Raw genomic sequence first — 52,948 nt, forward strand, 5'->3', positions numbered from 1 at the left:
AAGACCCACAGCGCCGATGGTACTGCACCCGGGAGGGTGTGGGAGAGTAGGACACCGCCGGACAACCATTCACGGGGAGCCCCGACCACACAGGTCGGGGCTCCCCGCATTTAACAACCAAAACCACACAGCTCTCTGCCTGGCGTGATGGCTCCCATGACCGATGAGCGCCGGTGGTGCGGGGCGACTGGGAAGCGTCGCGCTTGTGAGACTTGCCACGGGACGCCCCATAGCGGTCCTCAGCGTTCTGTCGCTGCGGCGGGGTCGAATAGAATTGAATCAGATATACGAGTCGGCAGCTGCGTGCTGCTGGCGGCGTGACAACGAAATAAGGGTTATGAGCGACTACGCACGCGCCAGTGGTCGGCTCGCAACAGGAGGAATCCACCATGGCTGAGCACAACGGCGGCAATCGCGGCGGTAATCGCGGAAACTTCGGCGGGAACCGGGACGACCGCGGTTCGTACCGCCCCAACAACAACTCCGGCGGGGACCCTCGTGGGTTCCGTTCCAGGGAAAACCGGGACGGTAATGATCGTCCGGCTCGTGACGGTGAGCGCCGTCCCTTTAACAGTGATCGTGGGGATCGTCCTGCCCGTGATGGTGAGCGTCGTTCCTTCGGTGGCGACCGCGACCGCAAGCCTTTCGGCGATCGTAATGATCGTCCCGCCCGTGATGGCGAGCGTCGTCCCTTTAACAATGACCGTGGCGATCGGCCTGCCCGCGATGGTGGGCGTCGTTCATTCGGGGATCGTAATGATCGTCCCGCCCGTGATGGTGAACGTCGCTCCTTCGGTGGCGACCGCGACCGCAAGCCTTTCGGGGATCGTAATGATCGTCCCGCCCGTGATGGTGAACGTCGCTCCTTCGGTGGCGACCGCGACCGCAAGCCTTTCGGGGATCGTAATGATCGTCCTGCCCGTGATGGTGAGCGTCGTCCGTTCAACAATGACCGTGGCGATCGTAAGCCCTTCGGCGACCGGCCCGAGCGTGGACCGCGGAACTTTGATGGTCCCCGCCGCGACAACGATGACCGTCGCTCCTTCGGTGGCGACCGCGACCGCAAGCCGTTCGGTGATCGTAATGATCGTCCTGCCCGTGATGGTGAGCGTCGTCCGTTCAACAATGACCGCGGTGACCGCAAGCCCTTCGGCGACCGGCCCGAGCGTGGACCGCGGAGCTTTGATGGTCCCCGCCGCGACAACGGCGACCGTCGCTCCTTCGGTGGCGACCGCGACCGGAAGTCCTTTGGTGGCGACCGCGACCGCAAGCCCTTCGGCGACAGGCCCGAACGGGGCGGCGAGCGTCGTTCCTTTGGTGGGGACCGCAACGAACGGGGTGGCGCATGGGAAGAGCGTCCTGCACGGGTTCCCAACGCCAAGGACATCCGCAGCGCCAACCGACCCGACCGTGAGCGTTCCCCCGAAATTGATGAGGACGTCACGGGCAAGGAACTCGACCGCGCTACGGGCCACCAGATCAAGACCCTTGAGGAGCAGAGCGCAGGGTGGGTTGCCAAGCACCTGGTGATGGCCGGGCGTCTGATCGACATTGAGCCCGAACTTGCCTTCCAGCATGCCCTTGCTGCAAGCCGGCGCGGTGGACGCCTTTCAGTAGTACGTGAAGCGGTAGGCCTGACCGCTTACGCCGCCGGCCACTACGGCGAAGCGCTGCGTGAATTCCGTACCTACCGCCGCATCAGTGGGTCCAACGTGCACTTGCCGGTGATGGCCGACTGCGAGCGTGGCCTCGGCCGTGCTGACCGTGCACTGGACATGGTCCGCTCTCCCGAAGCCCAGGATCTTGACGCTCCGGGCAAGGTTGAGCTCGCCATTGTTGCCTCCGGCGCACGTGCAGACCTCAATCAGCTGGATGCTGCTGTCAGCGAGCTCGAGATCCCACAGCTGGACATCAACCGGGCCTTCTCTTACAGCCCGCGCCTCTTCCGCGCATACGCTGAAGCGTTGGCTGCGGTGGGTCGTACTGAGGAAGCCGATAAGTGGGCCCGCCAGGCGCTCGTTGCTGAGAGCGCCTTGGGTGTTGGCGACTTCGCTGAGCCCGAAATTCTTGATCTTGGCTGGGACGAGCAGGAAGAAGCAGACGCCCGGAAGCCGCGCTTCGAGAAGCCGGCGCTGGACGCCGACGTCGTGAAGCCGGAAACGGAAACGGTCATTGTTGAGGCTGCAGCTGCCGACGTCGAGCATGATGAGGTTGAGCTTGATGATGCGGAATCGGACTACTTTGACTCCGATGACGCAGAATCTGACATCGATTCAGCTGAAGACGAGGTAGAGGCAAAAGACGAAGATACCGAGAACGAGGGCTCCGACTCCCAGCATGGCTGATTCACTGATTTCCTCCTTTGATGCCGTCCTTTCGGACTTGGACGGTGTGGTCTATGCAGGACCACATGCCATCCCCGGTGCCGTGGAGGCGTTGCGGCGTCTCGAAACCGTGGACGTGGGTCTGGGGTATGTGACTAATAACGCCTCCCGCACCCCGGCCCAGGTTGCGGCGCATTTGCGTGAGCTGGGTGCCCCGGCGGAGGACCATCAAGTGGTCAGTTCCTCCCAGGCAGCAGGGGAGCTTTTGGCTTCCATGCTGCCTGCGGGGGCGCATGTGCTCATTACTGGTAGTGCGGCATTGGCCCATGAGATCGAGTTGGTGGGGCTTAAGCCGGTGCACAGCGCCGCGGAATCCCCGGTGGCGGTGGTCCAAGGGTTTAACCCGGAGATCGGTTGGAAGGATCTGGCGGAGGCATCCTATGTTGTGGCTGGGGGAGCCATGTGGTTTGCCACGAACACGGACATGTCCATTCCGCAGGCCCGTGGGATGGCGCCGGGGAATGGAACTTTGGTTGCCGCTGTGGCGGCGGCTACGGGTAAGAAGCCATTGGTGGCCGGCAAGCCCGAGGCGCCTCTCTTCCACGCAGCGGCGAAACGGTTGCATGCCCGTCACCCGCTGGTGGTGGGGGACCGTTTGGACACCGATATTCTGGGTGGCAACCGTGCAGGGTTTGCGACGGCGGCCGTCCTCACCGGGGTGGACACCACCCACACCATCCTTGCGGCGCGGACGGATGAACGTCCTGATTTCCTTCTGGCTGACTTGGAGGGTCTTTACGCGCCGTACCCGGAGGTTACCAGCGACGGCGATACGTTCCGTTGCGGTGCGGCTTCAGCAGTTGCCGGGAACGGCACGGTGACCGTCACGGGAGACGAGGACGACCTCGACGCTTGGCGTGCGGCCTGTGCCGCGTGGTGGGCTGCGGTTCCCGACACGGACGTGGCACATGCGCCGCAGCTGGAATGGCGAAATCACTAGACTGGTGCGATGACCGAGCCCCAACATTCCGAGCCCTCACCTCCTGAGGTGGAACCTGAACGTCCTGCAGTGCAGTGGCCTGAGGCGCCGGTTCCCACGGGAGATCCTCTGGTGGACAGGGCTCTTAGCCTGCTGGATGGCGTCGTCGATTCGCCCGTCCCAGACCATGGGGAGCTGTACAGCGGCGTCCATGATGGGCTCTTGGAAGCTTTGGACGCGGAACCGGGACTTCCGGCACCACCTCAAAGCAGCCCGCGCCCGGAAGGCGACAGTTAACGAATGCCAAGACTTGATCAGGAACTCGTCACCCGTGGGCTGGCGAGGTCGCGTACGCATGCCGCCAAACTCATCAGTGATGGCAAAGTCAGCTCGAACGGGCACGTCCTCCTCAAAGCAGCCCACCAGGTGGATGCTGAGACGGGGTTGGATGTCGAGTCCCATCTGGAAGACATTTACGTCAGCCGTGCCGGGCATAAGCTGGCCGGCGCGCTAAAGGCTTTCCCCGCCGTCGTGGTTTCCGGAAAGCGGTGTCTGGACGCTGGCGCCTCCACCGGCGGTTTCACTGATGTCCTGCTGCGACAGGGTGCCTCCCAGGTGGTGGCCGTGGATGTGGGGCATGGCCAACTGGTGGCCCACCTTCGGGATGATCCCAAGGTGGAAGTCCACGAAGGCCTCAACGTGAGGTACATGACTCCGGAGCAGATCGGCGGCCCGGCCACGTTGACGGTGGCTGACTTGTCCTTCATTTCCTTGACGCTGGTCCTGTGGCCGCTCGCGCAGTGCACCGAGCCGGGCGGCGATATGGTCCTCATGGTCAAACCACAATTTGAGGTTGGCAAGGAACGCTTGAGCCGAACCGGTGTGGTGTCCTCGGAGAATGAACGACGCCGGGCGGTAGCCCAGGTGGCCCGGGCGGCAGTGGATGCCGGCCTTGAACTTCAGGACCTGGCAGCCAGCCCGCTTCCGGGCCAGGACGGAAATGTTGAATACTTCCTGTGGATGAAGCGCAGGATGTCCACGGTGTTGCCTAAGATCGAAGAGCGGGACGAGGACGTTGCTGCGTTGATCAAGAAACTCTGGCCGAACCACTAGAAAGCAGATCCGATGAGCAGGCGTGTACTTGTCCTTGCCCACACAGGGCGGGAGGAATCGCTCCGCGCAGCGTGGGATGCATGTACGCAACTGCATGCCTCCGGTCTGGTTCCAGTGCTGCAGAAATCCGAACTCGCCGATATCGAACGTTTTTTCGGTGCGCTTGATACGCCCATCGAGATCCTCAATGATCACGTCAATCTGGAGGACGTGGAGTTGGTGATGGTCCTGGGCGGCGATGGCACCATCCTCCGCGCTGCTGAACTGGTCCGTGAGGTGGATGTCCCCCTGCTGGGTGTCAACCTGGGCCACGTGGGATTCCTTGCGGAAAGTGAACGCGCGGATCTGGCCCAGACAGTGGAATGGATAGCCAGCCGTCAGTACACGGTGGAAGAACGCATGACCATTGATGTCCAGGTGTGGGTCAAAGGCCAGAAGATTTGGCACACGTGGGCTTTGAACGAGGCTGCCATTGAGAAGGCCAACCGGGAACGGATGTTGGAGGTTGTCACAGAGGTGGATGAGCGTCCGTTGACGTCGTTCGGCTGTGATGGTGTTGTTCTTGCGACGCCCACGGGTTCCACGGCCTACGCCTTCTCCTCGGGAGGTCCCGTGGTGTGGCCCGAGGTTGAAGCTTTGGTCATTGTTCCCATCAGTGCACATGCGCTTTTTGCCAAGCCCTTGGTGGTGTCCCCGCGGTCCAAGCTGGCCGTGGAAATCATGAACCGGACCGACGCTTTGGGGGTCCTCTGGTGTGATGGCCGCCGTTCGGTGGATCTGCCGCCTGGCGCGCGCGTTGAAGTAACGCGGTCTGCCACCCCGGTACGGCTGGCCAGGACGCACAAGACCCCGTTCTCTGCGCGCTTGGTCCGCAAGTTCCAGCTTCCTATCCATGGCTGGCGTGGCCCGGCCCCTCGGAGCGGCGAAGTCCACACCGGTCCCATCCCTGTCATCCGGACCTTGTCACCGGCTCCGTTGCCCAGTCCCCGGGACTCCGATGCGTCCCAGGACCTGGGGTACGGTGAGCCATCAGACCCCACGAATGCGAAGTGAACCATGCTCGAAGAACTCCGAATCCGTGACCTTGGCGTCATCACCGATGCCGCCCTGCCGCTAGGCCCTGGCCTCAGCGTCGTCACCGGCGAAACCGGTGCGGGCAAGACCATGGTGGTGACCGCCGTCGGACTTCTTCTTGGCGCCCGTTCGGACGCCGGTGCCGTTCGCAGCGGAGCCAAATCCGCGTCGGCCGAGGCTGTGTTGAAGCTTGATCCCTCGCACAGTGCTGTGGAGCGCGCCAAGGAGGCCGGCGGCGAGGCGGAGGAGTTCGACGGCGTTGCTGAACTCCTGCTGGCCCGCACCGTGGGTGCCGACGGGCGCAGCCGTGCCTTCGTTGGCGGGCGCGCGGCACCGGTGGGTGTGTTGGCTGAGTTGGGTGAAAGCCTGGTGGTGGTCCATGGCCAGTCGGACCAGATCCGGCTCAAAAGCGCCACCGCGCAGCGGCACGCCTTGGACAGGTTCGCCGGCACACCTTTGGCCAAGACGCTGGGGGAGTACCAGGAGCTGTTCAACCACTGGAAGGCTATCCAGTCCGAACTTGAGACGCTGCGCCGCGAAGCCCGCGAGCGTTTGCGGGAGGCTGAGTCCTTGGACGTTGCCCTCAAGGAAATTGATGAAGTGGATCCCCAGCCGGGTGAGGATGAGACGCTCAAGGCAGAGGCTGTAAAGCTGGCAAACGTAGAAGAGTTGCGTTTGGCGGCAGCTGCTGCCCACGAGTCGCTCATTGCCGAAGAGTTCGGAGACGCCGGCGATGCCACCACCATGGTGGATGCCGCTAAACGGACGCTGGAGCACGTGGCGGAACATGACGAGGAACTTGGTTCCGCGGCACAACGGCTGGCCGAGGTGGGCTTCCTCCTCAATGACATTGCCGCCGAGTTGTCCAGCTACCAGGCTGCGCTGGACACGGAAGGCCCTGAGCGGCTCTCCGAAATCGAGGATCGCCGGGCTGCCCTGGCCAAACTGATTCGCAAATACGCGCCGAGTATTGATGAAGTGCTGGAGTGGGCTGCTACGGCGAGGACCCGCTTGGACGAGTTGCAGGACGATTCAAGCCGTATTGAGTCCTTGGACGCCGAGGTGGTTTCCGCGGAGGCGACCCTGCGCAAGCTGGCTTCGACCATCACCAAGGCCCGCCTCAAAGCTGCCAAGGACCTGTCATCCCGGGTCAGCGCCGAGCTGAAGGCCTTGGCCATGGCTGATGCCACCTTGATCATCGAGGTGGATGGCAGCGGCGCATTGGGCCCTTGGGGCACCGATGAGATCGCTTTCCTCCTCCAGCCCCACTCCGGAGCTCCGGCCAGACCCCTGGGCAAGGGAGCCTCCGGCGGTGAACTGTCCAGGGTCATGCTGGCGATCGAGGTAGTGCTTGCCGCCGTAGATCCTGTCCCGACGTTTGTCTTCGATGAAGTGGACGCCGGCGTGGGTGGGCGCGCCGCCGTGGAAATCGGACGCAGGCTGGCCATGCTTGCCCGGCACGTCCAGGTCCTGGTGGTGACGCACCTGCCGCAGGTGGCAGCGTTCGCCGATCACCACATCCGCGTGACCAAAACTTCCGTGCGCGGCGCTGATGGGAAGACCACCACCGGCTTCACCTCCAGCGATGTGCAATTGCTGAGCGATGATGAGCGCGTCAAGGAGCTTGCCCGCATGCTGGCCGGCCAAGAGGATTCCGAGAGCGCACAGGCGCATGCCCAGGAATTGCTGGACGACGCCAAGCTCTTGCCGCAGCGGGCCTAGCGTTTGGGGCGTAGCGGGCGATTCGGGCGTTGCGGCGGGGAAGTGCGAGCACCATCACATCCGTGCACTTATTCCGCCCGGGTCTTGCCTGGAATGCGGTGGTGAGCAACTATTGACCATTTGGGGAATCCGAACAGACGCTTGGAAGGCGTAATTGATGATAAGCTCGAATTCCGTGGTGCAGCGATCAAATTCCCGTGTAAATTCCCGGTTCCCGGGCTCGTCCAAGACGACCAAACACATCTTCGTCACCGGTGGTGTGGCGTCCTCGCTCGGTAAGGGTCTGACGGCTTCCAGCCTCGGTCACCTGCTGCGGGCACGTGGTTTGTCTGTAACAATGCAGAAGCTCGATCCCTATCTGAACGTGGATCCGGGCACGATGAACCCCTTCCAGCACGGCGAAGTATTCGTGACGGACGACGGCGCCGAAACCGACCTCGACATCGGACACTACGAGCGCTTCCTCGATGAAAACCTTGAAGGTTCGGCCAACGTCACAACAGGCCAGATCTACTCCACCGTCATCGCCAAGGAACGTCGCGGCGAGTACCTCGGAGACACCGTGCAGGTTATTCCGCACATCACCGATGAAATCAAGCGCCGCATGCGCCTGCCTGCCGAAGGTAAGAACGCTCCGGACGTCATCATCACCGAAATCGGTGGCACGGTGGGCGACATCGAGTCGCAGCCGTTCTTGGAGTCGGCCCGCCAGGTCCGCCAGGATGTGGGCCGAAACAACGTCTTCTTCCTGCACGTTTCACTGGTCCCGTACATCGGTCCTTCCCAGGAACTGAAGACCAAGCCCACGCAGCACTCCGTGGCAGCCCTTCGCTCCATCGGCATCCAGCCGGAAGCAATCGTGATCCGTTCGGACCGCGAAGTGCCGGACGCCATGCGGGAGAAGATTGGCCGCATGTGCGACGTCGACATCGACGCCGTGGTCAACGCCGCTGACGCCCCCAGCATCTATGACATCCCCAAAACGCTGCACTCCCAGGGCCTGGACTCCTACATCGTCCGCGCACTGGACCTGCCGTTCAAGGACGTGGACTGGAGCAAGTGGGACAAGCTGCTTGAAGCTGTCCACAACCCCAAGCACGAGGTCGAAATCGCCTTGGTGGGTAAGTACATCGACCTCCCGGATGCTTACCTCTCGGTGACCGAGGCACTCCGTGCCGGTGGTTTTGCCAACGAAGCCAAGGTCAAGATCCGCTGGGTCCCCTCGGACGAATGTGAAACCCTTGCTGGTGCCACCAAGTCCCTGGCCGGCGTGGACGCCATTTGCGTACCTGGTGGCTTCGGTATCCGTGGCCTCGAAGGCAAACTTGGCGCTTTGAAGTTCGCCCGCGAATCCAAGCTCCCTGTCCTTGGCCTGTGCCTCGGCCTGCAGTGCATGGTGATCGAGTACGCCCGCAACGTGGTTGGCCTTGAAGGTGCTTCCTCGAGCGAGTTCGAGCCCGATTCCAAGTACCCGGTCATTGCCACCATGGAAGAGCAGCTGGACATTGTGGACGGCAAGGGCGACCTCGGCGGCACCATGCGCTTGGGCCTCTACGAAGCCAAGCTGGACGAGGGCTCGGTCATTGCCGAGACGTACGGCACCACCACGGTCAGCGAACGCCACCGCCACCGTTACGAGGTCAACAACAAGTACCGCGAGCAGATCGCTGCCAAGGGCCTGGTGTTCTCCGGTACCTCTCCTGATGGCAAGCTCGTTGAATACGTGGAGCTTCCCCGCGAAGTCCACCCGTTCTATGTGGCAACGCAGGCGCACCCGGAGCTCAGCTCCCGCCCGACGCGTCCGCACCCGCTGTTCGCAGGCCTGGTCAAGGCTGCCCTGGAGCGTCGCGAGGGCGTTGCCGTGGACACCAAGGCCGATGCCCGCGCGGTAGCTGCCAAGTAAACGCAAGATCTAACGAAGGACGGCGCGATGCCCGGTATTTCTGAAACCCCCCGCACGTTAAGGCAGGTTTCGGACATGCCGAGCCCGCGCCGTCTTTTGTCTACCAACAAGGTTTACGAAGGCCGCATTTGGGACGTCGTCAGCGACTCCTTCCAGCTCAGCGAAGACACTGACACCCTGGTCCGCGACTACATCGACCATCCCGGTGCAGTGGCGGTTCTTCCCATGAACGTGGACGGCGAGATTCTTCTGCTCAAGCAGTACCGTCATCCCGTTGCCATGGATCTCTGGGAGATCCCGGCGGGCCTGTTGGACGTGGAAGGCGAGGACTTCGTAGTGGGGGCTGCGAGGGAACTCGCTGAAGAAGCGGACCTGAATGCCGCCACCTGGAACGTCCTGGCTGACTTCTTCAACTCTCCGGGCTCCTCCAGTGAGGCCATCCGCATCTATTTGGCGCGCGGTCTTAGCGATGTTCCTGAAGCGGACCGCCATACGCGGACTGACGAGGAAGCGGAGATCGAGCTTCACTGGGTACCCCTGGATGATGCCGTGCGGGCAGTGCTTGAGGGCCGGCTGCACAACCCCTCGGCTGTGGTGGGCATCCTGGCCGCCGCAGCTGCGAAGGCTGATGGATTCACCAGCCTGCGGCCCGCCAACGCACCCTGGCCGGCCCACCCGAGCCAGCGCTGAGCATGACCGAAGCCGCCACACGCACGGTCAATGGCATTGACCGTGCCATCACCGACTACCTGCAGCATGTTGGTGTGGAACGTGGCTTGGCTGCCAACACGTTGGCCGCGTACCGCCGTGATCTGGCCCGATACTCAAACTTCCTTGCCGCCCAAGGCGTGGAGCACCCCGGCAACATCACCCGGCATCATGTAACGGCCTTTGTTCAGGCCCTGTCCGACGGATCCGACGGCGCGGCAACATTGGGTGTCCGCTCAGCGGCCCGCACGGTGGTGGCCGTCCGCGGCCTCCACAAGTTTTGGGCTCTGGAAGGAACCACGACGGCGGACCCCGCCGGCGATGTCCACCCGCCAATGCCGGGCAAGAGACTGCCCAAGGCCATCAGCGTGGGCGAAGTGACACGCATCCTGGAAGCTGCGGGCTCAGATACCGCTACAGGCCTTCGAGACCGGGCATTGCTGGAGTTCCTCTACTCCACCGGGGCCCGCATCAGCGAGGCCGTTGGTTTGGACGTGGATGACGTGTCCCTCGAAGTCACGGGGGGCGATCCCGCCATCGTGAGGCTGTTCGGTAAAGGGTCCAAAGAGCGTCTGGTGCCGCTTGGCTCGTACGGAGCCCGCGCCGTCGGGGCCTATGTTGTGCGTGGCAGGCCGCTCTTGGCGTCCAAAGGTAAAGGCACACCGGCATTGTTCCTCAACGCACGGGGCGGCCGTATCAGCCGGCAAAGCGCCTGGACCATCCTCAAGGCTGCGGCAGAGAAAGCCAATATCACCAAGGACGTTTCGCCGCATACGTTACGTCATTCCTTTGCCACCCACCTTTTGGAAGGCGGCGCTGACGTCAGGGTGGTGCAGGAGCTGCTGGGGCACGCGTCCGTAACCACTACGCAGGTTTATACGCTGGTCACCGCTGACACGCTGCGCGAGGTTTACGCCGCAGCGCACCCGAGGGCTCTCGGCTAGATCGTCCGCGCTCAGCCGGCGGGCTTGCTAGCCGAGCACGTTCAGTGTCAGCTCCACGGCGTCCACAAACAGGGCCAGCAGGGACGTCCCCAACCCAGCCACCAGCAACAGGCCCGGGTGGGCCAGTCCCACCACCACGCGTTTGAGGCGGGGGCGTCCTTTGAGGAATTTCTTCGGAACGCGTGTCTTGACCGGAACCTGCCGCCAGCCCCGCAGCCGCCGCAGGAACCACGCACAACGGACGATGAATGCCATCCACAGGATGGAGAGCACCAGCGGAACCGCGGCCAGCATGAGGTTGAAACCCAGTGCCGTGACTTCTTTTTCGGAATCACCGATCACTGACTGGACGGTGGTGGAAATTGACGCACTCATCACCACGGAGGCGGCCCACACCATGAAGGCTGCCACCAGCGCCAGGAACCGAACAAAAAAGTGACCAAGAACCGTCGCGTCCACAGCCCTGAGATGGCTTCGCGGCGTGGCATGCAGCACCACCAGTGTTGACATGAGCGTGGGGAGGGCCGCCACCAGAACCAGCAAATACCAGGTCCATCCGGCCAGGTCCACCACTTCATCCAGGACGATGAGCCCGGCCCACACCACTGTCCAGGCCCAGCCGGCGTAGAGCGGGTGCGCCACGAGCCATCGAGGGAGCCAGGCGTCCCGTTCGGCTTTGTTGGTGGCGGGCGTTTCATCGACCGGCTCAGCCATGGTGGATGCAGCTTCCGCAATGTCGTCGACGGCGGCCGCAGTGGCACGCGCGTCACCCCCACCTTCAGTCATGGGCTCACTGTAGCAATGGCAGCCGCGCCGGGGGAGATCAGGTTAAGGTAGGCAGCATGACTGCAGCCCATGTGACTTTATGCTTCCTGCTCCGCGACGGCGCGGAAGGCGCGCAGGTCCTGCTCGGGACCAAAAAGACCGGCTTTGGCCGGGGCAAGGTGGTGGGTGTTGGCGGCCATGTGGAACCGGGGGAGACAGCGCCAGAGGCAGCATGCCGGGAGGTCATGGAGGAAGCCAACGTTCTGGTGCGCACGCAGGACCTGATTCCTGCCGGAACAGTCGACTTCGTGTTTCCGGCCAGGCCGGACTGGGATATGGCCACCACTGTTTTCCTCGCCCGTGCCTGGGAAGGGGAGCCATCGGAAAGCGACGAGATCGCGCCGGAGTGGTTCCCCGTGGCGCAGCTTCCTGTGGAGCGGATGTGGGCAGATGCCGAACACTGGCTGCCGGCAATGATCTCAGGGCAGCGAATCGCCGTGCGGGTGGCCTTGGCGGCAGACAACGAGAACGTGGCTGATGTCCGCACCCTTGAGTGGGTGGACCCCCAGCTGTAGCAGGAGCGAGGAAAGAACGACGCCGGGCCGGTCGCCTTTCGGTGACCGGCCCGGCGTCGTACTTCTCAGTGCTGTACCGGAAACATTAGGGGACGTGCCGCTCTTCGCGCCCGTTGTATTCGCTGAGCGGGCGGATCAGGGAGTTGGATGCTACTTGTTCCATGATGTGGGCGGTCCAGCCGGTGATGCGGCTGGCGACGAACAGTGGGGTGAACGTGGGGGTGTCGAAGCCCATGAGGTGGTAGGTGGGGCCGGCGGGGTAGTCGAGGTTGGGCTTGATGGCCTTGGCTTCGTCCATGGCTTGTTCGAGCCCGTTGTAGAGGCCGAGGAGTTCGGGGCGTCCGTAGTGGGCGATCATCTTGTCCAGGGCGGCTTTCATGGTGGGCACGCGGGAGTCGCCGTGCTTGTAGACGCGGTGTCCGAAGCCCATGACTTTCTTTTTCTGGGCGAGGGCGTCTTCCATCCAAGCCCGGGCGCGGGTGGCGGCTTCCTCGAGGGATTCTTCGCTGCGGATGCCGATCTCATCGAACGTGTGCATCACGGCCTCGTTGGCGCCACCGTGCAGCGGGCCCTTGAGGGCACCGATCGCGGCGGTCACGGCCGAGTGGAGGTCTGAGAGGGTGGAGGTGACTACGCGGGCGGTGAAGGTGGAGGCGTTGAAGGAGTGCTCGGCGTACAGGATCATGGAGACGTTGAACGCCTCTACGACTTCGGGGACCTGCTCTTCACCGAAGGTCATCCAGAGGAAGTTCGCCGAGTAGTCCAGGTCTTCCCGGGGCTCAACCACATCCTGGCCGCGGCGGCGGCGCTGGTCGTAGGCCACCACGGCGGGCATGGCAGCCCAGAGGTCGATTGCTTTCTTCATGTTGGCTTCGGGTGAGGAGTCCTCGGCCAGTTCGTGCCGGGCCCCGAGCACGGAGGCAGCTGTGCGGCACACGTCCATGGGATGGACCGTGGTGGGCAAGGTATCCACAACGGACTTCACCACGGGGTCCAGGGCGCGGCCTGCGCGTTCCCGGGCAGTAAACTCAGCCAGCTCTGTTTCGTTGGGCAGTTCGCCGTTCCAGAGCAGGTAGGCGACTTCTTCGAAGCTGCATTTTGCGGCCAGTTCCTGGACCGGGTAGCCGCGGTACAGCAGCGAGTTGGTGTCCGGGTTGACCTTCGAGACGGCGGTGTAATCCACCACGACGCCGGCAAGGCCCTTTTTGATGTCAACAGCTGCCATGCTGAACTCCTTCGTTCTTAAGGCAAGCGGCCCGGTGTCCCCGGACTGCCTGCTTTCCCCTGAATGAATCCCGGTCCTAGCGATTGCCAGGAACCCGGAAGTTGAAAACGCCGGTATCGAATTGGTTGTATGCCTCGTAGTCCACGAGTTCGTAGAGACGCGCACGCGTGAGCATGTTTTCCACGTGCGCTTCCTGGGTCCCCGCAGCCTTGATCGATTCCAGCGTACGCTCTGCAGCGCCCATGGCAATGCGGAGGAGTGTGACGGGGTAGATGACCATGTTCACGCCGACTCCTTGGAGTTGGTCCACGGTGAAGAGGTCGCTTTTGCCGAATTCGGTCATGTTGGCCAGGATGGGCACGTCCACGGCGTCGCGGATGGCTTGGAATTCGTCCAGGGTGGCCATGGCTTCGGGGAAGATCGCGTCGGCCCCGGCGTCCACGAGGGCTTTGGCGCGGTCTTGAGCGGCTTGGATTCCTTCGACGGCGCGGATGTCGGTTCGGGCCATGATGAGGAAGTTCGGGTCGCGGCGGGCATCTGCTGCGGCGCGGATGCGTTTGGTGGCGGTGTCGATGTCCACCACGTTTTTGCCGTCCAGGTGGCCGCAGCGTTTGGGGTTGAATTGGTCCTCGATGTGGCAGCCGGCCAGGCCTGCGTTTTCGAGTTCCTGGATGGTCCGGGCCACGTTCATGGGTTCGCCGAAGCCGGTGTCCGCGTCCACCAGTGAGGGCAGGTCCGTCATGCGGGCGATCTGTCCGGCGCGGGTGGCTACTTCGGTGAGGGTGGTGAGGCCGATATCGGGCAGGCCGAGGTCGTTGGCGAGGACGGCCCCGGAGATGTACACCCCGGCGAAGCCTTTTTCCTCGATCAGCCGTGCCGAGAGCGGGTTGAACGCTCCCGGGAACTGCTGCACGGCCCCGGAAGCCAGCAACTCCCGCAGCTTGACCCTCTTCTGTTCGGGGGTGGTTGTGGAGTACAGCATTTAGAACAGTCCCTTGGGTGCGTTGTTGAGGTCGATCACGCCGGGTGCTGCGGTGATGTTCAGTTGGTCCAGTTCGCCTTCGCCGAGTTCGGTGACGCGTTCGACGGCGGCGAGGAACCTTTCGATTTCGGCGTCCTCCACGAGCCCGGCAGCGAGGGTGCGGAACTTGTTGATGTATTGCTCGCGGGCGAACGGCCGGGCGCCGAGCGGGTGGGCGTCGGCCACGGCGATCTCGTCCGTGACAACAGACCCGTCCGTGAGTGTGATGACAACAGTGCCGCCGAAGGCCTTCTCCGCGATGTCCAGCGAGTGGTAGCGGCGGGTCCATTCCGGGTCTTCAACGGTGGTGACCTTGTGCCAGAGTTCCACGGTGTCCGGGCGGGCTGCGCGTTCGGGGGCGTAGGAGTCCACGTGGTGCCAGGCGCCGTCCTGCAGGGCGACGGTGAAGATGTATGGGATGGAGTGGTCCAGGGTTTCGCGGGACGCGGTGGGGGAGTACTTCTGGGGATCGTTCGCGCCGGACCCGATCACGTAGTGGGTGTGGTGGCTGGTCTTGATCAGCACGGATTCCACGTTGGCCGGGTCCGTGGTTTCGGGGTGCTCTTTGTGGAGTTTGCGGGCCAGGTCGATCCAGGCCTGGGCCTGGTATTCGGCGGAGTGTTCCTTGGTGTAGGTGTCCAGGATGGCGCGCTTGGCCTCCCCGGGCAGCGGCAACGGAACCTCGTAGGAGGCCTCCGGACCGTCGAGCATCCAGGCGATCACGCCGTCTTCGCCTTCGTAGATCGGCACGGGGGAGGTCTGGCCGCGCATGGAACGGTCCACGGCTTCAACGGCCATTTTGCCTGCGAACGCTGGTGCGTGGGCTTTCCAGGTGGAGATTTCGCCCTTGCGGGACTGCCGGGTGGCGGTGGTGGTGTGCAGGGCCTGGCCCACGGACTGGAAGATCGTCTCAACATCCAACCCCAACAACGTCCCGATGCCTGCGGCCGCGGACGGGCCGAGGTGGGCCACATGGTCGATCTTGTGCTGGTGCAGGCAGATGGCCTTGACCAGGTTCACCTGGATTTCGTAGCCGGTGGCGATGGCACGGACCAGGTCGGCGCCGTTGGAGCCCACATGCTGGGCAACGGCCAGGATCGGGGGAATGTTATCGCCCGGGTGGGAGTAGTCAGCGGCCAGGAACGTGTCGTGGTAGTCCAGTTCGCGCACGGCCACACCGTTGGCCCAGGCAGCCCACTCCGGGGAGACCTGCTCGCTGATGCCGAAAACGTGGGCGCCCTTGCCATTGGCGGACGGGGAATGGGTCAAGGCCTGCGCACGGGCCGCGACGATCGGTGCCCGGTTCAACGAAGCGATGGCAACCGAAGCGTTGTCGATCATCCGGTTAATCACCATGTCAGTGACCTCCGGTGTCACCTCCACGGCGTCCGCGGCAACCACGGCAATCTTGTGCGCCAACTGCTCCTCACGGGGCAGGTTCTCTTCGCTCTTATAGACGCGGACGTGGTTGTTCTTGACCATGATGCTCCTTCTGGTGGGACTTCTACCGTGCTGTGTGGGTGGCTTTGACGTGGGTGAGGCTGCGATGCAGGTGGACTGTGGTGGCCGCTTCTGCCAATCGGGGATTGCCGGCTGCGATGGCTTCGGCAATGGCCGCGTGCTCGGCCGCGGCTGCGTGGAGCCGGGTTGAGTCGTCGGCAGCGAGGCGGCGGACGCGGACCAAATGGACGCGCAGGCTCCGCATGGCATTGGCCAGATAGGAGTTGGCGATAGCGGAATCGATCGCGTCGTCCAGTCGGCTCACCAAGGCGTAGTACTCGTGCCGCGCTGGGTCGTTGCTGCTGAGCAGTTCAGGGGCCCGCAGCAGTTGCGCGTGCAGCTCGCCGAAGATGCCCGGTTCCCCTCGTTCGGCAGCCAACGCGGCCGCCCGGACTTCCAAGGTTTCGCGCAATTCGAACAGTTCGTCAATGCTGTCCAGCGAGATATCGGTGACGACGACGCCGCGGCCTCCCGCCGCCGTCGTCAATCCTTCCGCGGTCAGCCGGCTCAGCGCCTCCCGGACCGGGGTGCGGGATACTCCGAGGCGTTCGGATTGCTCAACTTCCGCCAAGACAGTGCCCGGACGGAGACGCCATTCAATGATGTCTTCACGGAGGGCGTTGTAAGCCCTATCACTGGCGCGCATACCCTCAGTGTATACATAAAGGCCGCCATCTGGCATCTAAAGTGATGTTAATTCATGTTTTGTATACATTAGGGCCGTGCAATGAAATACGCATTGAAGGGGTCTTCTTCCAGTTCCTTCACCTCCACTGTCCGGAAACCCGCATCCCGGAGCATGTCCGTTGCCCGCTGCTTGCCCCACACCGTACCCAAACCATCGCCGCCTTGCCCCAACGAAACGGCCATGCAATGGAAAGTCGAAATGGTGTACAGGAACGCTGCCCACGGGAGCTGTACGTTGTCCTCCAGCCGGCTTGAAGCATTGATGTCCACCATGAGGAAGGTTCCGTCCGGCTTGAGGGCAGTCCGAATGTTCTTCAGCACTTCAGCCGGGCGCGCTTGGTCGTGAATGGCGTCAAAGGCGGTCACCACATCGAACTGCTCCGCGGCCTCCAAGCGGCTTACATCCTGGAGTGCAAACCGGACGTTGGACAGTCCCGCTGCTGAGGCTTCGGCTCTGGCAGAAGCCAATGCCTCGGCTGAGAAGTCGTAACCGGTAAAAGTGCTGGCAGGGAAAGATGTTGCCAGCAGATTCATGGCATGCCCCTCGCCACAACCGATGTCGGCCACGGAAATTCCGCTGCGCAGTGCATCCACGCAGCCCGTCAGGGGAAGGATCGTCTCTACAAGTGATGAGTCGTTCACCGCGGCGCTTTCAGCAGCCATAATGTGATGAAACCGCGGGTAGTCCTCGTAGCTCGTGCCGCCACCCGCCCGGAACGCCTGAACCACCTTCGGGACCACCTCTCCCATCAAGGGGACGTACTGCAGCGATCGCGCCAGATTGTCGGTACCGGGCCCGGTAACAACATGAACGTATTCCGGGCGAAGGCTGTAGGTTCCACGGTCCGCTTGGTAGTGGATGATCCCAGCCGAAGTCATTCCACCCAACCACTCTCGGACATAGCGCTCGTTGAGGCCGGCTGCATCGGCGATCAGGCCGCTCCCGGCTGCCGGTAAGACGGCCAAGGTCTCGAACAAGCCCGTTTGATGTCCAACGACGATGAGTAGGGCGATGGAGGAGTCGTTGAGAATTCCGATCATCCGGCCCGCGGCCTGTTCCACGCTGTCCTGGGTGGGCGTGGGGCGTTCGTACTGTTCAGACTGAGTGCTGTTCATGGCCAGTCCTTGGTGTTCCGGTGGCCGGCTCGCCCGGCCAGTTGCCCGCAACCTCACCATATGTTCAGGACCGTGGTCACGGCTTCGGGAGATTTCTGCATTTTTTGCGCGGTCATGAGGCGAATGATGCAGGTACGCGGGATCAAGGCCCCGGACGCTCCGGAATGCCGTGCTGGCGAGCCCATGCGGCGGCAGCTGTTCTGGACGTGACGCCTATCTTGGTAAAAATGTTCGCCAAGTGCCGTCCCGCTGTCTTCTCGGAGATCGTCAACGTGTCCGCGATGTGGCGATTGCTGGAACCGGAGAGTACGCAACTGAGTACTTCCACCTCCCGGGAGGTCAATCCACCCGGTTCCGCTGAGGTTCTCAACCAAGGGATGTTAGCTGCGCCAAGCTGGGCGCGGATCGCAGTGGCAGTGGCCCGCTCCGCGTCCGCAGCACGGTGCTCGCCCACGGCTGCGTTGACTGAGGCAAGGCGATCGTGGATTTCTGCCAGCTCATACCTCAGACGTTGCGATCTGTACGCCTGTGCAGCGGCCTCCAGCGCCGACATTGCCTCAGGCCATCGACGCTCAGCCATCAGGACGGCTCCGCGGGCATGGTGTGCGCGGCCCAGGAAGCCTGGGCTGCCGTAGCGGGACGCTGTCTGCTCAAGCTCCCTGCAGTAGATCTCGGCCGCCGAGGGGTTTCCGGGCGCAAGCAGCTCCACCATCGGCAGCAGGAGCCATGCCCGTCCTAACGGTCCGCGTTCGGCCAAGGCTGCCCTGAGTGCGTCCGTGGCGGTGTCCGTCCGGCCTTCCTGTGCAAGGAGGAGTGCGGGGCCCGGCTGAGCGTCCACTCCCAGCTCGCGGGCCACTGCAAAAGCTGCGGCCGCACCCGCGGTATCGCCGCGACGTCGACGGATCTCGCCCAGTTCGCAGAAGCAGTCCGCAGCAATCCAGCCGTGAGCATGTCTCAGGCGCTGGCCGAGGTCAGCGATCTCCGATTCCACGTGGGACCAGTTGCCTTCGGCGCTCAGCAACTGGAGTTGATGAACGCGTACGATGCTCGCGTACATGAAAGATGTGGAGAGCCCTTCGCACCACGTCGCCAAGGCATCCGTCCAGGCTCTCATCCGCGAAAAATCTGCCATTTCGTAACACAGGTGGATGACGGAGCAATAGATGTCGCCACCCCATTCAGCCGGCACCTGCCCGGCCAGAACGGGGAGCATCGCTTCGTCAAGGTCCCGGAAGCCGTTGCTTGCGTCACCGCTGCGTACGGCAGCCAGACCGGACAACATCGAGGCGAAGCTCGCCAATTCCGGGGCCAACAGCCGGCGTGACAATTCTTTTAGCTGGACGGAGGCCGACAAAGCCGGCCCGGCGTCCCCTTCGAAGTAGATGGCGTCGTTGCCCTCGAGGTACAGGAGATATCCGTGCTCAACCGACTCCGGAAGACTTTCCAGCAGGAGTCGGGCACGGTTCAGCCAGGCAGAGGACACAACGATATTTCCGCGAAGTCCCCACTGCAGGGAAAGCATCAGAGCAGCTCTTGCGGCGGACTGGGGGAGCCCGTCTGTCACCTTGCGGCGAAAGATATCCTCGGACAGGGCCATTGAGCCCTGGACATCTCCGAGCCACCATTTCGAGCGTGCCAGGATTTCCTGGTCTTCCACCTCCAGAGCCGTTTCGCTCGCGGCACCTTCCATGGCCAGACGCGCAGCGTCCCAGTCACCGCGGGCAAACGCCTCGCGGGCTTCCATCAGCTGGTGATGCGCTGGAAACATTGACGTTGGGGACACGAGCTCTCCAGGGGTTGGCACCAGCTTACTGCGGGAGTCGCTGGGAGCGGGAGGAGCTAGCCGCGATTCCAGCCATACTCATTCTCCGGCCGGCCAGGAGTGCCATAACGCGGCGCCCGGGTGACCGTGCCGGCGTCGGCCAGGTACTCCAGGTAGCGGCGGGCTGTCACCCGGGACATCCCGAGTGCATCCATGACCTCACTTGCCGATACCGGCTGCTGCCCTGCCCGCACCAGATCCTTCACCGACTCCAACGTTGCACCGGAGAGCCCCTTGGGCAACGGCAGCTCCGTGGGAGCGCGAAGGCTTGCGAACGCCTGGTCCACGTCACTTTGCGAGGCCCCGGCTTTGGAGATCCCGGACATCGAGCCTGCCAGCTGTTCGCGGAACGTCCGGTAGCTGCTGAGCTTGTCAGCAAAGGTGGCGTAGGTGAAGGGCTTGATGAGGTACTGCACCACTCCGATGGATACAGCGCTGCGCACAATGTTCAGTTCCCGGACAGCAGTGATGGCGATGATGTCAGCAAAGACTCCAGCGGAACGCATGCGGCGGGCAACGTCAAGACCATGAAGGTCCGGCAGGTTCATGTCCAACAGGACCAGGTCCACCGGCGTTCCCGACGCCGCAAATTCGCCCAGAATCCGCAACGCCGACTGGCCATCCGGGGCCGTCCCCACCAGGGTGAAGCCCTCCAGGCGGCCAATGTAGACAGAATGGGCATCAGAGGCGATGGGCTCATCCTCCACCACCAGGACGCGGATGTGTGTCATGCCTTCTCTTCCTCGGGAACAGGCGCGGGGAGCAGGACATGGAACTGTGCTCCGCCGGGATTGCTGATGGTCATCGTACCGTTGAGCCGCTCCACAGCCTGACGCACCAAGGCCAGTCCGACACCCCGGCCATGGGCGCCGCGTGGGTTTTCTTCCGGGGACTTCGTGCTGAAACCATACTGCAGGACGTCATCGATGGAATCAGGATTGATGCCGCTTCCCGAGTCCCGCACCGTGAATTCGACGGCGGCAGGCCCGGCTTCGACGTCCAACTCCACCTTCCGTGGGAGTTCACCGGCAGCGGCAGCATCGATCGCGTTGTCCAGCAGATTTCCCAGGATGGTGACAAGATCCTGGATTTCCAGTCCGCGGACACCGGCGCTCCCTGACGTGCGGACCACCAGTTCCACGCCCCGCTCGTGGGCTTCCGCCGCCTTGCCCATCACCAGCGCACTCATCACGGGTTCGTCCACTGAAGCCACCATGTCATCGGTGAGCTGCTGACTCAGCTCGAGATCCTTGGTGGCAAACTCCAAGGCCTGCGGCGTCCGTCCCAATTCCAGCAAGGAGACAATCATGTGGAGACGGTTGGCATGCTCGTGCGTCTGGGCTCGCAGGGCGTCGGAGAGAGTCTTCATCGTCTGAAGCTCCGTGCCCAGGGACTCAATTTCTGTACGGTCCCTGATCGTGGCAACGGTGCCATAGATGGCGGGCTTCTGCCGGCTGCGCTCAGGCACTGGACCTACCGCCGGGGCCTGGTTGACCACCAAAATCCTGGAACCGGTCAGGTGGATTTCGTCGTGGGCGGGCCGGCCGGACTCGAACAGCGCTCGCAGGCTTCCGTCAAAGGGAAGGTCGGCCAGCTTCGGGGCTTCATCAGGGGACCGGTCGGCCTCGGAGGGGGTCAATCCCAGGAGCTCGGCCGCTTGGTCGTTGTACATCACAGCTTTGCCGTGCGTATCAATCAGGATCACCCCTTCGCGTACCGAGTGGAGAACTGACTCGTAGTAAGCGAACAGCTGTGCCAACTGTTCAGGTCCCCACCCGCGCGTGACGGAGCGCAGGTAGCGGCCCAACAGCCATGAGGCCACCGACCCGAAGAACAGCACCACCAGGGCGATGATGCCAATCACGCCCAATCTCTCAGCAACGTCGGTGTCCACGGTGCGGACCGTCACCCCGGCAGCCACCAGAGCCTTGATGTTGCCTTCGGGATCCACGACGGGAGCAATGGTGCGGACGGACGGCCCCAAGGTTCCGGCGGTCACTTCGGTGAAGGTTTCACCCCGCAAGGCAGGCTCAATGGTCCCAATGTAGGGTTTTCCAAGCTCCTCCGCGCGGGGGTGCGTCCAGCGCGTCCGGTTGGGAGCCATGATGGTGATGAAGTCGGCGTCGGCATGGTCCATGACCTCCAGCGCGTAGGGCTGCAGGACCGCTGAGGGATCTGCTGTTGAAGCCGCCTCCACCACCAGGGGATTGTCGGCAAGGGAAGCGGCGATGGCGAGCATCCGGCCACCGGCTTCGTCGTAGCCCCTGTCCCTGGCCTCCACTACGGAGAAAGCGCCGAAGACCGCAGTCAGGACAAGGACGAAGAACAGGTTCGCCACAAACAAGCGGCGGGCGATGCTCCAGCTGTGAAACACGTGGGCCTCCATGACCAATATGACCGCAACGGTGATGTGTGTCACCAGCGGCTCAATGATGGATATCACACAAGGGCAGCGGAGTGGACATCAGTGCAGGACCGCAGCGCCTTACACAGTATCCAAAGGAGAATCCCATGACCTCTCAACGTGGAGAGTCGGCAGTTGTTGCCAAAGCTGGACGCAAGGGGCTCGACAAGTCGCACTACCTGTACATCGCGGTCATTCTGGCCGTAGTGCTCGGCGCCGTCGTTGGCCTGGTGTTCCCTGAAGTTGGAAAGTCCCTCAAGCCGCTCGGCGATGGCTTTATCAAACTCATCAAAATGATGATCGCTCCGGTCATCTTCTGCACCATCGTCCTGGGCATCGGTTCCATCGCCAAGGCGGCCACCGTCGGCAAGGTGGGCGGTCTGGCATTGGGCTACTTCGTCGCGATGTCAACGTTCGCCCTCGCCATCGGCCTGGTGGTCGGCAACCTCATCCACCCGGGTGAAGGGCTCAAGCTGACTCCGTATGACCCCACCAAGAAGGCTGACACCAACAGCACCGTGGACTTCCTCCTGGGCATCATCCCCGGTGACATTCCCGTCCTGCCCACTCTTCTTGCCGCAATCCTGGTCGGTTTCGCCCTGCAGAAGATGGGCAAGCAGGGAGCTCCGATCCTCGGAGCCATCGGACACGGGCAGCGACTCGTGTTCCGCATCCTCATCATGATCATGTGGCTGGCTCCGGTGGGCGCGTTCGGCGCCATCGCCGCCGTGGTCGGTGCAACCGGCGCCCAGGCGATTCTCAGCATGTTCACCCTCATGGTGGCCTTCTACATCACCTGCGCACTGTTCATTGTGGTCATCCTCGGAACGCTCCTCCGCGCAGTGGCCGGCGTCAACATCTTCAAGCTCATGAAGTACCTGGCCCGCGAGTACCTCCTGATCTTCTCCACCTCGTCCTCCGAGGCCGCATTGCCCCGCCTGATCGCCAAGATGGAGCACCTGGGTGTCTCCAAGCCGGTGGTCGGTGTCACGGTCCCCACGGGTTACTCCTTCAACCTTGATGGCACGGCAATCTACCTGACCATGGCCTCCTTGTTCGTTGCCAACGCCATGGGCACCCCGCTGGACCTCGGCGCCCAGATCTCCCTCCTGGTCTTCATGATCATCGCTTCCAAGGGCGCTGCAGGCGTCACCGGCGCCGGGCTCGCAACCCTGGCCGCCGGTCTCCAGGCACACAAGCCGGAGCTCCTGGGCGGCGTGGGCATGATCGTCGGAATCGACCGCTTCATGTCCGAGGCCCGGGCGCTGACCAACTTCACCGGCAACGCCGTGGCAACAGTGCTGATCGGCACCTGGGTCAAGGAAATCGACAACGGGCAGGTGGAGCGCGTCCTCTCCGGCAGCGAGCCCTTCGACGAGCAGACCATGATTGCCCACGGTGGCGAAGAAGAGGCTTCCCCCGAGGCCGAAAACCGCGAAAAGGCTGCGGTCTAGCAGGATCAGCATCACCACAAGTGAGCTTGGCGAAGGCCGGCACCCCCACCGGGTGCCGGCCTTCGCTGTTCCCGTGGCAGCTCGGGGATGCGCCTCAACCTTCGACCTCAACCAGAGGGTCAAGGCTCAAGAATCGGCCAAAGTCAAGTTCCCCAAATAACCGTGTCGGGCGCTGTAGCCTAAAGGGGTAGCAGCGCTGTCGTCCAGGGGCGCAGCGGCAGGGAAGATCGTCGTCGAAAGAGTGGTTAGATACGTGAGCATCGAACGGGGAACAGCTACGCTGGAAGGCACCGAGCTCGATCTGGAAGACGCCATCATGGGGCCCACGGGCCGTCCTTACCGCGAATTCCCGGAACCTGCTCCACTGGCCTCCCACGGCCCGGCGAGAGTCATCGCCATGGTCAATCAAAAGGGCGGAGTGGGTAAAACCACCTCCACCATCAACTTGGCGGCCGCGCTCGCCGAGTACGGCCGGCGTGTCCTGTTGGTGGATTTCGATCCCCAGGGTGCCCTGTCCGCCGGTCTCGGAGCCAATCCGCACGAACTCGACCTCACCGTTTACAACGTGCTGATGGACCGCAAGGTGAAAATCCGTGACGCCATCCAGCAGACCGGCGTTGAAGGAGTTGACCTTCTACCTGCCAACATTGATCTTTCGGCCGCCGAGGTCCAGCTGGTCAACGAGGTTGCCCGTGAGCAAGTCCTGGACCGCGCACTCAAAAGCGTTGAGGATGACTACGACGTCGTATTGATCGACTGCCAGCCCTCGTTGGGCTTGCTGACAGTGAATGCGCTGACTGCGGCCCACGGCGTCATCATCCCGTTGATCTGCGAGTTCTTCGCTTTGCGCGCCGTTGCACTCCTGGTGGAGACCATTGAGAAGGTGCAGGACCGCCTGAACCCGCGCCTGCAGGTGGACGGCGTTCTGGCCACCATGTACGACGCCCGCACCCTGCACAGCCGTGAAGTCATTTCCCGCTTGGTTGAGGCGTTCGGAGACAAAGTCTTTGAAACTGTCATCAAGCGTTCGATTAAGTTCGCAGATGCCACCGTGGCCGCCGAGCCCATCACCAGCTATGCCGGCAACCACATCGGAGCTGACGCTTATCGCCGCCTTGCCAAGGAACTGATCTCACGCGGCGGCGCGCCGTAGCGGACGGTGGGACCGTCAATCGCCCCTGCCGCGGAAGCGGACCAGGCCCCGCCTCCTCCGACGGAAACGCCGGTACACGCCGAAGCGCCCGTACCACCCGAAACGCCCGACGCCGGTACCTCCGAAGCCCGCAAAGCCGGCTTCGAGGTACGGCTCTCTAACTTCACTGGACCCTTTGACCTTCTGCTCGGCCTTATTTCCAAGCACAAGCTGGACATCACCGAGGTGGCCTTGGCCACGGTCACTGATGAGTTCATCAAGTACATCAGGCGTCTCCAGGAGCTGGGGGAGGACTGGGCGCTGGATGAAGCCAGCGAGTTTTTGGTGATTGCCGCAACGCTGCTGGACTTGAAGGCGGCGCGCCTCCTGCCGGCCGGTGAGGTGGAGGACGCGGAGGACATAGCCCTCCTGGAAGCAAGGGACCTGCTGTTCGCCCGTCTCCTCCAATACAAGGCATTCAAGCAGATCGCCGGGATTCTGGGAGAGACTCTGGAGCAGGAAGCCTTGAGGTATCCGCGCCAGGTCGCCCTCGAAAGCCACTTCGCCGCAATGCTTCCGGAACTGGTGTGGCGGCACACCCCGGAGCAGTTCGCGGAACTTGCCGCGAAAGCACTCAAACCCAAGGACTCCGCTCCGGCCGAAGTTGGCCTGGACCATCTTCACGCTCCGCCGGTGAGTGTCAAGGAACAGGCCGAGATCATGGGGTACCGCTTGAAGCTGGGAGCACCACTGTCCTTCCAGGCATTGATTGCCGATGCCGAGACGTCGATGGTGGTGGTGGCCCGATTCCTGGCGTTGCTGGAAATGTTCCGCGATCGCGTGGTTGCCTTTGAACAGCCCGAGCCGTTGGCTGAGCTGACGGTTCGATGGACAGGCGATGACGCCGGCTGGGACAGTTCCAGCTTGAGCGAGGAATACGGGCCTGGATCAGGAACAGGAAGCGGGGATGGCCACAGTGAGTGAGCAGGAAAAGGTGCAGGACGGGCTGGCCGAGCTGGAAGCCTTGCCCGGCGGTGCGCGTGCAGCGTTGGAAGCGGTCCTCATGGTGATCGATGAGCCGGCCACTGCGGAGGAGCTGGCCGCCGGGCTCAACGTGACGGTCGCCGTCGTCGAGGATTTGCTGCAGGACCTGCAGCGGGAGTATAGCGGCTATACTGTTAAAGCCCCGGACGTGGATGCTGTCGGCTTTGCCGATGCCAGCACTGCACCCCGGGGTTTTGAATTGCGGAACGTCGCCGGTGGGTGGCGGATTTATTCACGGGCGGAATTTGCCGACGTCGTGGGGAGATTCGTCCTCGAAGGGCAGACCACCAGGCTCACTCAGGCAGCGCTTGAGACACTGGCGGTCATTGCTTACCGGCAACCGGTCTCACGGGCCCGGGTGTCCGCCATTCGCGGCGTCAACGTAGATTCGGTGGTCCGGACTCTTACCCAGCGGGGTTTGATCGAGGACTCCGGAAACGATCCCGAATCCGGGGCTGTCCTCTACAGGACAACCTCGTACTTCCTGGAACGGATGGGCATCGGCTCGGTGGCTGAACTGCCACAGCTCTCGCCGCACCTTCCTGGTTTGGAAGGCATCGACGAGTACTACGACGCCAGCCGGATGTAGCCACGGCCAACACCGGTACTGCAAGAGAACTTCATACTGATTCACGGCGCCATATCAAGGTGCACAGCGACAAGGGGCAGACGATGTCTGCCCGGCTGGCTAGTGTTGATTTCAACACCTATTGCCGGCCATTACTACACAAGGACGGGTCATGACACAGGCGGGACGCCAGAGTTCACCACGTAACGGTTCGGGACGAAACAGTTCCGGACGCAATGAGGCCAAGGGAGGCGGCACAGGCCGCTCCAACGCCGGCGGCTTCTCAGGCCGCGGCGGCAGTGCCGGCGCTGGAAAGCGTAACTTCTCACAGGGCGAGGGCCGCCCCTTTAAGGCTCCGAAGCCGCGTGAAGCGGCACCTTTCGATCCTGACAACCCCACATCAGCGGGCGATTACGACCGCGGCCAAGCAGCAAGGCCCGCAAAGCCCTTCCGCAAGCCAGGCTCCAACAAGCCCGGCTTTGGCAAGGCACCCGGCACTCCCGGTGCCATCAAGCCCAAGGCGAAGCCGGCACGGCAGTATGGCTCCAAGGCCTTCGGCAGCGAACGCTTCGGCCAGAACCTGGGCCCCATCCGCAAGCCGGCCCGCAACCGCGGTCCGCGCCAGGAAGTGCCCCAGTCCGATCTCCACGATGCTGACGGCGTACGGCTGCAGAAGGTCATGGCGCAGGCAGGCGTGGCCTCACGCCGCGTGTGTGAGGAAATGATCCTCGAAGGCCGCGTTGAGGTTGACGGTGTGGTGACCACCGAACTTGGTATGCGCGTGGATCCCACGGCAGCCGTGATCCACGTTGATGGCATCCGGATCCAGCTCGACGACACCCTGGTCTACATGGTCTTCAACAAGCCCAAAGGCGTTGTTTCCACCATGGAAGACCCTGAAGGCCGTCCCTGCATCAGCGACTTCCTCAAGAACAACAAGAACAAGGGCGAACGCCTGTTCCACGTCGGCCGCCTCGACGTCGCCACTGAGGGCCTGCTGCTGCTGACGAACGACGGCGAACTGGCCAACCGCTTGACGCACCCTTCGTACGAGGTGCCTAAGACGTACCTGGTCCAGGTGCGTGGTCCGTTCCCGCAAGGCGTGGGCGCAAAGCTGAAGAACGGCGTGGAGCTCGAAGACGGCGTAGCTGCAGTGGACTCCTTCCGTCTGGTTGACTCGACGCCCGGTCACGTCCTGATTGAGGTTGTCCTGCATTCGGGCAAGAACCGCATTGTGCGCCGCATGTTCGACGCCGTCGGATTCCCCGTGGAGCGTCTTGTCCGCGTCAAGGTCGGCCCTATCGGCCTGGGCGACCAGCGCCAGGGCAGCATCCGCAACCTCGGCAGGCAGGAAGTCGGACACCTCCTGGCATCGGTGGGACTCTAAGGCATGTCGGCATTCGGTACGCACGGCCGGGGCCATCTTGATGGCCCGGTCGTCGTTCTCGGTACAGGCTTGCTTGGGACCAGCATTGGCCTCGGCCTGCGCGGACGCGGAGTCCCCGTGTTCCTTTTTGATCCCTCGCCCACCAACCAGGCGGTGGCGGTGGACATCGGTGCGGGACGGCCACTGGGGGAGTTGGATGAACAACCCCAACTGGTAGTTGTCGCGGCCCCGCCGGACGTCACGGCCGACGTCGTGCAGAAGGCACTGGCGGATTACCCGTCAGCGGTGGTTGTGGATATTGCCAGCGTCAAAGCCACCATCCAGGCACAGTTGCGCGAACGCGGCGTTGACCTCGCCCGCTATGTGGGTACCCACCCCATGGCAGGCAGGGAGAAGTCCGGCCCGGTTGCGGCCAGGGGCGAGCTTTTCACATCCATGCCATGGGTGCTGTGCCCCTCCGAAGAAACCTCGGATGCTGCACTCCAGGCTGCACGTTCGCTCGCAGGGGATCTGGGAGCAATAGTTTCCCAATTCACGGCGGACGAGCACGATGAAGCCGTGGCGTTGGTGTCCCACTTGCCGCAGATCATGTCCTCGCTTCTGGCGAGCCGTCTGCAAGGTACGCCGCTGCATGCCCTGTCCTTGGCTGGCAACGGTCTCAGGGACACCACCCGCATCGCTGCCAGCGATCCCACTCTCTGGGTGCAGATCCTGGGCGGCAACGCGGAAAAAGTGGTGTCCATCCTTCACGGTGTCCGCGAGGACCTGAACCGTCTGATCGGCACCTTGGAAGACCCCCTCGCCCCCGGCGCGCGGCTCGACCTCGCCCAGCTGATCAGTGAGGGCAACGCAGGCCAGGCCCGGATCCCCGGAAAGCACGGCGGACCTCCTCAGGCGTACTCGTGGCTCACCATCCTGGTGGATGATAAACCTGGCCAGATCGCCCACCTCCTCACGGAGATCGGCGAGATCGGTGTGAACCTCGAAGACCTTCGGCTCGACCATTCGTCGGGACAGAACGTGGGCATGGTGGAACTTTCCGTGCTTCCGAGCAAGCATGACCTCCTTGTTGAAGCTTTGACTGACCGTGGATGGCGGGTACTCCAGTAATGACGCGTGAATTCTTTGGCCCGGAGACAGTTGCCCGTCCCGGAAAGCCGCTCGTGATCGCGATCGACGGCCCGTCGGGGTCCGGCAAGTCCAGCGTCAGCAAAGAAGTCGCCCGGCGCTTGAAGCTGGCGTACCTCGATACCGGTGCGATGTACCGTGCCCTGACCTGGTTCTGCCTTAAGACCGGCGTTGACCTGCAGGACGGCGCCGCGGTGGAACAGGCTTCCAAGATCATGCCGTTGGAGATCAGTACCACTACCGCAACGGAATATGTGGCGGTTGATGGCACGGACATCACGGACGAGATCCGTGATCCTTTGATCTCATCGTCGGTCAGTGCTGTGGCCACGACGCTCGGTGCCCGTACCGAGCTCATCCGTCGCCAGCGTGAGCTGATCGACCAGCACCACCGCCGCATGGTGGTGGAAGGGCGCGACATCACCACCGTCGTCGTCCCCAATGCCGAGGTCCGCATGCTCTTGACCGCCAGTGAGGAAGCCAGGCTGCGGCGTCGCGGGATCCAGTTGGGCGGCACGCAGACCAAGGAGCAGCTCAAAGCCCAGGTCATCCAGCGTGACGCCAAGGACTCAACGGTAGTGAACTTCACCCAAGCGGCCGACGGCGTGGTGACGCTGGATTCTTCGGATCTGAATTTTGAGGAAACAGTGGACACTGCCTTGGCGATCGTGAGCAAGGTTATCTATGGTGACTGAGACTCGGCTCCCGTCCGCAGCGAGCAGGCTGTGGAGCAGGCCGGTGGGCTGGTTCCTTGATCACGTCATCTACCGGACCATCGTGGCGGGCAAAAGCAACGTTCCTGCGGCCGGGCCGGTAGTTTTCGCCGCGAACCACATCAGCTTCCTGGACGGGCCGGTGATGTTCGGCGCGTCCCCGCGTCCCATGCACATCCTGGTGAAGAAAGAGATGTTCAGAGGCTTCCTTGGCTCTGTTCTGAGGGGATCCGGACAGATTCCCGTGGACCGCGCCGGTGACCGCACCGCCCTGCATGTGGGCAAGAAACTGCTCGACGCCGGCCGGTGCGTTGGGATTCTTCCCGAAGGTACCCGGGGGAGCGGTTCGGCCGAGAACATCAGCAATGGAGTTGCTTGGCTCGCCCTCAACTCGGGAGCCACTGTTATACCGGTCGCCATCCTTGGAACCCGTCAGGGTGACGAGCATCGCGACCATATCCCCAAACCGCGCCGCAAGCTCCATGTGAGCTTCGGCGAACCCATTACGGTGAAGCGCCGGAAGGGCGAACCGGGGCGTGTTTCAATGGACAGGGCGGCTGCGGAGATCCGTGAAGCCCTGGCCGGTCACGTCCAGGACGCCATCCGGGCCACAGGCCAGGGTCTTCCCCTGGAATCTGCGCCCGGAGAACCCACTTCGCAGCACCGCCACACAGCAGTAGCCGGGACGCCGGCAGACCACCCCTAAGGAAAGTGCAATGAGCGATACGACTCAAAAATCCGGCCTCCACGGAGCCGGCGACGACGAATACACGCCCACCGGCACCGACCAGGTGGCGGAGAACCTGGCGGCCCTGGACGACGACGAGGCCGAGCTCCGCGCGGCCACCCTCCGGGCCGGCCTGGACGACTACGATCTCGACGAAGAAGATGCTGCGCTGCTGAGCGGCGAGTACGGGGATGAAGGCGATGAGGGTCCCCTCAAGCTGGACCCGGTGTTGGCCATCATCGGACGCCCGAACGTGGGCAAGTCCACGTTGGTCAACCGTATCCTTGGCCGCCGCGAAGCCGTTGTTGAGGACACCCCGGGTGTTACCCGCGACCGCGTCATGTACTCAGCCCGCTGGAACGGCCGCAACTTCACCCTGGTGGACACCGGCGGTTGGGAGCACGACGCCAAGGGCATCCACGCCCGGGTGGCAGAGCAGGCCGAGATGGCTGTTGAGCTTGCCGACGCCGTGCTCTTCGTGGTGGACTCCGCCGTTGGCGCAACAGCCACGGACGAGGGCGTCATGAAGATGCTCCGCAAGAGCAAGAAGCCGGTCATCATGGTGGCCAACAAGGTGGACGATTTCGCCCAGGAAGCGGATTCCGCTGCATTGTGGGGCTTGGGCTTTGGCCAGCCGTACCCGGTTTCGGCCCTGCACGGCCGCGGCGTTGCAGACCTCCTGGACCACGTCATGGACACCCTGCCCGAGTTCTCCTTGGTGGATGGGGTGGAGCGTTCAGGCGGTCCCCGCCGTATCGCCCTGATTGGCCGCCCGAACGTGGGCAAGTCCTCGCTGCTCAATAAGCTTGCGGGTTCCGAGCGCGTTGTGGTGGATCCGTTGGCCGGCACCACGCGTGACCCGGTTGACGAGTTCATCGAACTTGGCGATCGCACGTGGCGCTTTGTGGACACCGCAGGTATCCGCCGCCGTCAACACATGGCACAGGGCGCCGACTTCTACGCTTCGCTGCGCACGCAGGCCGCGCTCGAAAAGGCGGAGGTCGCCGTCGTGCTTCTTGCCGTTGACGAGGTCCTCAGCGAGCAGGATGTCCGCATCCTGCAGTTGGCCATCGAATCCGGCCGTGCGCTGGTGCTCGCGTTCAACAAGTGGGATCTGCTCGATGACGAACGCCGCCGTTACCTGGAGCGCGAAATCGAGCAGGACCTTGCCCACGTTGAATGGGCTCCCCGCGTGAACATCTCGGCCAAGACCGGCTGGCACAAGGACCGCCTGGTCCCTGCGCTGGACATCGCTCTGGAGAGCTGGGACCGCCGCATCCCCACAGGACGCCTGAACGCGTTCCTGGGCGAGCTCGTGGCAGCCCACCCGCACCCGGTCCGTGGCGGAAAGCAGCCGCGCATCCTCTTCGGCACCCAGGCATCCAGCCGCCCGCCGAAGTTCGTGTTGTTCACCACCGGCTTCCTGGATCCTGGATACCGTCGCTTCATCACGCGTCGCCTCCGCGAAACGTTCGGCTTCGAGGGCACGCCCATCGAGGTCAACATGCGCGTACGCGAGAAGCGTGGCAAGAAGCGCTAAATGAGACGGGCATCACAGCCCAGTTTGGCTGTGATGGCGTCTCCGACCTCCAACTTCGTGTAAGCTTTTGGAGGTGGTTCGGCCGGACTGCTTAGGTGGGACTCTTCGGAGGAAAACTTAGGCGGAGAACGGTGGAACCAGCGGGCTGTAGCGCAGCTTGGTAGCGCACTTGACTGGGGGTCAAGGGGTCGCAGGTTCAAATCCTGTCAGCCCGACCATAAAGGCCGGAATCACGTGGAAACACGATGATTCCGGCCTTTGGTCGTTAACGGCACATCCCGGCCTTGTGCGATTCCCTCGCCGTTGAGCGCCGGGGAAGTCGGGCAAGGCCGGGAGAGTAGGGCTAGGCCGCCTGCAGTGCGCCCAGTGCCCGCACCAGGGGCTCAAGTTCGGGCACGGAACCGGCGGCTTCCAAGGCGGACGCAAGAGTCTGGTCATGCACGGGCTTGGCTGCTTCGAGGAGCTTCTGGCCGGCCAGGGTCAGCTCGGTGTATATGCCGCGGCGGTCGTCGGCGCACAGGATGCGGGTGAGCAGGCCCCGGTCCTCCAGCCGGTTGACGAGGCGGGTGGTGGCACTGCTGGACAGGGCGGTGGCGCGGGCCAGCTGCTGCATCCGCATATGCCAACCATCCTGGCGGCTGAGTGCATCCAGAACGGTGTACTCCACCACGGAGAGATCGCTGGAGGCCTGGAGGGCTTTCTCGAGCTCCGTTTCGATGCTTCCGTGCAGGGCGGCAAGGGTCCGCCAGCCCTGTGCGCGTACTTCGACGGCGTCATCCTTGATGCCCATGTGTGCTGTGCTCCTGACTTGATGTGGTGTGAATCGCGACGCATCGCAAAGTAGTTGCTTGCGCAAGTATCTAGCGTGTGCAACTATATATAGAGCGTCTGCAACTATTATTCTACGGTTCCCGACGACGCACTTCCACTTCCAGACGGAACCGACCCATTTAAGGAGCTCCACATGCCCGCAGGGTTGATTGCCCTTGCCCTCGGCGGATTCGGCATCGGATTGACCGAATTCGTGATCATGGGCCTCTTGCCGGAAGTTGCCGCTGATTTCCGCGTCAGCGAGGCTTCGGCAGGCTGGTTCATCTCCGGCTATGCCCTCAGCGTCACAGTCGGCGCGCTCCTGGTGACGGCCGCAGTGACCAGGCTTCCGCGCAAACCGGTACTCCTTGGCCTGCTCGTGTTGTTCATTGCCGGCAACTTCTTGTCCGCCATTGCTGACAGCTACGCGGCCATGATGATCGGCCGTATCGTCGCCGCGCTCTGCCATGGCGCGTTCTTCGGCATCGGTTCAGTAGTGGCGGCGAGCCTGGTGCCTTCCCACAAAAAGGCCGGCGCCATCGCCATCATGTTCACAGGCCTTACCGCAGCCAACGTGCTGGGTGTACCGTTCGGAACGCTGCTGGGCCAGAACTTCGGCTGGCGGTCAACGTTTTGGGCGATCACCGTCATCGGAGTCGTTGCCCTGCTGGGCATCGCGCTGATGGTCCCCGCATCCAGCACGGAACCCGCCAAGGGCCTTCGCAGCGAGCTGGGTGCCTTCGCGTCCGGTCAAGTGTGGCTGTCCATCATCGTCACCATCCTTGGATTCGGTGGCATGTTCGGTGCCTTCACCTACATTGCCTTCACTCTCACCGAGGTGTCCGGTTTCGAGTCCGGAGCCGTGCCGTGGCTCCTGGTACTCTTTGGCGGCGGGCTGTTCGTTGGCAACTTCCTGGGTGGTAAGGCCGCGGACAAGGCGTTGGACAAGTCACTCATTTTCATCCTCGCCGGACTTGTGGCGGTGTTGATCTTCTTCGCCCTGACCGCTTCCAACAGCATCGCAACCCTGGTGTCACTGGCGCTCATGGGCGGTTTCGGTTTTGCCACCGTCCCGGGGCTCCAAATGCGCGTGATGCACTTCGCCTCCACGGCACCCACGCTGGCATCAGGTGCCAACATCGGTGCCTTTAATTTGGGGAATGCCCTCGGAGCCTGGCTCGGCGGGGTCACTATCAGCGCAGGACTCGGCTACACCTCGCCCATCTGGGCTGGAGCCGGCATCACCCTTGCCGCCCTGCTGGTCATGCTGGCTGCGGCTGCAGCAGCACGCCGCGGGGGACCTGCGGCACCTGCTGTAACTCCCGACGTCGAACGCGAACCGCAGGGGGCCACCATCGCCTGACGCCGGGCTGATTTGCCTTGCACGCAGGTCAGGCTGCACAAAGAAGAAGCCCGTCACGGACAATATCCGTGACGGGCTTCTTGGCGTCTCAAGCGTTGGGGGTGGTGTCCTGCGCTTCAGCGTCAGCGTTCTTCGCAGCACTGGCCCTCGCGGCACTGATGCGCTGGTTTTCTGCTTGCCTGAGCGCTTTCATCTGCTTTCCCCGTCGCCGCCACAGCGCCCACAGAATGGTGACAGCACTGAAGATGACAACAGCAGCAACGGCAGAAATAGCGGTCCAGGTGGTGAAGAATCCTGCGTCCACGCTTAGGGTCCGCTGACCGGCATGGGCTGACTCCGTGCTGCCGAAGACGATGCCCGCAGTGAGCAGATTGGGTGTGGCAATGGCGATTGCCACCAGGACAATAGCGATTTTCCAAGGCCAGGGCACCGACTTGCGGGTGGCCTGCCACGCCACGAGGAGTGGAATGAAAGTGAAAACGAATCCGTAGAACATGCCTACCAGGACACTGGCTCCCAGATCGCGCCGGACCTGCCCTGCGATGACATCGGACCACCAGCGGGGAAGGACGGCCCCGAGGATGAAGTAAGCGGCCACAGCGACAAGTGCTGCCACCAGGATCAGGATTATTTTTGCGCCCACATTGCGCTTTTTCTGAGCTGGTACTTGTGCTTGTTCGGTCATGGGTCAATCATGGCAGAGACCCCATCAGGCGCAGGGGAAATGTGCCTATACTTTCAGCGGTGGCCATCAGTAAGGGCCGCCGTCGAGGTTCGTAAATGTCCCGATGAAAGGCCACCAGTGAGCAATATTCCGGAAGAACTCTCCTACACCGCAGAACACGAATGGGTGACTGCTCCAGATGCCGACGGCGTGGTGCGCATTGGCATCACGGACTTCGCCCAGGACGCTTTGGGGGACGTTGTCTATGCCCAAATGCCCGAGCCGGGGACAAAGGTCACCGGGAATGAAGTTGTTGGCGAAGTGGAGTCCACAAAGAGCGTCAGCGATATCTATGCGCCGGTGACAGGCGAAGTCACCAATCGAAATGACGCCCTGGACACTGATCCGGCCCTGATTAACTCGGACCCGTACGGCGAGGGATGGCTAATTGAAGTAAAGCTTGCAGAAGCTGATGCCGTGGAATCCCTGCTCAGTGCGTCGGAGTACGAACAACAGGTAGGCTAAAGTTATCTGGCCCGTCAGGCTGCATTCCTTGAAGGGGAAAGTGGGACGGCGGGCCAGCAACCGATTTGCCCGGCGGTACCGGGAGGCGGAAGTGGCCGGCAGGGTTTGGAATTGCCGGCGGATGAGGAGGAAATTCCATGGTTGGCGGCGAACAGAATCAAGCCAATGTCGGGAACGGCGCGGAGGAACAGCCAACGTCGGAGACCACCTCGATCAGCATCACGCCAACGTGGGACGAGCCAAGCATTGCGCCCAAGTTGGCCCCTGAAGAGCGTGCATCAGTAGACGCGCTTCCGCCGAACTCAGCATTGCTCATTGCGCACAGCGGCCCCAACGCCGGTGCCCGTTTCCTGTTGGACGCGGACACCACCACTGCGGGACGACACCCTGATGCTGACATCTTCCTGGACGACGTCACGGTCTCCCGCAAGCATGTTCAGTTCATCCGGACTGAATCCGGCTTTGAGCTGGTGGACATGGGGAGCCTGAACGGAACATACGTCAACCATGACCGCGTGGATCGCGTGCAGCTGAAGAGCGGCAACGAGGTTCAGATCGGCAAGTTCCGGTTGACCTACTACCTGAGCCCTGTTCGCGCAGCAGGCCAAGTCTGACGGGGTATCTGCCTGTGGCTATGGCCCAGCAGGACCGTCGCGGACCGCAGGTCCTGAACATAGGGGAGGTTCTCGCTCAGCTGAGCGACGACTTTCCCGGCATGACGGCGTCCAAGATCCGATTTCTTGAGGAAAAAGGACTCATTAATCCGAAGAGGACCCCTGCCGGTTACCGTCAGTACTCTGACAGCGATGTTGAGCGACTCCGTTTCGTCCTTGCCCTTCAGCGCGACCAGTACCTCCCGCTGAAGGTCATCAAGGATTATCTGGACGCAATCGACCGCGGTGAGAGGCCGGAGAACCTGCCTCCGGGTGTCACAGTGACACCCCGGGTTGTGTCCGCGGAGATGGCCGCGGAAGTGCAGGGTCGCGCCCGTGCCCTCACAGAAGAGCAGCTGCGTGCCGAGTCGGGCGCCAGTGTCCCGTTGCTTGAATCATTGCTGAGTTTCGGGCTGATCAGTCATGTGGGCGGCAAGTTTGATGAACATGCCCTTCAAGTGGCGCGTGCCTGTGTTCAGCTGGAAGGCCACGGACTGGAGCCCCGGCATCTTCGGCCCTTCCAGGCTGCTGCTGAGCGGGAGTTCGGCTTAGTGGAGAGGGCCGTTGCACCCTTGACCTCGCGGCGGGATGCTGCATCGCAGGCCCGGGCTGCTGAGGCCGCCCGCGAGATCAGCGATCTTTGCCTGACCTTGCACAGGGCCCTGGTGCATGATCGTATCTCCCGGATGGACAGCTGATGATCGAAGTCGAAATCGTCGGAGTCCGGATCGAGCTGCCTTCCAACCAGCCTTTGGTGCTCCTGAGGGAGATCAACGGGGAGCGCCACGTTCCCATCTGGATCGGAACCCCTGAAGCCAGCGCCATTGCCCTGGCTCAGCAGGGTGTTGTCCCGCCCAGGCCCATGACGCACGATCTTTTGGTCGATGTTGTGGAGTCCCTAGGTCATTCCATCATCAGCGTGAACATAGTGGCTGTGGAAGACAACATCTTCTATGGGCAGTTGCAGTTCGACGATGGCACGGTAGTAAGTTCGCGCGCTTCTGACGCCTTGGCCCTTGCATTGCGCGCGAAGTGCCGCATCTGGTGCGCCGATGCTGTCATGGAGGAAGCCGGCGTCCGCATTACCGAGCACGATGAAGGCGAGGACTCGGAGCCGGATCCCGCAGTGGATGAGGAGCGCGAAATGCGCCGTTTCCGCGAGTTCTTGGATGACGTGGAACCGGAAGATTTCGAAGGTTGACCCACCCTAAGCCTAAAGTTGAGGGTGAAACTTTCGACACGACCGGATTTTCGGTCCAAGGTCTTTGACCTCGGCGCCTCACGGGCCTAACGTCGAAGTTATCAAGTTCCCGTTGCATACACTGCCTGCGCAAGTCACACTGGAAGGTGCGGACTTGCGGGAATTACACTGCTGCATTTCGCCGTTGTATCAGTGTATGCACCGTCCCCAAGGGAACTGAGAACAAGGAGGTCACGTGAGTCCGAAAGGCGAAGCAGGCGAGCTGAAGCAGTCCTCTGCCGGTATTGCTGCGCCCGCATCCGGCGCCCAAGGTTTGCTCTTCACGGAGGACCTTCCTGTGCTGGACGAGGACGCGGGTTACCGCGGCCCTACCGCATGCAAAGCTGCAGGCATCACCTACCGCCAGCTCGACTACTGGGCACGCACGGGCCTGGTTGAGCCTGCCGTCCGCGGCGCTGCCGGCTCCGGTTCACAGCGGCTCTATGGCTTCCGCGACATCCTGGTTCTCAAGGTGGTCAAGCGTCTCCTTGATACCGGCGTATCACTCCAGCAGATCCGCACCGCCGTTGAGCACCTCCGCGAGCGGGGTGTTGAAGACCTGGCGCAGATCACCCTGATGAGCGATGGCGCCAGCGTCTACGAATGTACCTCCGCTGATGAGGTCATCGACCTCGTTCAAGGCGGACAAGGCGTCTTCGGCATCGCCGTGGGGCGCGTATGGCGCGAAGTAGAGGGAAGCCTGGCTGCGCTACCCAGCGAGCATGCTGGTGAGCAGTCCTTTCCCGACGACGAACTGAGCAAGCGACGCGTCGCGCGCCGCATCAGCTAAACGCCTGGCAGAACATAAGACTTAACGACGAAAGGCCTCTTCCCAGCAGGGTGGAGGCCTTTCGTTTTGCCTGGTAAGGCATTGATTCGGCGCTAGCGCTGGCGGCGGTCCCGCAGGGAGGACTGTCCGGCCAGGAGGCTCTCGAGCAGGGCATCGAAGAGTTTGGCGGCGTTCTTCGCCGAGTCCCCGGGCCAGTGATGGACGGAATGGGCCGCGCCCTGGATTTGCTGCCAGTTGGCTTGCTCCGGAATATGAGGGGTCAGCAGCAGCTCGCCGAACATGGATTCCATCTCAGCCAAGCGGAAAGTGTGCTCAGCGGATCCGGTCCGTACTCTGTTGGCCACAATGCCCGCCGGTGCAAGATTGGGAGCGAACTCCTGCCGGAACAGCTGAATGGCGCGCATGGTGCGTTCCGTGCCGGCAACAGAGAAGAGCCCGGGCTCGGCCACGAGTACTACGCGGTCGCTGGCGCTCCACGCCATGCGCGTTAGTCCGTTGAGTGAGGGTGGGCAGTCAACGAGGACGAGCTCGTAGTTTGTAGCACCGGCCAGCACAGCGGAAAGCCTGCGGAGGTCGCGCCGGCCCAAATCCGGGCGGTCGTAGATTCCCGTGAAGGCCGAGCCGACTGCGACGTCCAAGGTCCCGTTGCTGGAGCCGTTGGACACCCAGCTGCTGCCGGCTACATTGCCGGCCAGATTGGATTTTCGGGGGCTTTTCAGCATCCGGCCGATGTCCAGTTGATCGCCTGGTTGGACGCCAAGGGCCGTGGTGGCGTCGGCGTGCGGATCGAGATCCACCACCAAGGTGGAAATGCCGGCTGCGAGGGCCGCGGACGCCAGACCGGTGGTCACGGACGTCTTTCCCACTCCACCCTTGAGGCTGCTGATGCTGACTACTTGCACTTGAAAACCCAAAACCTAACGCCGGTTGCCGTGTCGCGCTGATTCGCTCCGGAAGCACCGGAGCCGGGGCTTGCCGAAGCCCCTTCAACATCATATGGTGCATCGCGGTCGATTCCCGCTTTCTACGCGCCCGGCCGCCGGGGATACCGCAGGGCATTAGCACGGCGTCTGGTCGCGCGCACGCATATACAGCCCACATGACGATTCCTTTGTGATGGTTGCCACAAAGATTTGTGTTTGATGCTGGCGGCACTACACACTGTGACCACCGACCGATCCACCCGCAATGATGCAGGAGAAGTATGTTTTCGAAAATTCTGGTGGCCAATCGCGGCGAAATCGCGATCAGGGCGTTTCGCGCTGGTTATGAACTGGGCGCCAAGACCGTAGCCGTCTTTCCGCATGAGGACCGTAACTCGATCCACCGGCAGAAGGCCGACGAAGCTTACCTGATCGGCGAGGTGGGCCATCCCGTCCGCGCCTACCTGGACGTCGAGGAGGTTGTCCGCGTCGCCAAAGAAGCCGGCGCTGACGCCATTTACCCCGGCTACGGCTTCCTCTCCGAGAACCCGGACCTCGCCCGTGCTGCCAAGGCAGCAGGAATCACCTTTGTGGGTCCGCCCGCGGAAGTCCTGGAGCTCGCAGGCAACAAGGTTGCCGCTTTGGAGGCCGCGCGCAAGGCAGGCGTCCCCGTCCTGAAGTCGAGCAAGCCCTCCAAGGATCTTGACGAGCTCATCGCCGCAGCCGACGAGATCGGCTTTCCGATCTTCGCCAAGGCCGTAGCCGGTGGCGGTGGCCGCGGTATGCGCCGCGTGGAGACCCGCGAAGCCCTTCCTGAAGCATTGCAGTCCGCCATGCGGGAAGCTGATGCAGCCTTTGGCGATCCCACCATGTTCCTTGAACAGGCCGTCCTGCGTCCCCGCCACATTGAAGTGCAGATCCTGGCTGACGCCGAAGGCAACGTCATGCACCTCTTTGAGCGCGACTGTTCGCTGCAGCGCCGTCACCAGAAAGTGGTGGAGATCGCTCCTGCACCGAACCTGGATGAGAACATCCGCCAAGCCCTCTACCGGGACGCGGTGGCCTTTGCCAAGGCCCTGAACTACGTCAACGCAGGAACCGTGGAGTTCCTGGTGGACACGGAGGGCGAGCGGGCCGGTCAGCACGTCTTCATTGAGATGAACCCACGCATCCAGGTTGAGCACACCGTCACTGAGGAAATCACCGATGTGGACCTCGTGCAGGCGCAGATGCGCATTGCATCGGGTGAAACCCTTGCGGACCTGGGGCTGAGCCAGGATTCGGTGTCCATCAAGGGCGCTGCCCTCCAGTGCCGTATCACCACGGAAGACCCCTCCAACGGCTTCCGCCCCGACGTCGGAAAGATCACCGGCTACCGTTCCGCTGGTGGCGCCGGTGTGAGGCTCGACGGCGGTACGGTCTACTCGGGTGCCGAGATCAGCCCGCACTTCGACTCCATGCTGGTCAAGCTGACCTGCCGTGGCCGTGACTACCCGGCGGCTGTTGCCCGTGCGCGTCGTGGCCTGGCCGAGTTCCGCATCCGTGGCGTGTCCACCAACATTCCCTTCCTTCAGGCAGTGCTGGCGGACCCGGACTTCAACGCCGGAAACGTGGCCACGGACTTCATTGACAAGCGCCCTGAACTGCTCAAGTCGCACATCTCCGCGGACCGCGGAACCAAGCTGCTGACGTGGCTTGCCGAGGTTACCGTGAACAAGCCGAACGGCGAGCTCAAGGTCCATTCCGATCCCGCCAGCAAGCTGCCCGCCATCGATGGGCCGCTTCCCGCGTCGGGTTCCCGCCAGAAGTTGATTGAACTTGGGCCGGAAGGCTTCGCCAAGGCACTTCGCGAACAGCAGGCGCTGGCCGTCACGGACACCACCTTCCGTGACGCACACCAGTCGCTGCTGGCAACACGTGTCCGTACGCGCGACCTCGTGGCTGCGGGGCCCGCGGTCACTGCCCTCATGCCGGAACTGCTTTCGGTGGAGGCCTGGGGCGGAGCAACGTACGACGTCGCGCTCCGCTTCCTTGGTGAGGACCCGTGGGACCGTTTGGCCGCTTTGCGTAAGGCGTTGCCGAACACCTGTATCCAGATGCTGCTCCGCGGCCGCAACACTGTGGGCTACACCCCGTACCCGGAAGAAGTGACGGAGGCTTTCGTCAACGAGGCCGCTGCTACGGGCATCGACATCTTCCGTATCTTTGACGCCCTCAACGACGTCAACCAGATGGCCCCCGCCATCCGGGCCGTACGTGCCACCGGGACGGCCGTTGCCGAAGTTGCCCTGTGCTACACCGGCAACCTTCTGGACCCCAACGAGGACCTGTACACCCTCGACTACTACCTGGACCTGGCCCAGAAGATCGTCGACGCCGGTGCGCACATCCTGGCCATCAAGGACATGGCAGGCCTCCTGCGTCCGGCCGCTGCCGCGAAGTTGGTGTCAGCGCTCCGTGAGCGCTTCGACCTCCCCGTGCACCTGCACACGCACGACACCGCGGGTGGTCAGCTGGCCACCTTGCTTGCGGCAGTCGACGCGGGCGTGGACGCCGTCGATGTGGCAGCGGCTTCCTTGGCCGGCACTACCAGCCAGCCCGCAGCGTCCGCCTTGGTTGCTGCCTTGGCCAACACGCCCCGCGATACCGGGCTGAGCCTGGCCAACGTTGGCGCGCTCGAGCCCTACTGGGAAGCTGTGCGCCGCGTTTACGCCCCCTTCGAATCCGGTCTCCCGGGTCCCACAGGACGGGTCTACCAGCACGAAATCCCCGGCGGCCAGCTCTCCAACCTTCGCCAACAGGCCATCGCCCTGGGTCTCGGTGAGCAGTTTGAGGCCATCGAGGACATGTACACGGCGGCTGACCGCATCCTTGGCCGCTTGGTCAAGGTCACGCCGTCCTCCAAGGTTGTGGGCGACCTCGCGTTGCACCTCGTCGGACTCAACGCCGACCCTGCGGATTTCAACGAGAACCCGCAGAACTACGACATCCCGGATTCCGTCATCGGATTCCTTTCCGGCGAACTCGGTGATCCTCCCGGAGGCTGGCCCGAGCCGTTCCGCACCAAGGCCCTCCAAGGCCGCAGCGTCAAGGTGCGCGACGTGGAGATCAGTGCCGAGGACAGCACCGCCCTGAAGGGCGACTCCAAGACGCGGCAGCACACGCTGAACCGTTTGCTCTTCGCCGGACCCACCAAGGATTACCTGAAGAGCGTGGACACGTACGGGAACATCTCCGTGCTGGATACCCGTGACTACCTGTACGGTCTCCAGCAGGGCGCAGAGCACGTTATCGAACTGGAGAAGGGTGTCCGCCTCATTGCCCAGCTGGAGGCTGTTTCAGAAGCCGATGAGAAGGGCATGCGCACCGTGATGTGCACGCTCAACGGCCAGTCCCGGCCGGTGGTTGTCCGTGACCGTTCGGTGGTCAGCAACGTCAAGGCTGCTGAGAAGGCAGATCCGGCACAGCCGGGTCAGGTGGCGGCGCCGTTCGCCGGGGCAGTTACGGTGGCGGTCAAGGTAGGCGATGTAGTCAACGCCGGCGATACCGTGGCCACCATTGAGGCGATGAAGATGGAAGCATCCATCACGACGCCGGTGGCGGGTACGGTCTCGCGCCTCGCCATTTCCTCTGTGGAGCAGGTCCAAGGCGGCGACTTGCTGCTGGTGATCGGCTAACCGAAAACGCAAAAGTACCCCGTCCGGAATCCGGACGGGGTACTTTTTTTGATTCCCGGTGGCTAGGAAGCGCGGGGTGCTGAGTACATTTCCTCAATGACGGCGTCGAAGTCCTTCATGACCTGGGCCCGCTTGACCTTGAGGGATGGTGTCAGATGCCCTGAGGCTTCAGTGAAGTCCGCCGGGACGATCCTGAAGGACTTGATGGCCTCGGCCTGGGAGACGGACTGGTTGGCCTTGCTGATGAGCTCCTGGACAGCGGCCTTCACCACGGCATGGTTAGTGGCTTCTGCGAGTGTGGTGCCCGCGGGCAGTCCGTGGCGGTCCAGCCAGCCCGGGAGCGCTTCTTCATCCAGGGTGACCAAAGCTCCGATGAACGGCCGGTTGTCGCCCACCACCAGAACCTGGGAAACCAGGGCATCCGCGCGGATCTGGTCCTCCAGCAGGGCAGGAACCACATTCTTCCCGCTTGCGGTAACAATGATTTCCTTCTTGCGGCCAGTGATCTTGAGGAAGCCGTTGCTGTCCAGTTCGCCGATGTCGCCAGTGCGGAACCAGCCGTCAATAAACGTTTCGGCCGTCAGGTCTTCACGGTTGTAGTAACCGCGCATCACGCAGACGCCCTTGGCGAGGATTTCGCCGTCGTTGGCGATCTTCACCGAGTTGCCCGGGAGCGGGGCGCCCACGGTGCCGATCCTGATCATGGAGGGGGTATTCACCGAGATGGGGGCGGTGGTCTCAGTGAGGCCGTAACCCTCCAGGATCTGCAGGCCGATGCCTTGGAAAAAGTGGCCGAGGCGTTCACCCAAGGGGCCGCCACCGGAAACGGCGTGCGCAACCTGGCCGCCCATGGCGGCGCGCAGCTTCCCGTAGACGAGTTTGTCGAACACGGCATGCTTGAGCCTCAAACCAAGACCCAGCGAACCGGCCTCGCGTGCCTTGGAGTAGGCGATCGCAGTATCCACTGCCCGGTGGAAGATGGCGCCCTTGCCGCCGTCCTCCGCCTTCGTCAGTGCCGAGTTGTACACCTTCTCGAAGACCCGGGGTACAGCCAGGATGAAGGTCGGGTGGAAGCTCTGGAGATCGGCCAGCAGATTCTTGATGTCCGGGGTGTGTGCCACCTGGACGCCGCCGGCCACGGCCAGCACGGAAATGAAGCGTGCGAAGACGTGGGCCAGAGGGAGGAACATGATGGTCTTGCCCGATTCGTTAATGATCTCGGGCAACGAAGCACGGGCGTTTTCGGACAGTTCCACAAAGTTGCCGTGCGTCAGTTCGCACCCTTTGGGCCTGCCAGTGGTGCCGGAAGTGTAGATGATGGTGGCGAGGTCCTTGAGGCCGGCCGCGGAACGGCGGGACTCGAGTTCGTCGTCGGGGACGCCGGCGCCTGCGGCACGCAGGGCATCGAGTCCGGCACCCTCAAGCTGCCAGACGTTGGCCACGGACGTGATGTCCTCCGCGGCCACGGCCTGGCGGATGATGTCCTCGTGGTGAGCCGCTTCGCCGAAGGCAGCCACAGCGCCGGAGTCACCGAGGTTCCATGCCACTTGCGAAGGCGATGACGTCTCGTAGATCGGGACGGAGACGGCCCCGGCAAACCAGATGGCAAAGTCCACGAGGGACCACTCGTAGCGGGTGCGGGACATGATGCCCACACGGTCGCCTGCAGCAACACCACTGGCGATGAGGCCTTTAGCCAACGCCCGGACATCCTCAAGGAAGTCCTTGGCGCGGATGTCCTGCCACTGCCCACTCTTGTCCAGCTTGGAGAAAAGAGCAGGGTTGGATGCTTTCTCTGCCTCGCGGATCACGAAGTCCGTGATGTTGGTTTCCGGGGCGATGTTCACGAGGGGAGGAACACTTATTTCACGCACGGGTAGCTCCTTTGATATCCACGGGCCACGAGGGGCTGCTTTCACTCTAGTATGCCCGCTCGAGCTGGTGTGTTCTATTTCACCTACTGGCGAGTAACTTTACGGATGAGCAGTCATTTCAAGCAAATGGGGCCCTTCTTCGCCACGCACTGCAGATGCCACCATGCCCTCCCGAATAAGATGATGGGATGCCCTCACTACGGTCCAGTTCCCTGGTCAGACCCAAGCCCCCGGCCTCGGCATGGAGGGATGCGCCCTGGGCTGCCCGGCGGAGCCACTTAGGCCGCCGCGGCCTGGCGATCGGGATTGACATTGGCGGCACCAAAGTGGCCGCAGGAGTAGTGGACGCCGACGGCCGGGTCCTCGCCGAAGCCCGCAGGTCCACGCCGGGCGCAGACCCCCGTGCCGTCGAGCAGACCATCGTGGAACTCGTGAACGAACTCAGTGCAGGCCACCGGATCGCCACGGTGGGAATCGGCGCCGCGGGATGGATGGACCTCGACGGCGGCACGGTACTGTTCAGCCCGCACCTGGCCTGGCGCAACGAGCCCCTGAGGGACAGCCTCCAGAAGTTACTCAGGCGTCCGGTTCTCCTGACCAACGACGCCGACGCCGCGGCGTGGGCGGAATGGCGCTTTGGCGCAGGCCAGGGCGAAAGTCGCCTCGTATGCATCACGCTGGGCACAGGAATTGGCGGAGCCATGGTCATGGATGGCCGGGTGGAACGTGGACGCTACGGCGTGGCCGGGGAATTCGGACACCAGATCATTTTCCCCGGGGGACACCGCTGCGAATGCGGCAACCGCGGATGCTGGGAACAGTACGCCTCAGGCAACGCCCTGGGCCGCGAAGCCAGGCAACTGGTACGAACCAATTCCCCGGCTGGTTGCGCATTGTTGGAAAAGGCGGGAGGGACTGCAGAGAACCTGTCCGGGGCGGCAGTGACCTCACTGGCGCTCGCCGGCGATGCCACCTCGCGGGAACTCATTGCGGACCAAGGCGAATGGCTCGGCCTGGGGTTGGCCAACCTCGCCGCGGCGCTGGATCCCGGGATGTTCGTCATCGGCGGTGGGCTGTGCGACGCGGGGGAGTTCCTTGCCGGTCCGGCACGCGAGTCATTTGCAAAGAACCTGACCGGGCGGGGTTTCCGGCCCATGGCGAGGATAGAACTCGCGGCACTCGGTCCACGCGCCGGCATGATCGGCGCGGCAGACCTGTCCCGGGTCAGCGGCCGGGCGCGAAGCTAGCAGCTAGAGGCGGGCGCCGTCGTCGTCCTCGTTCTTTTCCTGCGGAAGCCGCATGATGAGGTAAACCACCGATGCCACGAAAACGGCCACGATGCCCAGCGTGGCCGTTAATGGCGCGGACCTCCACAACATGGCTGTGAAAAGCAGGGCGATCGGTCCGCCCACCGCACCAAACCATGCCAGCATGACCAATGGTTCAGTTCCCGCCAAGCTCGGGGGGTCTTCGGGAATGAACGTCTGGTCCTCGTCCTCCACTTCGAAGTCACGGGGTCCGGACGGCCTGCCTGCTGCTTCGGGGTCTGCGCTGGCTGTTGCAGCATCGGACTCCGGTTCCTGTGCCGGGGTGGAGAGTCCCAACGGATCAAAGTCCTTGAAGCTCCGGCCACGCCCGGGCTGCAGTTGCTCCGCTTCGGAGACGTTGCCCTCCAGGCTGTCGTCAGGCAGTTCCCCGGCCGGGCCGGACTGTGTGGCCTCCAACCGCGACACCAGATCCAGCCACACGGCGTCGTCGTCCTTGTTGGCGCTTTGATCAGCTGAATTGGGGTCAGGCCTGTTCATGGGCTGTGTCCTTTTCGGAGGAAGGCCCGTGCCCGGCCAAGGCCGCTACGGTCTTTTGAATGAACTCGACGGACCCGGCAAAAATCTCCGGCGCATCATTGTCCAGGGTTGCTACATGGCGGCTGTTGTGGAGATAGCTGACATCCACCGGCGCCTGAACCCGGGAACGGAGGAAGTCCAGGCTCGCGTTGGAGATCACGTTGTCCACCGTTGACTTGTAGACCCGGACGGGTGAGCTGATGCGGGGCAGGATCGCCGCCGTATCTTTGTACATCTTCTTCAACTGGTGAGCGGCCGCGACGGGTGTGCGGGCGTAAGCTCCCTCGTCCTGGTCCGGTTTGAGGATGTCGTTGGCGATCGAAGGGGTGGTTTTTACTACGTACTTGAGCGCAGCGACGATCACAGCCCGGGGATCGTCAAGGACCAGTCCGGGGTTCACCACCACTGTTCCTGCCACAGGACGGGTGGCTGCGATCCGCAATGCCAATGTTCCACCCATGGACAAACCCGCGGAGAAAACGTAGTCGCACTCGGAAGCCAGCTCGAGGTAAGCATCGTCCACGGCACGGTGCCACTCGCGCCATGAGCGGTTGGCCATGTCCTGCCACGACGTCCCGTGCCCAGGCAGCAGAGGCAGCCTGACGGCATAGCCGGCCGCGGCAAGGTGTTGGGCCCACGGCCTGACGCTGTGGGGGCTGCCAGTAAACCCGTGGGACAGGACGACGCCAACGCGCGGCCCAACCCCATTCCAGCTGCTATGGAACGGCGAGAAATCCGGGAGCATTTTCATGATGACTCTGAGGCTACTCTGTCACCGGCGTGCTGACGGAAAAAGTGGGCCGATTCTTCAAAAATGGTGGGTGCATCAACATCCAAGGTGGCCACATGCCCGCTGTGGGGGAGGGTGACTACCCTCAGGCGCGAGGATGAAATGTACTTGCTGATGGTGGCCACTGAACTGGGCGGGATGACACCATCCACCGAGGACTTAAACACCAGGGCGGGGGCCTCAACATGGGGCAAACCCCGGGTGGCCGCGCGGAAGAGCTTCTTGAGTTCATGCACCGACTGCAGCGGCGTCTTGGAATAGTCGCCGGTTTCAGCGGTGGCCGGGGCTGGTGAGTCCTCCTCGATGGGAGTGGTGGTCCTCATGACGTACTTGAGGGCGCCCACGTACTTCACCCTGCGGTCATAGAAGCTGAGGCCCGGATTGACCAGAACCAGCCCGGAAACATCGTGCAGTGAGGCCACCCGAAGGGCAAGTGCGCCTCCCATGGACAGCCCTGCCACAAAACAGCTCTCAGTCTTTTCGGCGAGGTCGAGGTAGCTCTGCTCGAAGGTCCGGTACCAGTCCTGCCACCGCGTGGTTGCCAGATCCTGCCAACTGGTGCCGTGGCCGGGGAGGAGAGGCACGGAAACAGCAAATCCCTGGGAGGCCAAGTACTCAGCCCAAGGGAGCATGCTGAGCGGGCTTCCTGTGAATCCATGGCATATCGCCACGCCTGTGGAGGCATTGGGTCCATGCCCCTCATGGTGGAATGCGAGCGGCGCAGCGGGTGAAGAGCGTTCCGTCATGTGTCCCATCGTGTCACTTCTCCGGACATTTCTCACTGGAGTAGGGTTGCTGTTGAGTGCCGGCCGGGTTGCCCGGATGCATGCCAACCATTCGGCCGTGAGAGGACAAAAGTGTTCTATTGGGTCATGAAGAGGATCTTTCTTGGTCCCATCCTCAAGCTCTTGTTCCGTCCGTGGGTCAAGGGACTGGACAACGTTCCGGAAAACGGCGCCGCCATCCTGGCGTCCAATCACCTGTCCTTCTCGGACTCCATCTTCCTGCCCCTGGTGGTTCACCGCCCCGTGATCTTCCTGGCCAAGTCCGAGTACTTCACGGGAAAAGGGCTCAAAGGCCGGCTCACTGCCCTGTTTTTCCGGCTGAGCAACCAACTGCCCATGGACCGTTCGGGAGGCGCGGCATCGGAAATGTCGCTGCAGGCCGGCAAGGACGTCCTGAGCTCCGGTGGACTGCTGGGGATCTATCCGGAAGGTACGCGCAGCCCTGACGCCAGGCTCTACCGCGGGAAAGTGGGGGTGGCCAAGCTGGCACTGCAGACACGCGTCCCCGTGGTGCCCGTGGCCATGATCGGTACGGAAAAGGTCCAGCCCATCGGTAAACGGCTCCCCAACATCCGCCGCATCGGGCTCATTTTCGGGCAGCCCTTGGACTTTAGCCGTTACTACGGCATGGAAGATGACCGCGTGATCCAGAGGGCTGTGACCGATGAAATCATGTACGAATTGATGCGGCTTTCCGGTCAGGAGTACGCGGATGAGTACGCAGCAGTGGTCAAGGCCCAGTTGGCCGGCAAAGGCCCGGAGCCGGTCCACAGGATTGAGGTTGCCGAAGAGTCCGCCGCGGACATAGCCGAAGACAGGGACGATCCCCGGAGTGGCGGGGCCGGATCCGCGGATTGACTGTGACGCACGCGGCGGCATCGGTTACGGCTGCAGTCCCGCAACCTTGCCGCGGCCTACTACTCTTGAAGGGTGACTGAGCTAACCGCGAACACCGCACCCTCCGCAGCAGATCCTCTTGCCAGTACCGCCCAGAGCGGCGCGGCAAATTATCCGGGCCTCGACGCCTGGCGGGACCTGCCGATTTCCCAGCAGCCCACGTGGTCCAACACCGAGGTCTTCAAGGCTTCCGTCAAGGAACTCTCCGTGGTGCCGCCCTTGGTCTTCGCCGGTGAAGTGGACGTTCTGAGGGAGCGCCTCGCGGCTGCTGCCCAGGGCAAGGCTTTCCTCCTGCAGGGCGGCGACTGCGCTGAGACTTTTGAGGCCGCCACTGCGGACAGAATCAGTGCCCGGGTCAAGACGATCCTCCAGATGGCAGTGGTACTCACGTACGGTGCTGCCATGCCCGTCATCAAGATGGGTCGGATGGCCGGACAGTTCGCTAAACCGCGTTCCTCCAATGACGAGACCCGCGATGGCGTGACGCTTCCCGCTTACCGCGGCGACATCGTCAATGGCTACGATTTCACCCCCGAGTCCCGCGCTCACGACGCCGGCCGGATGCTGAAGGCCTATCACACCTCAGCTTCCACGCTGAACCTCATCCGTGCCTTCACCCAAGGTGGCTTCGCGGATCTTCGCCTCGTTCACCAGTGGAACAAGGGTTTCACTGAGAACCCGGCACATGCACGCTACGAATCGCTGGCGCGGGACATCGACCGTGCCATCAGCTTCATGGACTCCTGCGGTGCTGACTTCGAAGCACTCAAGCGTGTGGAATTCTTCGCCAGCCACGAAGCACTGCTGCTCGACTACGAACGCGCCCTGACCCGCATCGATTCGCGGACCGGACTGCCATACGACACCTCCGCCCACTTCCTGTGGATCGGCGAGCGGACCCGCGAACTGGACCACGCCCACGTGGACTTCCTGTCCCGTGTGCGGAACCCCATCGGCGTAAAGCTTGGCCCCACCACCAGCGGTGATGACGCCCTGCGCCTCATCGACAAACTGGACCCCAACCGCGAACCGGGCCGCCTCACGTTCATCACCCGCATGGGCGCCGGCAACATCCGCGAGAAGCTGCCTGCCGTCGTCGAACGCGTCACTGCATCCGGCGCGCAGGTGCTGTGGGTGACTGACCCGATGCACGGCAATACGGTGACCTCGCCGAACGGTTACAAGACCCGTAACTTCGATGACGTCATTGATGAGGTGCGTGGCTTCTTCGAGGTCCACCAGTCCTTGGGCACAGTACCTGGCGGACTCCACGTCGAAATGACCGGCGATGACGTTGCTGAGTGCCTGGGTGGTGCTGATCCCATCGACCAGGACGCGTTCCTGGACCGCTATGAGTCGGTGTGCGATCCCCGCCTCAACCACATGCAGTCCCTTGAGATGGCATTCCTCGTGGCCGGAGCCCTCTCGAAGAAGTAGCGATACACCAAAAGGCGCGGTCCGGATTCTTCGGGCCGCGCCTTTTGCTGTGGTTGAAAAACGTCAGACGACTGTCAGTGTCACCACTGAATCTTCCGGTACCTCGGCATTGACGGGATTCTGGTCGCGGACGGTGCCGAAGAATCCGCCCAGGACTTTATTGACCTCAACTTTGAAACCCAGTTTCTTCAACTCTCTTTCAGCTTCGGCGGCCTGCTTGCCGATGAAACTGGGGACTTTCACCAGCTTTGGTCCCTTGGAGACGGTCAACGTCACGGACTCGCCTTTAATGAGCGTGCCGTTGGCCGGAAGTTGGGAGACCACGGCGCCCTTGGGAACCGTCTTGTCATTGACCGTCTCCGGAGCGATCACGGCCTTCAAGCCGGCGTCCTGAAGGGCTTTGACGGCTGCATCCTGTGCCAGTCCACGTACGTCCGGAACGGGAATGGGCTGCGGCCCTTTGGAGACCACCAGCGATACCGGGGTGCCGTGCCTGACTTCGGTGCCTTTGGCCGGGTCCTGGGAAATCACGACGCCGGCCGGAACCTTTTCGTCGAAAGCCTCCGTGACCTCGCCCAGGGCCATTTCGGCTGCATTCAAGGCAATCTTTGCTTCGTTCAAAGTGCCACCGACCACACCGGACAAGGGGAAAAGCTGGGCACCTTTGGAAACGAAAAGCGTGATGGGCTGGAACTTCCGGACTTCCGCCCCGGATTCAGGTTCGGTTCCTACGGCCAGCCCTGCAAGGATGTCGTCGTCGAAAACGTCCCGCGGTTCAGAGTTGAACCCGGCGGTGCGGAGCAGCTGCTGGGCTTCGGCAACGGTTTTGTTCTTGACGTCGGGTACGGTGCCCGGAGATCCGGGTCCCATCCCGAAGAACCAACCAGCCGATGCCGCAAGCGTGGCAAGGATAACAATCACGATGGTCCAGATGATGCCCCTGCGGCGGGGGTTCCCCTCGCGTAGCGGGCGGCTCGGAGTTGCAGCTGCCCGTGCGCGCTCTTTGCTCTCTTGCCGTTCGAGTTTCTTCAGTTCCCGCTTGCCGGGCTGGCGTGCGTCCTGACGGTCCCCGGCAGCGAGGGCGGCGCCTTGTGGCCTGCCGGGACCACCCGCAGCCATGATGGTGGTGGGGTTGCTCTGCTGGGAGATCAATTCCGTAGGCGAGGAAGCGGTGGCCAGGGCTTCTGTGGGGTTGGCGTCCGGACGGCCAAGTTCGGTGGTTGCCGCACCGGCCACTGAAGAGCCTGCGGGCCGGGAGGATGCCTGTCGGCGGTCCAGTTCCTCGTCCGTCAGGGTGGTGCGTATGTGTCGGAGTTCCGTCAGCAGCGCAGTGCCATCCACGGGCCTGTTCTCCGCGTCCACCGCAGTGCACCACTGCACCAGTTCATCAAGGTCTTCAGCAAGGCCTGGGGCAGCATCAGAGGGGCGTCCCACCACGGCATTGACGTGTTGGTAGGCGACCTGGATGGGGGAGTCTCCCGCGTAGGGCTGCTTGCCGGTCAACATCTCATAGAGCATGATGCCGGCCGAGTAGATGTCGCTGCGGGCATCTGCGGGCTGGCCGAGAACAAGCTCGGGAGCCAAATAGGCCACTGTGCCTATCAGGGCGCCGGTGCTGGTATTGGCCGAGATGGCCCTGGCGAGGCCGAAGTCTCCCACTTTGATGCGTCCGTCGTCAGCTATGAGGACGTTCTCAGGCTTAACGTCGCGGTGGATCAGGCCTGCGCGGTGCGCGGCAGCGAGGCCCTCAATCACGGGATCGATCAGGGCCAAGGCAAGGCGTGGCGGCAACGGGCCCTGTTCGCTCAGGGTGTCGCGCAGGGTGTGGCCCTTGACGTACTCCATGACCAGGTAGGCAATGTGGCCGTCTTCGCCTTGGTCGAGCACGCCTACGATGTGCGGGTGTGAGAGACTCGCGGCCGCTTTGGCCTCGCGGCTTAGACGTGCCAGGAAGGTGGGGTCGTTGGCCAAATGCGGGTGCAGGACTTTGAGGGCCACGTCGCGCTCCAGGCGCTGGTCCGTGGCCAGGTAAACAGTGGACATTCCGCCCCTCGCCAAGCGGGAACGGACCGTGTACCGGCCGTCCACGGTGGTTCCGATGAGGTGGTCCTGCATTGGTTCTTGCACCATATGATCCTAAACGAGGCAGGGAAGGGGCCCGAATCCACGCGGGATGCGGGCCCCTTCCGAGGTGCAGTTAAAGGTTTAGCCGAAGGTGCGCTGACGTGCCTTGATCGATTCGACGTAGCGCTTGGTGTCCTCGTACATGCCGTACTTGCTGACGGAATATTGACCTTGGTAGTAGCCGGCGATTGCCGTGTCCAGGTCCTTGCTGGTGGCAATGAGTGTGCGAATGATGGCCACACCCGCCGTGGCATTGTCATAAGGGTCCAGGAGATTGAGCTTACGGCCCACCAGATCCGACGCCCATTGCCCGGACGAGGGGATGACCTGCATGGTGCCAATGGCATTGGCAGGGGAGACGGCGCGCTGGTCGAAGCCGGACTCCTGCTCGGCGAAGGCCAAAGCCAGGGACGGACTCACTCCCATGCGCCGGGCGGTGTCCGCCACGATGCTCTTCATCTCGGCGCGGCTGGGCACCGGCGAAGCGTTGAGCAGGGCCTTGTTCTCGTTGGCGGAGCTGACAACTGCCGGCGGGTAAGTGAATCCGAGGAACGTGCTGGGAACCAAGGGCTTGGTCTCGCCAACCGGCTGCAGGCCCGCGCCGGGGATGGTGAGCTTCTGCCCCGGGTAGATGACAGTGGTGGCTGTGACGTTGTTATTGGCGGCCATCAAGGCAGCAAGCGAAACCCCATGGCGGGAAGCGATGGAACTGAGGGTGTCGCCTGCCTTGATGGTGTAGGTACCCGTGCCGGTCACGGGGGCGGGCGCCGGGGCGGCCGGTGCTGTGGGGGCTGACGGCGCTGATCCACCACTGACCTTGATCTTCTGGCCGGGATAGATGATGGAGCTTCCGTTGAGCCCGTTCCAGCTGAAGATGCTGGACAACGGTACGCCGTGCTTGGCTGCAATGGCGCCCAAGGTATCTCCGGGGACCACGGTGTAGAGGGTTGCGCTGCTGGGGGCGGGCGCACTGGGGG

47 protein-coding genes and 1 tRNA gene are annotated in these 52,948 nt (G+C 62.9%); 30 read left to right on the plus strand and 18 right to left on the minus strand.

The window, feature by feature from the left end:
- The first annotated feature begins 389 nt into the window (after positions 1 to 389).
- The 9 genes from AR689_RS05280 (at position 390) to xerD (ending at position 10,767) form a co-directional block, all read left to right on the plus strand.
- Positions 390 to 2,345: a hypothetical protein gene (locus AR689_RS05280; RefSeq protein WP_062068629.1), complete on the plus strand. Its 1,956-nt coding sequence runs from the start codon at positions 390 to 392 to the stop codon at positions 2,343 to 2,345.
- Entirely contained in the window at positions 2,338 to 3,324 is a 987-nt protein-coding gene (locus tag AR689_RS05285) for an HAD-IIA family hydrolase (protein WP_062067764.1), read from the plus strand. The genes AR689_RS05280 and AR689_RS05285 overlap by 8 nt, the downstream gene beginning before the upstream one ends.
- A 9-nt stretch (positions 3,325 to 3,333) precedes the next feature.
- On the plus strand, positions 3,334 to 3,600 hold the full coding sequence (locus AR689_RS22645) for a hypothetical protein (protein WP_082697812.1): 267 nt from the start codon (positions 3,334 to 3,336) through the stop codon (positions 3,598 to 3,600).
- Between the two features lie 3 nt (positions 3,601 to 3,603).
- Positions 3,604 to 4,416, plus strand: a complete 813-nt coding sequence (locus AR689_RS05290) for a TlyA family RNA methyltransferase (RefSeq protein ID WP_062067766.1) — start codon at positions 3,604 to 3,606, stop codon at positions 4,414 to 4,416.
- 12 nt (positions 4,417 to 4,428) lie between these two features.
- Positions 4,429 to 5,469: an NAD kinase gene (locus tag AR689_RS05295; protein WP_062067768.1), complete on the plus strand. Its 1,041-nt coding sequence runs from the start codon at positions 4,429 to 4,431 to the stop codon at positions 5,467 to 5,469.
- Positions 5,470 to 5,472: 3 nt separating this feature from the next.
- Positions 5,473 to 7,212, plus strand: coding sequence for a DNA repair protein RecN (gene recN / locus AR689_RS05300; protein WP_062067771.1), 1,740 nt, complete (start codon positions 5,473 to 5,475; stop codon positions 7,210 to 7,212).
- 157 nt (positions 7,213 to 7,369) lie between these two features.
- Positions 7,370 to 9,115, plus strand: a complete 1,746-nt coding sequence (gene pyrG / locus AR689_RS05305) for a CTP synthase (RefSeq protein ID WP_024820422.1) — start codon at positions 7,370 to 7,372, stop codon at positions 9,113 to 9,115.
- Between the two features lie 27 nt (positions 9,116 to 9,142).
- Positions 9,143 to 9,805, plus strand: coding sequence for an NUDIX domain-containing protein (locus AR689_RS05310; RefSeq protein WP_062067774.1), 663 nt, complete (start codon positions 9,143 to 9,145; stop codon positions 9,803 to 9,805).
- A gap of 2 nt (positions 9,806 to 9,807) precedes the next feature.
- Entirely contained in the window at positions 9,808 to 10,767 is a 960-nt protein-coding gene (gene xerD / locus AR689_RS05315; protein WP_062067777.1) for a site-specific tyrosine recombinase XerD, read from the plus strand.
- 27 nt (positions 10,768 to 10,794) lie between these two features.
- Here xerD and AR689_RS05320 read toward each other — a convergent pair whose 3' ends face one another.
- Entirely contained in the window at positions 10,795 to 11,553 is a 759-nt protein-coding gene (locus AR689_RS05320) for a hypothetical protein (protein ID WP_062067780.1), read from the minus strand.
- 56 nt (positions 11,554 to 11,609) lie between these two features.
- Between AR689_RS05320 and AR689_RS05325 the strand changes: the two genes are divergently transcribed.
- Positions 11,610 to 12,107, plus strand: coding sequence for an 8-oxo-dGTP diphosphatase (locus AR689_RS05325; protein WP_062067783.1), 498 nt, complete (start codon positions 11,610 to 11,612; stop codon positions 12,105 to 12,107).
- A gap of 85 nt (positions 12,108 to 12,192) precedes the next feature.
- Here the strand turns inward: AR689_RS05325 and AR689_RS05330 are convergent, their stop codons facing one another.
- The 8 genes from AR689_RS05330 to AR689_RS05365 all read right to left on the minus strand — a co-directional run bounded on the left by AR689_RS05330 (position 12,193) and on the right by AR689_RS05365 (position 21,852).
- Entirely contained in the window at positions 12,193 to 13,332 is a 1,140-nt protein-coding gene (locus tag AR689_RS05330) for a bifunctional 2-methylcitrate synthase/citrate synthase (RefSeq protein ID WP_062067786.1), read from the minus strand.
- 76 nt (positions 13,333 to 13,408) lie between these two features.
- Positions 13,409 to 14,314, minus strand: coding sequence for a methylisocitrate lyase (gene prpB, locus AR689_RS05335; RefSeq protein ID WP_062067789.1), 906 nt, complete (start codon positions 14,312 to 14,314; stop codon positions 13,409 to 13,411).
- Entirely contained in the window at positions 14,315 to 15,835 is a 1,521-nt protein-coding gene (locus tag AR689_RS05340) for an MmgE/PrpD family protein (RefSeq protein WP_062067792.1), read from the minus strand.
- Between the two features lie 22 nt (positions 15,836 to 15,857).
- The gene (locus AR689_RS05345) at positions 15,858 to 16,499 is read right to left on the minus strand and encodes a GntR family transcriptional regulator (RefSeq protein ID WP_062067794.1); all 642 of its coding nucleotides are present in this window, start codon (positions 16,497 to 16,499) and stop codon (positions 15,858 to 15,860) included.
- Positions 16,500 to 16,567: 68 nt separating this feature from the next.
- Complete coding sequence (locus AR689_RS05350) at positions 16,568 to 17,656, minus strand: class I SAM-dependent methyltransferase (protein WP_062067797.1); 1,089 nt, start codon at positions 17,654 to 17,656, stop codon at positions 16,568 to 16,570.
- A 142-nt stretch (positions 17,657 to 17,798) separates the two neighbouring features.
- Positions 17,799 to 19,439, minus strand: coding sequence for a LuxR C-terminal-related transcriptional regulator (locus AR689_RS05355; RefSeq protein WP_231745444.1), 1,641 nt, complete (start codon positions 19,437 to 19,439; stop codon positions 17,799 to 17,801).
- A gap of 56 nt (positions 19,440 to 19,495) precedes the next feature.
- Entirely contained in the window at positions 19,496 to 20,209 is a 714-nt protein-coding gene (locus AR689_RS05360) for a response regulator (RefSeq protein ID WP_062067803.1), read from the minus strand.
- Positions 20,206 to 21,852: a sensor histidine kinase gene (locus AR689_RS05365; RefSeq protein WP_062068631.1), complete on the minus strand. Its 1,647-nt coding sequence runs from the start codon at positions 21,850 to 21,852 to the stop codon at positions 20,206 to 20,208. The genes AR689_RS05360 and AR689_RS05365 overlap by 4 nt, the downstream gene beginning before the upstream one ends.
- A gap of 137 nt (positions 21,853 to 21,989) precedes the next feature.
- Here AR689_RS05365 and AR689_RS05370 point away from each other — a divergent pair, with 137 nt between their 5' ends.
- The 10 genes from AR689_RS05370 to AR689_RS05415 all read left to right on the plus strand — a co-directional run bounded on the left by AR689_RS05370 (position 21,990) and on the right by AR689_RS05415 (position 31,793).
- Positions 21,990 to 23,336 carry a cation:dicarboxylate symporter family transporter gene (locus AR689_RS05370; protein ID WP_062067806.1) on the plus strand — a complete coding sequence of 449 codons (1,347 nt, stop codon included), beginning with the start codon at positions 21,990 to 21,992 and terminating at the stop codon, positions 23,334 to 23,336.
- A gap of 253 nt (positions 23,337 to 23,589) precedes the next feature.
- Entirely contained in the window at positions 23,590 to 24,489 is a 900-nt protein-coding gene (locus tag AR689_RS05375; protein WP_062067809.1) for a ParA family protein, read from the plus strand.
- A gap of 6 nt (positions 24,490 to 24,495) precedes the next feature.
- On the plus strand, positions 24,496 to 25,452 hold the full coding sequence (locus AR689_RS05380) for a segregation and condensation protein A (RefSeq protein WP_082697813.1): 957 nt from the start codon (positions 24,496 to 24,498) through the stop codon (positions 25,450 to 25,452).
- A complete protein-coding gene (scpB, locus tag AR689_RS05385) occupies positions 25,436 to 26,101 on the plus strand; it encodes an SMC-Scp complex subunit ScpB (protein ID WP_197412810.1) in 666 nt (221 codons plus the stop codon). The genes AR689_RS05380 and scpB overlap by 17 nt, the downstream gene beginning before the upstream one ends.
- A 151-nt stretch (positions 26,102 to 26,252) precedes the next feature.
- Positions 26,253 to 27,467, plus strand: a complete 1,215-nt coding sequence (locus tag AR689_RS05390) for a pseudouridine synthase (protein ID WP_062067812.1) — start codon at positions 26,253 to 26,255, stop codon at positions 27,465 to 27,467.
- A 3-nt stretch (positions 27,468 to 27,470) separates the two neighbouring features.
- Positions 27,471 to 28,577 carry a prephenate dehydrogenase gene (locus tag AR689_RS05395; RefSeq protein ID WP_062067815.1) on the plus strand — a complete coding sequence of 369 codons (1,107 nt, stop codon included), beginning with the start codon at positions 27,471 to 27,473 and terminating at the stop codon, positions 28,575 to 28,577.
- Positions 28,577 to 29,290 (plus strand): (d)CMP kinase, encoded by a 714-nt coding sequence (gene cmk, locus AR689_RS05400; protein ID WP_062067818.1) that lies wholly within the window; start codon positions 28,577 to 28,579, stop codon positions 29,288 to 29,290. Before AR689_RS05395 ends, cmk begins: the two co-directional genes overlap by 1 nt.
- Positions 29,280 to 30,014, plus strand: a complete 735-nt coding sequence (locus AR689_RS05405) for a lysophospholipid acyltransferase family protein (protein WP_062067821.1) — start codon at positions 29,280 to 29,282, stop codon at positions 30,012 to 30,014. The genes cmk and AR689_RS05405 overlap by 11 nt, the downstream gene beginning before the upstream one ends.
- Positions 30,015 to 30,024: 10 nt before the next feature.
- Entirely contained in the window at positions 30,025 to 31,575 is a 1,551-nt protein-coding gene (gene der, locus AR689_RS05410) for a ribosome biogenesis GTPase Der (RefSeq protein ID WP_062067824.1), read from the plus strand.
- Between the two features lie 141 nt (positions 31,576 to 31,716).
- Positions 31,717 to 31,793, plus strand: a tRNA-Pro gene (locus tag AR689_RS05415).
- A gap of 125 nt (positions 31,794 to 31,918) precedes the next feature.
- Here the strand turns inward: AR689_RS05415 and AR689_RS05420 are convergent.
- Positions 31,919 to 32,365, minus strand: coding sequence for a MarR family winged helix-turn-helix transcriptional regulator (locus AR689_RS05420; protein WP_062067827.1), 447 nt, complete (start codon positions 32,363 to 32,365; stop codon positions 31,919 to 31,921).
- Positions 32,366 to 32,539: 174 nt separating this feature from the next.
- Here AR689_RS05420 and AR689_RS05425 point away from each other — a divergent pair, with 174 nt between their 5' ends.
- A complete protein-coding gene (locus AR689_RS05425) occupies positions 32,540 to 33,748 on the plus strand; it encodes an MFS transporter (protein ID WP_062067830.1) in 1,209 nt (402 codons plus the stop codon).
- Between the two features lie 88 nt (positions 33,749 to 33,836).
- Here the strand turns inward: AR689_RS05425 and AR689_RS05430 are convergent, their stop codons facing one another.
- The gene (locus tag AR689_RS05430; protein ID WP_062067833.1) at positions 33,837 to 34,433 is read right to left on the minus strand and encodes a hypothetical protein; all 597 of its coding nucleotides are present in this window, start codon (positions 34,431 to 34,433) and stop codon (positions 33,837 to 33,839) included.
- Positions 34,434 to 34,550: 117 nt separating this feature from the next.
- Here AR689_RS05430 and gcvH point away from each other — a divergent pair, with 117 nt between their 5' ends.
- From gcvH to AR689_RS05455, 5 genes are all read left to right on the plus strand, one after another.
- Positions 34,551 to 34,937 (plus strand): glycine cleavage system protein GcvH, encoded by a 387-nt coding sequence (gene gcvH / locus AR689_RS05435; RefSeq protein ID WP_024820444.1) that lies wholly within the window; start codon positions 34,551 to 34,553, stop codon positions 34,935 to 34,937.
- 137 nt (positions 34,938 to 35,074) lie between these two features.
- Positions 35,075 to 35,551 (plus strand): FHA domain-containing protein, encoded by a 477-nt coding sequence (locus AR689_RS05440; RefSeq protein ID WP_062067836.1) that lies wholly within the window; start codon positions 35,075 to 35,077, stop codon positions 35,549 to 35,551.
- A gap of 20 nt (positions 35,552 to 35,571) precedes the next feature.
- Positions 35,572 to 36,288, plus strand: coding sequence for a transcriptional regulator FtsR (gene ftsR, locus AR689_RS05445; protein WP_062067838.1), 717 nt, complete (start codon positions 35,572 to 35,574; stop codon positions 36,286 to 36,288).
- The gene (locus AR689_RS05450) at positions 36,288 to 36,791 is read left to right on the plus strand and encodes a bifunctional nuclease family protein (RefSeq protein WP_017200817.1); all 504 of its coding nucleotides are present in this window, start codon (positions 36,288 to 36,290) and stop codon (positions 36,789 to 36,791) included. Before ftsR ends, AR689_RS05450 begins: the two co-directional genes overlap by 1 nt.
- Before the next feature lie 235 nt (positions 36,792 to 37,026).
- Entirely contained in the window at positions 37,027 to 37,620 is a 594-nt protein-coding gene (locus AR689_RS05455) for a MerR family transcriptional regulator (protein ID WP_062067841.1), read from the plus strand.
- A gap of 92 nt (positions 37,621 to 37,712) precedes the next feature.
- Here AR689_RS05455 and AR689_RS05460 read toward each other — a convergent pair whose 3' ends face one another.
- Positions 37,713 to 38,522 carry a ParA family protein gene (locus AR689_RS05460; RefSeq protein ID WP_062068635.1) on the minus strand — a complete coding sequence of 270 codons (810 nt, stop codon included), beginning with the start codon at positions 38,520 to 38,522 and terminating at the stop codon, positions 37,713 to 37,715.
- A 302-nt stretch (positions 38,523 to 38,824) separates the two neighbouring features.
- On the opposite strand from AR689_RS05460, the gene AR689_RS05465 reads away from it, so the two are divergent.
- The gene (locus tag AR689_RS05465; RefSeq protein WP_062067844.1) at positions 38,825 to 42,220 is read left to right on the plus strand and encodes a pyruvate carboxylase; all 3,396 of its coding nucleotides are present in this window, start codon (positions 38,825 to 38,827) and stop codon (positions 42,218 to 42,220) included.
- Positions 42,221 to 42,282: 62 nt separating this feature from the next.
- Here the strand turns inward: AR689_RS05465 and AR689_RS05470 are convergent, their stop codons facing one another.
- Positions 42,283 to 44,094, minus strand: a complete 1,812-nt coding sequence (locus AR689_RS05470; protein WP_062067847.1) for an AMP-dependent synthetase/ligase — start codon at positions 44,092 to 44,094, stop codon at positions 42,283 to 42,285.
- Between the two features lie 188 nt (positions 44,095 to 44,282).
- Here AR689_RS05470 and AR689_RS05475 point away from each other — a divergent pair, with 188 nt between their 5' ends.
- On the plus strand, positions 44,283 to 45,341 hold the full coding sequence (locus AR689_RS05475; protein WP_062067850.1) for an ROK family protein: 1,059 nt from the start codon (positions 44,283 to 44,285) through the stop codon (positions 45,339 to 45,341).
- Positions 45,342 to 45,344: 3 nt separating this feature from the next.
- On the opposite strand, the gene AR689_RS05480 is transcribed toward AR689_RS05475, so the two are convergent.
- From AR689_RS05480 to AR689_RS05490, 3 genes are read right to left on the minus strand one after another with little or no spacing between them, the layout of a single operon-like run.
- Entirely contained in the window at positions 45,345 to 45,899 is a 555-nt protein-coding gene (locus AR689_RS05480; RefSeq protein WP_062067853.1) for a hypothetical protein, read from the minus strand.
- Entirely contained in the window at positions 45,886 to 46,689 is an 804-nt protein-coding gene (locus tag AR689_RS05485; protein ID WP_062067856.1) for an alpha/beta hydrolase, read from the minus strand. The genes AR689_RS05480 and AR689_RS05485 overlap by 14 nt, the downstream gene beginning before the upstream one ends.
- Positions 46,686 to 47,474, minus strand: a complete 789-nt coding sequence (locus AR689_RS05490) for an alpha/beta hydrolase (protein ID WP_062068637.1) — start codon at positions 47,472 to 47,474, stop codon at positions 46,686 to 46,688. The genes AR689_RS05485 and AR689_RS05490 overlap by 4 nt, the downstream gene beginning before the upstream one ends.
- A 111-nt stretch (positions 47,475 to 47,585) precedes the next feature.
- On the opposite strand from AR689_RS05490, the gene AR689_RS05495 reads away from it, so the two are divergent.
- Entirely contained in the window at positions 47,586 to 48,371 is a 786-nt protein-coding gene (locus AR689_RS05495; RefSeq protein WP_062067860.1) for a lysophospholipid acyltransferase family protein, read from the plus strand.
- A gap of 72 nt (positions 48,372 to 48,443) precedes the next feature.
- Positions 48,444 to 49,847 (plus strand): class II 3-deoxy-7-phosphoheptulonate synthase, encoded by a 1,404-nt coding sequence (locus tag AR689_RS05500; protein WP_062067863.1) that lies wholly within the window; start codon positions 48,444 to 48,446, stop codon positions 49,845 to 49,847.
- Positions 49,848 to 49,910: 63 nt separating this feature from the next.
- Here AR689_RS05500 and pknB read toward each other — a convergent pair whose 3' ends face one another.
- Entirely contained in the window at positions 49,911 to 51,977 is a 2,067-nt protein-coding gene (pknB, locus tag AR689_RS05505) for a Stk1 family PASTA domain-containing Ser/Thr kinase (protein WP_062067866.1), read from the minus strand.
- A gap of 75 nt (positions 51,978 to 52,052) precedes the next feature.
- A partial coding sequence (locus tag AR689_RS05510; RefSeq protein WP_062067869.1) for a lytic transglycosylase domain-containing protein occupies positions 52,053 to 52,948 on the minus strand: 896 nt, incomplete at its 5' end.

Source organism: Arthrobacter sp. EpRS71 (assembly GCF_001512285.1).
In the GTDB taxonomy this organism is placed as follows: Bacteria; Actinomycetota; Actinomycetes; order Actinomycetales; family Micrococcaceae; genus Arthrobacter.

Coding starts and splice junctions, on each gene's coding strand:
- AR689_RS05290 (WP_062067766.1), top strand. CDS start 3,604: ATGCCAAGACTTGATCAGGAACTCGTCACCCGTGGGCTGGCGAGGTCG.
- AR689_RS05440 (WP_062067836.1), top strand. CDS start 35,075: ATGGTTGGCGGCGAACAGAATCAAGCCAATGTCGGGAACGGCGCGGAG.
- ftsR (WP_062067838.1), top strand. CDS start 35,572: ATGGCCCAGCAGGACCGTCGCGGACCGCAGGTCCTGAACATAGGGGAG.
- AR689_RS05280 (WP_062068629.1), top strand. CDS start 390: ATGGCTGAGCACAACGGCGGCAATCGCGGCGGTAATCGCGGAAACTTC.
- scpB (WP_197412810.1), top strand. CDS start 25,436: ATGGCCACAGTGAGTGAGCAGGAAAAGGTGCAGGACGGGCTGGCCGAG.
- AR689_RS05450 (WP_017200817.1), top strand. CDS start 36,288: ATGATCGAAGTCGAAATCGTCGGAGTCCGGATCGAGCTGCCTTCCAAC.
- AR689_RS05420 (WP_062067827.1), bottom strand. CDS start 32,365: ATGGGCATCAAGGATGACGCCGTCGAAGTACGCGCACAGGGCTGGCGG.
- AR689_RS05485 (WP_062067856.1), bottom strand. CDS start 46,689: ATGAAAATGCTCCCGGATTTCTCGCCGTTCCATAGCAGCTGGAATGGG.
- AR689_RS05480 (WP_062067853.1), bottom strand. CDS start 45,899: ATGAACAGGCCTGACCCCAATTCAGCTGATCAAAGCGCCAACAAGGAC.
- recN (WP_062067771.1), top strand. CDS start 5,473: ATGCTCGAAGAACTCCGAATCCGTGACCTTGGCGTCATCACCGATGCC.
- pyrG (WP_024820422.1), top strand. CDS start 7,370: ATGATAAGCTCGAATTCCGTGGTGCAGCGATCAAATTCCCGTGTAAAT.
- AR689_RS05295 (WP_062067768.1), top strand. CDS start 4,429: ATGAGCAGGCGTGTACTTGTCCTTGCCCACACAGGGCGGGAGGAATCG.
- AR689_RS22645 (WP_082697812.1), top strand. CDS start 3,334: ATGACCGAGCCCCAACATTCCGAGCCCTCACCTCCTGAGGTGGAACCT.
- der (WP_062067824.1), top strand. CDS start 30,025: ATGAGCGATACGACTCAAAAATCCGGCCTCCACGGAGCCGGCGACGAC.
- AR689_RS05395 (WP_062067815.1), top strand. CDS start 27,471: ATGTCGGCATTCGGTACGCACGGCCGGGGCCATCTTGATGGCCCGGTC.
- AR689_RS05475 (WP_062067850.1), top strand. CDS start 44,283: ATGCCCTCACTACGGTCCAGTTCCCTGGTCAGACCCAAGCCCCCGGCC.
- AR689_RS05330 (WP_062067786.1), bottom strand. CDS start 13,332: ATGGCAGCTGTTGACATCAAAAAGGGCCTTGCCGGCGTCGTGGTGGAT.
- cmk (WP_062067818.1), top strand. CDS start 28,577: ATGACGCGTGAATTCTTTGGCCCGGAGACAGTTGCCCGTCCCGGAAAG.
- AR689_RS05345 (WP_062067794.1), bottom strand. CDS start 16,499: ATGCGCGCCAGTGATAGGGCTTACAACGCCCTCCGTGAAGACATCATT.
- AR689_RS05465 (WP_062067844.1), top strand. CDS start 38,825: ATGTTTTCGAAAATTCTGGTGGCCAATCGCGGCGAAATCGCGATCAGG.
- xerD (WP_062067777.1), top strand. CDS start 9,808: ATGACCGAAGCCGCCACACGCACGGTCAATGGCATTGACCGTGCCATC.
- AR689_RS05430 (WP_062067833.1), bottom strand. CDS start 34,433: ATGACCGAACAAGCACAAGTACCAGCTCAGAAAAAGCGCAATGTGGGC.
- AR689_RS05360 (WP_062067803.1), bottom strand. CDS start 20,209: ATGACACACATCCGCGTCCTGGTGGTGGAGGATGAGCCCATCGCCTCT.
- AR689_RS05310 (WP_062067774.1), top strand. CDS start 9,143: ATGCCCGGTATTTCTGAAACCCCCCGCACGTTAAGGCAGGTTTCGGAC.
- AR689_RS05340 (WP_062067792.1), bottom strand. CDS start 15,835: ATGGTCAAGAACAACCACGTCCGCGTCTATAAGAGCGAAGAGAACCTG.
- AR689_RS05490 (WP_062068637.1), bottom strand. CDS start 47,474: ATGACGGAACGCTCTTCACCCGCTGCGCCGCTCGCATTCCACCATGAG.
- AR689_RS05370 (WP_062067806.1), top strand. CDS start 21,990: ATGACCTCTCAACGTGGAGAGTCGGCAGTTGTTGCCAAAGCTGGACGC.
- AR689_RS05325 (WP_062067783.1), top strand. CDS start 11,610: ATGACTGCAGCCCATGTGACTTTATGCTTCCTGCTCCGCGACGGCGCG.
- prpB (WP_062067789.1), bottom strand. CDS start 14,314: ATGCTGTACTCCACAACCACCCCCGAACAGAAGAGGGTCAAGCTGCGG.
- AR689_RS05285 (WP_062067764.1), top strand. CDS start 2,338: ATGGCTGATTCACTGATTTCCTCCTTTGATGCCGTCCTTTCGGACTTG.
- pknB (WP_062067866.1), bottom strand. CDS start 51,977: ATGGTGCAAGAACCAATGCAGGACCACCTCATCGGAACCACCGTGGAC.
- AR689_RS05390 (WP_062067812.1), top strand. CDS start 26,253: ATGACACAGGCGGGACGCCAGAGTTCACCACGTAACGGTTCGGGACGA.
- AR689_RS05405 (WP_062067821.1), top strand. CDS start 29,280: ATGGTGACTGAGACTCGGCTCCCGTCCGCAGCGAGCAGGCTGTGGAGC.
- AR689_RS05425 (WP_062067830.1), top strand. CDS start 32,540: ATGCCCGCAGGGTTGATTGCCCTTGCCCTCGGCGGATTCGGCATCGGA.
- AR689_RS05320 (WP_062067780.1), bottom strand. CDS start 11,553: ATGACTGAAGGTGGGGGTGACGCGCGTGCCACTGCGGCCGCCGTCGAC.
- AR689_RS05350 (WP_062067797.1), bottom strand. CDS start 17,656: ATGAACAGCACTCAGTCTGAACAGTACGAACGCCCCACGCCCACCCAG.